Origin of the sequence: Methanobrevibacter sp., from assembly GCF_045646205.1 — an archaeon.
In the GTDB taxonomy this organism is placed as follows: domain Archaea; phylum Methanobacteriota; class Methanobacteria; order Methanobacteriales; family Methanobacteriaceae; genus Methanocatella.
In genome coordinates this window covers 1-57,671 of the sequence record NZ_JAZRKF010000062.1, presented here as the reverse complement: position 1 = coordinate 57,671, position 57,671 = coordinate 1, and the positions used below count along the sequence as shown (strand labels likewise).

Below are 57,671 nucleotides of genomic sequence, written 5' to 3'. Positions count from 1 at the left end.
ACAGTAAACATTTCCGGAACAGCAATAACGAATGATAATGAAGTATCTTTTACAAGCGTAATGACCTCATTAGTCACTGATGGAAGAATAATTCTAAATACTTGAGGCAATATGATTGTGAAAAATGTCTGAATTTTACCATAACCCAATACCTGGGCAGCCTCATACTGGCCTTTAGGAATAGCTTCGATTCCTCCACGATAGATTTCAGCAAAATAAGCTGCATAATTCATAGTAAATGCAATGATGACAGCAATGAATCTATAATCCGGTGAAAGAGTCATTCCAAAAATATAGTAAGGACCAAAGAACACGACAATTAACTGTAACATTAACGGCGTACCCCTCATAATGGAAATGTAAATTTTCATTAGCCATCTAAGAGGAGCAAAACTGCTCATTCTTCCAAATGAAATTAGTAATCCTAACGGAAGTGAAAATAATAAAGTAAGTAAGAATATTTCGATGGAGGTAATCATACCCTCCATCAAAAGACTTACCATAGATTCTAACATCATATGATATTCTACCTCAATTCAAATCTATTTTTGAATAAGAGAACCTGGAACACCATAAGTTGTATAGTTTTCTGCTATTTTAGCAACAGTACCATCTTTAAACATTTCATCTAAAGTTTTTTGTACTTGGTCTTTTAAGTCAGTGTTACCTTTTTTAAATCCAATACCATATTGTTCAGATGAAATAGAATCATTTAAGATTTTTAAAGAACCGGTATCGTTACCACTGTTGACTTGGTATTGTGCTACACCGATATCCAATGCTACAGCATCACAAGCACCGGATTTTAAATCCATGATTCCAGTATTATAATCTGCGACTTCCACTAATTTAGCAAAAGTATCTGCAAGAGTTTTGTTGTCTCCTTTAAGAGCAGCTAAAGCAGATGAATCTTTTTGTGTTTCTACAGTTTTACCTTTTAAATCAGCAAGTGAATTAATGCCTGAATCCGCTTTTACAACAACAACCTGTTTGTTATCAATGTAAGGTTCAGACCAGGTGTAATCGTTTTCTCTACCATTTATAGTAAATCCGTTCCAAATACAGTCAATAGTTCCGGAATTTAATTCAGCGTCTTTTGCATCCCAGTCAATTGGTTGTTTTACTAAAGTCCAATTGTTTCTGTTACAAACTTCTTGAGCTAAATCTAAATCAAAACCTTGATATCCCCCTTTTCCATCTGAGAACCCGTAAGGTGGGAACTCAGCATCAAAACCAACAATTAAATTAGAATCATTATTGGTTACTTTTGCGGTACTATTTCCACCGCCTAAGAAGTCAAAAAGACCTGCACTAGCAGTACCCATGACTAAAAAGGCGATTAAAACCAAAGCCAAAATAAAACCTATTTTTTTATTCATTTTAAAAACACCAATATAATATTATATCTAGAATAGAATATTTCTAATCTATACAATAATTTTTATATTTTTATATATTTAATTGTATTAGATTTGAATTTGGTAATATGGGAGTTAATAATTTTAGGTGAAAATTTATTAAAAAAAGAAGATTAATATTTGATGTTGTCGCCTAAACGGGAAATATCAAATACAGCAGTATCAGCAATGGACATTACTGCTAAAACTCCGGCCTGAACCGGATCAGTTACAATCAAATCAGCATATTTTGTTACACTTCCAGGCATGTTTAAAGAAATTACAATTAAATTATTCTCTTTTTGAACCTTTTTAACAGATTTTGTAATTTCTCCGCCCATTAAAGATCCTGCAAGAACCAAAGCGCTTACACGAGGTAATCTTGAAATGGCTTCAACAGCCTCAGCAATATTACGTTCTCCCACTAAAGGAATAGTATCTATACTTATACGCTCACCACGTATGTTATGCCTGTCAGCTTCAGTTATAGCACCCATTGCAACCTGAGATACCTGAGCACCGCCACCGACAATAATAATACGTTTTCCATAAATGTCCAATTGGGAACCGTGAAGTTCAACTGACTTGACTTCAGGAATCTTATTCAAATCCTCAATCAATGCATCAATGTCATCCACATGTTCAAGTTCCAGATTGATGGAACCCATATTATTTTTTTCAACATAAAGATGAGTATAGCTAATATTAGCACCATAATTACTAATCACGGCAGTAATATCATCTAAAACTCCCTTTTCTTCATAAGATACAATTGTAATACTATAATCATTCATTTTGTGGCCTTATTTTATCTAATTCTGCATGGGCTTTTTTCCACATGCGCAAATAATTATCCTCACGAGCAACCGGAATAACATCAAGACCCAAATCACGATGTTCACTAATCCATTCCTCATGAAAGACCGGTATTTCAACCTTTATTGGTTCAGAGGTTTTATTTACTACTATGAGATTCCTATACGGAAAATCCCATTCTACAATATAGCCTCCAAGACTTACCATGTGATATGGTCTCATAACAAATTTCAAAATAATCACCTCTTATAATAATCCAAGCACTATAGCCAATATTCCAAGCAATGTAGCTCCGAGAATAGACGGTAAAAGCTGCCTATTTGTAAATACCGGAGTGAATGCTGAAAAGATTCCCATCATCAATACAAATACCAAAACAACAACTACATTTAGCAATATTGATGGAGACAATATTGTTGCCGGAACTCCAATAAAGAGTACTGAGAACAATACTCCAAGAGTGAACATTAAAAATCCTCTTGTAATAAATACTATTGACCTGTATTTGGATGCATACTCCATGTATGGTCCTTCAATAACGTCACATTTAGCCTTAATTATTGAAAACGGATATTCATTTAAAACAATCATATAACCGATGAAAAATACAACAGCTGCGATTCCACCGGATACTGTAAATAAGAATGGTCCGTTCGCCTGCTGATATAAAACAATATCTTGAAGAAAAATACTTCTTGCTGCAGTTACAGGTGCAAACAATGCCAAATACAATGGGAATGAACCGTAAGTAATCATTCTTAAAGATCTTTTTGCACTGATATCCTCAATAAATGAAAGTGTAGTTTTCGGGTGTGCCGCACCTTTTACTCTGTCCGGGAAAGGCATTCTAACAGACATGATTGATTTGGACAGGGACCCCATTAATACATAACAGATTTCTTCAACTTTCAAAAGACCGACAATTGCAACCAAACTTGCAAGAGCAGGAATAGCAAATGCGTAAGGAGTAAGGGCAATTAACATTGACAATACTACCAAAAAGCATATTACAGGCAATGCTTTGTACAATCCTGGCACCGGAGAAGAAGGTTTGATATTCTCTTTAAATAAAAACTTGATTGGTGCCATTATTCCAGGACTTGTTACCGGAGGCCCAATTCTTTGCTGAATTCTAGCATGAACATATTTTCGCTCAATTCCAGGCAATAACGTAGATATTATAAAACAAACAACTACAGTTATTATAACCGCTAAAATTGAATTAATTGCAGTAGTTTCAAACATGATTCTATCTCCTAATTATTTCTATTGCCCTGTCAGTACATGTAAAACAAGGGTCACACTGTACAATACACAATTGCGCATCTGTAACATGATCTCCGATACAGGCATATTGCATTGCACCAATATTTGCCATTGACGGAGTCCTTATAATACAATGTCTGATTCTTCCGGTTTCCAGTGCGTATGAATGATAAAGAGTTCCTCTTGGAACTTCAATATAACTTTCAATAAGTCCAGTGTCAAACATTTCCCAATCCCTGTTAACTATTTTACCTTCAGGAATATTTGCAACAGCTTGACGGATAATTTTTATTGCTTCAAATGATTCGAAAACTCTCATTAATAAGTTTGACTTAACGTCTCCGTCAGGCTGGGTAACAACATTGAAATCAAAATCATCATATTCAAACATGGTTGTTCTTAAATCTCTTGCAACGCCTGTTGCTCTTAGGGAAGGTCCTGTAACGGCTAGTTTGATAGCCTGTTTTGCAGGTAAAACCCCAACGCCAGTGACTCTTGAAACCAAAATTGAATCTGCCAGGAATCTTTCTGCAAATCCAGTCAGACCTTCTTCAATCTTATCCATATCGTTTTTTAATCTCAATAATTTGGCTTCGTCCAAATCACATCTTGGCCTTACTCCACCGATGATAGGACAACCGTACTGAACCCTATTTCCCCCAATCATTGCGAGAAGTTCCATTACTATTTCTCTTAAGTAAAATACCCTCATTGAAAAGGTTTCGTGAGCTACAGTTTCACAGCCGTGAGCTAAATAAAGGAAATGTGAGTGTAATCTTTCAAGTTCACCCATTATAACCCTAATATAACGGGCTCTTTCAGGTATTTCAATGTCAAGGCCGATTTCTGCAGTTCTGCATGAATTCCAAACATGTGAATTGGAACAAATACCGCAAATCTTTTCTGTTAATGCATTTGCTTTTTCAACCGGCAGACCTTCCATAATTCTTTCAATACCCCTATGATTAACACCAATTGTTATTTCAGCTTCCTGAACAACTTCATCTTCAACAAAAAGCCTTACTCTATAAGGTTCCAATGCAGCAGGGTGAACTGTACCCATTGGAATTTCTGTTTCGATAATATTACTTCTTGGTACTTTTTCCTCCATTCAATCACCTAATCCGCATCTAATAATGTTGGTAATAAGGTTACCACTCCAGCTAAAACATCTTGAGGTCTTACTGCACAGCCAGGAACTTTAGCTGCAACAGGTATGATGTTTTCAACCGGCCCTTCAATTTCTTCAGATGGAATATCTCCATGAATATTCTTGTATACTCCACCCATCAATGCACAGCTTCCAGCAGCAACAACCAGTTTAGGTTCAGGGATAGCTTCATAAATAGCTTCCAAAGGTTTTCTATTTAAATGTGTGACCGGTCCTGTTACCACCAATACATCGGCTTCACGAGGATTCCAGGTTAAGAAAACTTTATATTGCTCAGCATCAAATCTTGGGGACAATATTGAATTTACAATCTCAATATCGCAACCATTACATCCGCCGGTATAAACCAGCATGACATGAATTGCTCTTGCTCTTGAAAAAGATTTAATACTCATTTATTCACCATCCTCACTATGTTTTAATACAGTTTTATCTGAAAGATATGCAGAAATTACTTTAAGTTTATCTTCAGATATTTTAAACGGTTGTTCTATTAATTCATTAACATTAACTTCTTGATCTCCAACTGAATTTGGATGAACTGCTCCTTTTTGTCCGTAAAGTGAATATATCGGACAAAAATCATGACAGTGATAGCAAACAACACATTTTTCAAGATTAATTTCAGGTACTTGATTTTTAACCCAATTTTCAGTAATTTTAACTGGAGATGCCAGATTTTTCATTTCTATAGCATTTGTTGGACAAACATTAGCGCAACCTGCACAGCCTATGCATGCAGATTCGTCAACTCTATCCTCCACTTCAACAGATAATGTGGAAATTTGTCTTCTCATTTCCATATCAGTTACTCTATCTGCTGCGAAAAAGATTCTTTTAAAGTTAGTAAACGCTCCTTCCAAAGCTACTCTTAGCATACTTTTCATTTAAATACCCTCTATTGAATCTTTAAAATTTCTCTCGAAGATAAATGCGTTTGCAGGACAGCTGTTTTTACATGCGCCGCAATATGTACATTTCTCTTCATTAACTATAAATTCACCATTAATTTCATCAATTGCTTCATATGGACAGACCTTATGACATAAACCACAATGCATACACAGTTTTTGGTCAATTAAGTTGAAACCACCAGAGATTTCAGCCTTATACATTGTAGATTTAGGAATCGCATTGACAGGACAGTGAACTGCACAGTTTTCACACAATATACATTTTTCCAAGTCCACTGAAATTGTACCTCTATTCAAGGTAATTGCATCTTCCTGACATTCTTCACAGCATATTCCACATGATATACAGTCATCTGAAACACTTCCGTCCCAGCTGGCCACTTTATATTGTCTTGCATGAGTTACATCACAGACTTGAACACACTTTCCACAGCTTACGCAGAATCCTGAAAGTGCAGGAAGCTCTACCTCATCAAACTCATCATAAATAAACATTTCATCGTCTTCATGCAATATTTTAATAGGACAATGACTTATAGCCACATCATGAGTTGAATCAACGTCTTTGGTTGGGTCATATCTCAATCTGTTGTCATCCTTGATGAGTGATCCGTTTTCACATAAATCAGCACATAATCCGCAGTTAAGACAGGATATGATATGGCCTGTAGGCTCCTGATTAATCTTATTCACGACAAGTTTAAAGTCATCCATTGATATTGCATTGTGAGGACAAGCCTTCATACAGTTCAGACAAAGTGTACAGCTTGTCTTATCAATCATCTGGAGTTTATTCATTGAGCCGTTCGGACAAACGTCATAACAGATTTTACATCCTCTACAGATTCCGTCATCCCTGTCCTGAACAACTTCAATAGCTCCCGCAGGACAGTACTCGGAACATCTTCCGCAGAAGACACATTTATCAATATCTGTTCCGAAGTATCCTCTAGTTACTTCCTTAACTTTTTCCTCCCTCAAAGGAAGATTGTCATAATTCGGAATCAATATGTTCATTGATTCAATGAATGTGATTTGCTTATCACGGGTAAAATCTGCACCGTCGACTCTGGACGGACATGCATCACTGCAGACACCACATCTGGAACATAATCCGTAAACAATTCCATCTTCAATATGAATATTGTTTGTAGGACAGTTATACATACAGACTCCACAGCCGTTACATTTTGCTCTGTCTATAACGTATCCTCCATAATTATTAATGAAAATTGCATCATTTGGACAATTCTGATAACAGATTCCGCAAGTAAGGCAGCTGAAAGCTTTTCCATTAATCAAACGGATTGCTTTTGTAGGACATTGTTTAATACATTCTCCTTTTCCATCACATGTATTAGTAGATAAAAACATTTTAACACCCCTTAGCTACTCCTTGCTACTATAAATTTTGACAACAAAATACCGATTAAAGCGGAGGCAAATCCTGTGGATAATGGGAAATAATCATAAAATGGGAATTCCCCCAATTGCCATGCCATTATTAATCCTGCTATTATAATAATCACATAAGAGGAAGCTTTAAATGATGTATCACTGATATTGCCTGTCTTAATCTGAGATCCTATAATCAAACCTAGGATAAATCCGAATAAAATTGGTCCTATAGATATCATTTTAATCAACATCCTCCTCAATAAACTTTTTAAATCCGGCAAATGCAATTACAATAGCACTTAATCCTACGAATACTTTTAAACCAACGAATATGTTTAAGTAAGGAATAATACCAGCATTAGTAACATCAGGATAATGGAATATGGTCTGAATTGATGCCGGAACAAGATTAAATATGTCAGCTCCAACGTTATAGAGGAAGAATCCTCCTGCAAAAAGACCGACTAAACCTAAAACGATGTAACCTAATGCACCGATTGATTCGAATACTTCAATATAAGCATGTGAAAATTCTATTGGAGAATTACCCAATCCGTAAACAAGAATTGATAATATAACACCGGAAGCAATCATGGCTCCGCCCTGGAAACCTCCTCCCGGAGTAATGTGTCCTCCAAGAATTGTCATTATACCTAAACAGATTAAAACAATTGAAATTGGTAAAGCTATTAATTTAAGAATTTGGCTCATAGTTTACCCTCCAATCTTCCTTTACCGAATACAAGTAAAACTACAAGTCCTGCAGTTAACAGTATAATTGATTCACCTAAAGTATCATAACCTCTGAAATCGAAAATAACAACGGTTACCATGTTTGGTGCAATTTGAGTTCCCAGCGCATTATAGATATTGCTTACACCAGGAGTAATTATTTTACTTAAATGGAAAACTGCATCAAATAAAGTAACAGATAATATTGCAGTTATAACAGCGGCAAATATGCTTCTGACATTAGACAAGAGTACCACCCCAATATAAGAATATTACAATTAATCCTAACACGACAACTGCATAGAATAACATTTTTTCTAAAGAATCCTCCTGTTCTATTTTGAATTTAGGAATGAGAGGAATATTATTTATCAATACAATAGCTAGAATTAATGTTACCAATCCGGCAAGTAAAAGACTAACATGCCTGAGCAATAAGGAAGCGACCACTATTGAAACTATTATAAATATTTCAGCCGTGATACTGCCTGAAACGTCAGCATTAGTTACAGGACCTGGTGAAAATAATTCTTTAAATTTCTTAACTATATTAAAGATTTGATCGTAAAGCCTCATAGTAACAAGCCTCCTACGTAATTGGAAATTCCACCGGTTACCATATCTGGGAATAAACCTAATGCAATAATTACAATTAATAAAACTGCCATTGCAAATACCATTGCTCTTGGAACCTCTTTATCAACAACTTCTAAATCGTGTGGTTTTGGACTTAAAAACATAGAGTAGAATGTTTTTACAAATACTACAAAGGTTGCTATACTAACCATTATAGTTAAAATGGACAATTCGGGATAACCACAACTTAAAGAAGCCTGAACGAGCATTAATTTGGATTGGAAACCGCTTAATGGAGGTACACCTGCCATAGCCAAACCGCCGATTAAAAGCATGATTCCGACTTTCGGATGATATGCTAAAAGACCTCCCAATTTACGGGTGTCTACCTCATTGGTTGCATGTACAATAGCTCCAAATCCTATGAATAACAATGCAGTAATGACAATTTCATTTAAAGCCTGGAAAAGACCTGCAGTGATTGCGTATTGGGTTCCAAGACCTATACCCAATCCGATGAAACCAAGTTCCCCAACAGCTAAAAATCCGATCATACGTCTGAAATCTGTCTGGGTTAAAGCCATTGATACACCTAAAATCATGGCAACAACTGAAAAGAGCACTATAAGGACTTCAAATATAGGTAATGTTGAATATATTCTAAACATTATCAATACGATTGAAATCATTGAAATAACTGTAAATGACTGGAGAAGTGCTGCTCCATGAGGTTCTGCCTTACTGTAGATTCCTGATTTGATAGTGTGGAACGGAGGTAAACCTGATGCGTATAACCATCCGAAGAATATTAAACCAAGTGACAACATGAACACTGGAGAAGTCACATCCAGAAGTCCGCCACGAATGATTGACACTAAATCAGTAACGTTTACTGTACCTGTCATAGCCAATAGGAATCCAATTCCTAAAAGCATTATCGGACTTCCGATTGATCCTAAAATCATATATTTTAAAGCCATTTCATAACTGTAATCTATTGAGGAAGCCGCTACAATACCGACTTGGGCAAGTGCCAATATTTCAAAGAACACAAACATATGGAAAATATCGTCAGTCAATATCAATGCTGTAACAGCAGCAGTACCCATGAATAACAGGAACAGATATGATCCGGAAGCCTTTTTATACTTGGTTAAGTAAATAAAGACAACTAGGAAAGTCAAAAGACCAATCATTGCTATAAATATCTGCTGCATGAAATCAAATGAATATGTGATTGCCGGATGATAAAGGATATTTGTAACGTTATCCATCATCGGCTGATAACCGCCGAAGTAATGCAATCCGTAATTTGAAAGCAGAGGAATTATCGGCAGACAAATACCAACAACCAATGCTAAACATTTAATAACTTTATTAAACTTTGAAAAAGCACTTAAAAGCAAAGCTGCCATCATAGGAACAATAACCATTAATGGGATTAATTCATTCATCGTATTCCTCCTGTTTTGATGTGTCAGCCAACATTACACGAGTACTTAATGTACCGTACTTTCTATAAAGGACCATTACCAAAGCAAGCATAACGGCCAAGGTAGATGCTCCGATAACTATACTGGTAAGTACCAAACCATAAGGAAGCGGATATGACGCATTTGATGCAAACCAAGTCGTATTCATATTTGGCATTAAAATCGGAACGATACCACCAGCTTTATAACCAATTCCTACAATGAACAAATTGGCACCCTCTTCAATAAAGCTGATACCTATGATTTTTTTAATAATGTTATCTACAAAGATTGCGGCATAAAGACCTATTACAACTAAAGCAATAGACGTAAACAGTATAGCAAGTTGAGTTTCAGCCATCATGCATCACCCCTTTGTGTTTTTTTAACTGCCAAAGCAATAAATACCGGTACAATAGCTGCACCAACAATAGCCTGAGTCAATGCAACATCCGGAGCAAGCAATACCTGGAACAGCACTGCAAGAGCTCCTCCGGAAAATCCGGTTAAAATTGCCGCTTTCAATAAATCTTTTTGAATAAGAGCAAGAATAGCACTTACAATAGTTATTATCATTAATATAAATTCTATCATCTTACTCCTCCTCAATAATATCTAAAGTTGAAATTGTAAAGCGATCATCAGTCTTGAGCTTTTCGGAATCTTCATTTTCAAGTTCCTGAACTTTAGACCTATGAACTATAAACGGATTTGGATTATCCACATCCTCTTCAACTACATTTAATTCAACGTTATTTACAACATCTTCACTTTTAAAGAATGCATTAGCAATAGCATGAGCTGTAAATGGTGCTAGAATAAAGTAAATTGCTGCAAGTAAATATTGGCCCAAACCAATCATTGCAATAACGCAAGCAATATCAAAAATACCTACAATATGAATTCTAGCATAAACAACATTTTTCATATCCTTAGAAAGACTTATAAAACCAACTGCAGATACGATTACTAAAAATGCTGCGATTAATAGGAGAGCAGATTGTATGTATTCTACAATCATCACTTATCGCCTCCCGCAACAATAGAAAAAGCAACAGTACCTACAAATCCAAAGAATATTAAAGCTAATGATATATCCCTATAAAAAGTGAGATTATACAATTCTCCAAAAACAAGTAAAGCTCCTGCAAAAGCTACAACAACAACGGAACTTCCAAGCAATCCCATTGAAGAGCCTTTGTAAGCACTTGCTCTTAAAGCTGCAATCATCATTATGACAAATGCAATCATTAAAATATATTTTGATATAATCAATATGTCCATTACTATCCCACTCGATTAATTAAATATAAAGAAGACTTTTTTTAAACTACTCTAACATCTTCTTGATATATGGTTCAAAAGGAATGATATCCTCTTTACTTCTTGGAGAAATAGCAGCTACTTTAATAATTTGATTTTCAGAATCTAACTCTACAGATAAAGTTCCCGGAGTTAATGAAATACTATTAGCCAAAATTGTCTGAGAAACAGGTCTTTTCAAAACTGTCTCAACATCAATAACTACGGGATTAATATCTCTTCTCATAATCTTATTAAAAACAACGTCAACCGTTGATTTAATAATCTCGTAAATAAGGTCTAAGAAATAAATAATTCCATAAACAATTCTAGTCAAAAACATTAAACAAGCTCCATTTCTTTTAAATTTTAAGTCAAAATCTTGACTACCTAAATATACATTATTATTTATCATGATTATTTATTATAAATGTATGCTTTTATGTGAAAAATCATAAAGAAAAAATTTAATTTAAATTTAGTAAAATTAATTTAAAAATATTAAACTTACTGAAAAAAACTATAGACTTTTAAAAAAAGATTAAAATAAATTTAAAAGATAAAAAATATTTGAATTAAAAAAATAATAGTGAAAAATTATCATGAAATTTAATCATGACAATTTCTTCAAAAAATCAGTATTACCCGTTGGATGTGGAATCAATATCAGCCCAATATTTTTCTTTAAAGCGTTTGATAGTGACTCTTGCGTAAATATAATTTAAAACAGATGCGATTATTCTACCAACGGCAAGACCAATCCAAATACCGGTTAAGCCATATCCCAGCACAATTCCAAAAATATATGTGCAGCTGACCGTGAAAACTACTTCCCTAATAATTGTCCATGCCAGACTGGTTGTTCCCCTTCCAAGTCCCTGATATAAAAAGCTTGAAGGCATACCAATACCAACTAAAAGTAAACCAAATGAAGCTATACGCAGGAAATTTGTGATTTCAGGAATTAATCCCATAGTTTCTGGAGTGTATGCAAAAATCAAAGCCAATTGAGGAGCAAATAGAACAAGAATAAGCATCATTGCAACACCAAGCAGCATTGCAAATTTTGTACCGTACTTATGGGTCCTGTCCAGATAATCGGCATTTTTAGCTCCAAATGCACTTCCTGAAACTGCTGCAACAGCACTACCGATGGCTGTAAGAGGCATTATGGCAAATAAATATAATCTTTGACCGGATGTGAAGGCAGCAATACCGTATTCACCAGCGATTGATGAAATAAATATTAAATATAAACTCATAGCAAGAGACATCATAAGCATGTCCAAAGAAGATGGAATTCCCACTTTCAAAACGTCCACAACAATCTTTGAATCAAAATGGAAGTCCTTAAAAGTAACATTAACATAAGTGTCTTTTTTAATTAAAATCCAATACATTATAACAAATGCAGAAGCAAATGAACTGACAATTGTAGCAAGAGAAGCACCGGCAGAGCCCAGGTTTAAAACATAAATGAATAAGGGATCCAAAATGAAATTAAGAGCTACTGATACAATAATAGCATACATAGCTCTTTTCATGTCTCCTTCACCACGAAGGATTCCGCTTCCACCATTAGCAAACATGAATGAGAATAAACCTAAAAATAAAGGAGTTCCATACTTAATTCCTTCAGCCAATGATTGGCCGCTAGCACCATATGTTTTAAGCAGCGGTTCCTGAATCAAAATGAAGATTACTGTTAAAATAATAGATGCCGCCAAAAATATCAGAAGTGAATGTGTTGCTGAATTATTTGCTCTTTCATGATCTCTAGCACCGACAGCACGACTGATACTGCTGGTAGCCCCATTTCCAAGTCCTATACTAAAACCGTTTAAAATCATAAATATCGGCGTTACAAAACCAATACCTGCAATAGCCGCCTGACCTAAACCCGCTACCCAAATTCCATCAACAATATTATAAGATGCTGTTAAAAGCATTGAAATCATAATCGGAATAGCAAGCTTTCTAACCGCTATTTCAGGTTCTCCCCTCATTAATTCCACATTATCATTAGCCATTTAAATTACTCCCCAAAATCTTTTAAAATCTCTTCGCTTTTTCTTGCGATTTTTCTAAACTTTTCCATAGAATCATCATCCAAATCCAAAACGCCAACTTTTCTGTTCCATTCTTCAAGCTCGTTTATTTTCAAAAGAGCCAGTTCATCACCTTTTTCTGTGGTTTTAAGAATATATTTTCTACGATTACTTTCATCAACACGCCTTACAATATATCCTTCATCCTCAAGTGTTCTGAGATGCTTTGCAATAGTTCCCTTACTTTGACCGAAAATATTTGCCAAATCATCCTGAGACAGATTCTTTTCATTGTATATATGTATCAGATATTTACTTTCATGAATCAAAGGAATATTATTGGGATTTTTCATCGTATAATCCAATTTATTCTTGTAGATATGATGAGCCAATGCGAAAAAAGGCATCATGTCAAAAATATCTTTTTCATTTTTCAAATTCATCATATACATATTTCATTTAATAACATATAAATGTTTTTTAAGAAACTGTTCATCGATGAACAATTAGATTATTAAAATACCATGATTTGCTTTTACCGAGCAAAAGCAATATTACAAAAAGAAGGGAATATTGTATGAAATAATAATTGACCAAACTTCTTTTTTTAAAATTTAAAAACTTTTAATCGATTTTTAAAAAACTTTTTAAATATTCCCATTAACTCAAAAAACACTTTTTATCAAATAAAACTCCGAAAAAATAAACTCTCATGTGAAAGCAATATTGCTTTTAAGAGGTTAAATTGCTTTAAAAAACTACTGACTAGTTTATATAGCAGTAAATTAAAGAAAAAGATTGGTGATAAAATGATAAATGACACAGCGATAGAAATAACAAAAATAATGAAAGAAGCCATACCTGAAAAAACCATTGCACAATATTTTTTAAGTCTAGGTAAAGAAGAAAGAACCCTGACAAAAATTGGGCAGGTAAAAGATATCGACAGCGACCATAAAAATGAGCTTTTTGATGGAATATTTAAGGATCAAAACGAAATAATCGTTGATATCAGATTATTGGAAGAAAAACCATCAGAAAAGGAATTAGAAAAAATGAGTGAGTACTGGTGGGCATTGCAATTGCATTTCAGAAAAAGAGTTGAACCGGTATTCATCATAACAGGATAGAAATTCTATCCAAAATAATATATATGTCAACTAACAAATTTAGTCATACCTAAATAATGGTGTTGTGATGGATTTAATCGAGAAGCTAGAACCGGTAATTTTAATAGCAGCAATAATAATTGGATTGATTTTTACAAATATTGAAATTTTATCAAAAAATACTGGAAATCTGATTAATATTTTCCTATGCTTAATGTTATATGGTCTATTTCTGGAGGTTCCTCTCAAAGAATTGAAAAAAAGCTTTAAAAACATTAAATTCACTTCCACATGCATGATAATTAATTTCATTTGGACACCATTATTTGGGTATTTTTTAGGAAATCTCTTTTTGAATGGAAATATTGACATTTTTATCGGGTTTTTCATGCTGATATTGACTCCATGTACTGACTGGTATCTGGTATTTACCAAAATGGCTAAAGGAAACCTTAATTTAAGTCTATCAATACTTCCAATTAATCTAATTCTGCAAATCGTATTGCTGCCTGTTTATTTAATAATATTTTTCTCAAGCAAGAATACAATGAACTATGCGGATTTAGGCTATTCACTGTTAATAGTTATTGTAATACCATTTGTTTTGGCACAGATAACAAAACTACTTTTAAATCAGGATTTAAACGAAAAAGTATCCGGATTTTTTTCAAAATATCAAATAATATTTCTGGCGCTTGCAGTCTTTGCAATATTCAACAGCCAGGGAAAACTTCTTTTTGAGAATTTGAATTCCGTTTTAACAATATTCATACCGTTAATGGCATTTTTTGCAACAAATACAATAATAGACTTATTGTTATCCGAACAAATCCGTTTTACATATGAAGAATATGCCAGTTTAACGATGACAACGCTTGCCCGCAATTCTCCATTAGCCCTTGCTATTGCAATTAATTCATTTCCTGGACGTGAACTTATAGCCATTGCACTTGTAATCGGTCCGTTAATAGAGCTTCCTGTTCTATACATCGTTTCAAGATTTGTTTTATTGGTGAAAGATTCAGGACTCTTCTTTAGCTGCAGACTCTAATAATTAAGAAAACTTTCAAATAATGAAAATAAAAATGGTGCTCGGTACAATAGGGCAAGTACGATTAGAATAAATATTGACGCTATTGCAAAATTTTTATAATACTCCCTGGAGGATATTGGAGCAAATAATTTCACTCCTGCAGGAGTAGTCGCATCAAGAACTATGTGTGAGAATAAACCTAAAAACAATGCCAATACTATTTGAATATAAGTTATTTCAAAAGATTGCAGTAAAACAACTGAAATAAAAAACAATGGAATAAATATAGGCAGTAACCTTTTATTCAGGAACAGAAAACTTAAAAGGGCAATCAGGATAGAAATCAAGTAGTTGTTTGGAAGGACTGTTACATTGATAATTAACTGCCATGCCCATATTAAGATTAATGCTGTTGCAGAAGCCAGTATTATAATTCCAGGGATAGAATGGGTAAAACTTCTGTGTTCGGAAAAATAAAAGGTCACACCCAAAAATACAATAATTAAACCAATATAATAAGGTAGATTTAGGATATATAATGAAATGAACACCAACAATCCTAAAATTATCAACTTATAGACATGCTCCTTTCGAACTTTATGATCAAAGTCGGGAATGTTTGCACCAATTATGGATAAGGCAATTATTAGAGGATTAAACGAAAATAATAATGCCAAAATTAATGCAAATAGAGTATGGCCTTTATAAGAAGACAATATTATCACCTTACTCTTAATATATTAATATATAAAATAAGTAATTAGTGGTAGCATTTGAAGAGTATTCAAAATCCAAAATAGGTTAAAAAGCTTTTCATTTGCTCCAATGACTTTTCAAAACTGCCTTTTCCAATGGATGCGAATGGAGATAAAACTTCACAGGTAATGGCAGGAGTTCCTCTTAGATTGCACACATCTTCAACCGCACCTTTATACTGTGAGCCTGCAATATCAAATGTGATAATTTCACTTCCAACATCATCAGAAATGAATTTCGCTATTAAAAAGCTTTCAGGAGTAGGGTTTTTAGAAGAAAATACGGCCTCAAAACCGGGATTGCTGTTATATGCCGTTGAGTGAAAGTCCCCTACAAAATCAATTTTTAGCTCTTCAATAGTCTGAATAATCATGTTGCTTAAGGAATTTGTGATATGTGCTGATCTGTTTAAATCCATGTCGTTAAATGAACGCTCGTTGTTCATGGTTGACTTTGGAGAGGCGAAAGGTATGAAATAAACTGTATTGTTTAACTCTTCACCAAGCAATTCATTCATCAGCTCCAAATTGGCCAATTGAGGAGGAAGTTCATTTCCATGAATTCCGGATAAAATCAATAATCGCTTTCCGGAATTTCCCATTTTAAAAATTGGAGTTCCATAAACGCAGGATTCCAAAACAAGTTTAGTAAATGACGTTAATTTGATGCTGTCAAAAATATGCTTGTTTTTAGAAACATAACCTCTTGAAAGAAAGGAAACGTAAGTCATTTCTACATTTTCAAAATCATCTAGCCTATCGAAATCCATATTTATTAATTAAATCAAACTTTTATTTAATATTTTTACTTACAGTGATAAAATTGAAAAAGTATATCAAAAAACTCATTAAATTAATCAATTATGAACGGGAAGCCGAAATAGAATTGATGGTATCGGAAATTGAAAGTATGTCCGGTCAAAAAAGGGAAGAACTTGGAAGAGCCATCAATAAAGTCAAAGGAAAGTACTTGGGAAAGGAATTGGGCTTAAATATTGTGCAGTTTGGAAGATCAGAAATCATCGACACAGAAATCAGCGTTGGAGACATGATTTTAGTAAGTACAGGCAACCCCTTAAGAAGTGATTTGACTGGAACGGTAACAGAAAAAGGTGCAAGATTTATAAAAGTTGCATTTGACAACAGGGTTCCCAAATGGGCACTTAAGAAAAAAGTAAGACTTGATTTATATGCAAATGACATTACCTTTAGAAGAATGGAGGATAACTTAAATCATTTAAGCCTTAAAGGTAAAAACGCATTGGAATACTCCCTTAAAAAAAGAGACCCTCAGCCAAACAGAGATAACATTTACATTGACTATATTGACCAGTCATTGAATAACTCCCAAAAGAAGGCTGTTAAAAACAGTTTAACCACACAGAATTTCTTTTTGATTCATGGCCCGTTCGGAACAGGAAAAACAAGAACTCTGGTTGAGCTGATATCACAGGAAGTAAGGCAAAACAGGAAAGTCCTGGCAACTGCTGAAAGCAATGCTGCAGTAGACAATATTGTTGAAAGACTGGTTTTAAATAAAAAATTAAAGATTACCCGTTTAGGCCATCCGCAAAGAGTATCAAAGGACAATATCACATACACACTGGCCTATAAAGTGGAAAAGCATTCCCTTAACGATAAAATAAAAAGAATTCATAAAAAAATTGATAAGCTGATTGAGAAAAGAAGCAGCTTTACAAAACCTACTCCACAGTACAGGCGTGGCTTTTCAGACCATGACATATTGTATCATGCCTCCAAAGGAAAAGGAGGGCGTGGAATAAGTGCTGAGAAAATGAAATCCATGGCAAACTGGCTGGATTACAATTTGGAAATCGATGAAATGCATGATGAAATTAAAAGAATAGAAAACAAGATGATTAAAGACATCATCGAGACAAGTGATGTAATCTTATCAACAAACTCATCTGCAGCACTGGACAGCATTTCAGACACCAAATTTGATGTTGTCATTGTTGATGAAGCTTCACAGGCAACAATTCCAAGCGTTTTAATTCCAATAGCTAAAGCCAGAAGGTTTATTTTGGCAGGAGACCACAAGCAGCTTCCTCCAACAATCATAAGCGACAGAGCCTATGATCTGCAGGACACATTATTCGAATCGTTAATAGAAAAGTATCCCCACAAATCCCAACTGTTAAATGTTCAGTACCGCATGAATAAAATGCTTATGGAGTTTCCGAATTCAGAATTTTATAATAATAATTTAAAAAGCGATTCAAGCGTGAATAACATCACATTAAAAGACATTTCAGATGTCGAGGATGATGACGCCATATTATTTATTGACACCTGTGATTTGGAAAAGAACCATGAAAAACATTTGAAGGATTCCAAATCCATTGTCAATCACATTGAAGCAAGAATTGCGCTTAAAGTTGCAAATGACTATATGAAAGCTGGCGTTGATGAAAAGGACATTGGAATTATCAGTCCATATGCAGACCAGGTGAAACTGATATCTGAAAAAACAGATATTGAGGTTAAAACCGTTGACGGTTTCCAGGGCCGTGAAAAAGAAATCATAATAATTTCAACTGTAAGAAGTAATGAATTTGGTCAAATTGGATTTTTAAAAGATTTAAGAAGGCTGAATGTTGCAATTACACGTGCCAAAAGGAAACTTATAATTATCGGAAACAGTGAAACTTTAAAATCGAATGCAACCTATGAACGCCTGATTGACTTTGTTGATGAAAAGGATTTGAGAGTAATAATTTAGGCATACCTAAACTTTATATAGGATAAAGTTTAATATATGTTACAGAGAATGAAAAGTGGACTTTCCAAACACTTTCTAACTCTGCTCTTAATTGGGTGTTTAATTTTTCAAAAGCCCATATAACTTTTCAACCTCAATTATAACCCCGATTAAGAGTACTCTTCTGTCAAAACTTTTTTTGAAAAATACTATAATAATATATATTATTAAAAATATAATTAACAACTGATATTCATTTTTATAAAAATTTTTAATATGGTGATTAAATGGACAAAGTAGTCTTAGCATTCAGCGGTGGATTAGATACCTCTGTATGTGTTAAATTATTAGAAGAAAAATATGATGTAGAAGTAATTACTGCATGTGTAGATGTAGGACAAGGCGAAGAAGAAATGAAAAAAGCAGAAGACATGGCTGCTAAAATTGGACCTGGAAAACACTACACAATAGATGCCAAAGAAGAATTTGCAAACGAATATATTACAAGAGGAATTAAAGCAAATGCTGAATATGAAGGATATCCATTAAGTACTGCACTTGCAAGACCTTTAATTGCTCAAAAAATCATTGAAGTTGCAGAAAAAGAAGGAGCAACTGCAATTGCACACGGTTGTACTGGAAAAGGAAACGACCAATTCAGATTTGAAGCTGTAATTCTTGCAATGTCTGATTTAGATATTATTGCACCTATCAGAGAGTTAAACTTAACCAGAACTGAAGAACAAGCATACGCAGAAGAAAAAGGCATCAAATTAAATTACGATAAAATTTACAGTATTGATGAAAACATTTGGGGAAGATCAATTGAAGGAGGAAACTTAGAAGACCCTGCAAACGAACCTCCTGAAGACATTTACGAATGGACAAAGTCATGGGAAGAAGCAAATGATGAACCTCAAAAAGTTACAATTGAATTTGAAGAAGGTATTCCTGTAGCTATTGACGGCGAAATGATGCCATTAATCGAATTAATCGAAAAAGCTAATAAAATTGCTGGAGACAATGGTATTGGAAGAGTAGACACAATTGAAAACAGAATGATTGGTCTTAAAAGTAGGGAAAACTACGAAGTTCCTGGAGCTAAACTGTTAATTGCAGCTCACCAAGCACTGGAAGAACTTGTATTAACTACTGACGAATTAAGATTTGCAGAATACATGTCTACCCTTTATGCTGACTTAGTATACAGAGCATTATGGCAAGAACCTTTAAGAGAAGACTTAGACCAAGCTATTGACAACATGCAACAAAGAGTTAGTGGTGAAGTTACAATGAAACTCTTTAAAGGCTCAATTCAGCCATTAATCAGAAAATCACCTTTCAGCTTACACAGTATCGAACAAATTACCTTTGAAGATAAAGATACTGATCAAAGGGAAGTTGAAGGTATGATTAAATACCACGGTTTGCAAGCTGCAAACTTCCAAAAATTAAACAGATAGCTTTAATGCTATCTAATATCTTTTTTTAATGCTTCAGTGAAATAATCATTGAAGAAATTCCTATTATACTCAAACAAATTCTTAAAATTAGAGTCTATTATATACATATCACAGTAATCATCCTTATCACGAATACCACGACCATAGGCCTGCATTATAGCCATTACCGCCTGATAGAAATACCATGACGGGTCAAGAGATTTACGATATTTTACCTGTTCATTCAGCTGAGGATAAGGAACCTTGAATATAATCTGAAAACGGCATAAATCTCCCTTTAAGTCAACACCGTCCTTTATCGATGCTCCGATGATAATTGCTGCATCCTTACTTTCATTAAACTCCTTTAAAACCTGATTTCTGGATTCGCCACCAACAAACAATAGATTATATTCCTTTAAATTGTCCATTATCCAGAAGGCCTGTTCATTGCTTGAGGTGTGAATGACCCCCTTTTGATTAGGATATCTCTCAATCAGTTCCCTGATTTTTAAAATGGCTTTCTTATTTTTCCAATGGGGAACTCCCTTGCTATGACCGCTCATGTTTGAAACGAAATCCATGTAAATTGGCCTGTTTGAAACGTCAAAAGGACTTTTTTCATAGATATAATAAGTGTTTTCCGGATTTATATTGTTCCACTGGCAGAATTTCTCCATGCTCCCCAGAGTGCCTGTGAGAAATATTCTGGTATTTCCAAACTCAAGTAAGTTCTGTGTGGCATCGGATACGGAATATGGCTTGAATTCAGCAGATATATCCATTTTATTATCCTTTATTAATTTAAAATCCGGCACGTCAATAATCAGGTCTCCACTTTCCAGACCTAATCGGATTGCATTAAATCCTTTCAAATCACTTTCAAGAATCTGCTTTTCAACATAATCGACATTTGAATATTTGGAAGGATTGTTTTCAAATTCATCTAAAGTAACCTGAACATCATTGCCTGTGCCTTCTATCTTTTCAATATGTTCCCTGCAGACCTTCATTAAATTTTCACAAACGTCAATCCAGTACTGAGATTCTTTTCTTATGTGGGAGTATGAGACTTCCTTTTTCATTACGGCTTCAAAAATGTCAATACCGAATTTCGTTGAAATGTATTCACGTTCGAGCGCATGAGAAGAAAGCATGAGCATTTTCCTCTCAAGATTATGTGCCTCGTCAAGAATCAGAAGCTGCCTTGGATCAAGCATCTGATTGTCAACACCAACCCTGTACATGAAATCATAATTTGTAATAACGTTTTCGGACTTTTTGGCCTCTCTAAATGCAATAAGATAATTGCAGTCACTGCATCTGGCCAAATTGTATTCTGCCTTAATACAGAAGTCGCAGTTTCCCTTATAATTGCACTCATAATTGCCCTTGCCTTTAATTTCAACCAGCATGTCCCCAAAGTCATCCAGATACTGTTCCTGAAGTTGCTTTGTCATGGTTAAAATGTAGGAGTCCTCATACATGTTTGCAAGGGTTGTGGCTATTGCTGATTTACCAATTCCTGTCCCCGCTTCGAGAATAATGTTTTTATAGCCGTTTTTAATAGCGAAATTAATCTTATTAATCAGTTGTATTTGGGTGTTTCTAGGATGGTGTTCGGTTAATGACCAATGAATCATCCAATCAAGATTAGAATAATTATCTTCAGAATCATTTTTCATGTTATCACATCTTTGTAACAATATGAATAATTATATAACGTAATGTTATATAATCTTGTTGAAAAATGAAATTATCTGTTTCTGATTCTGTTTTCAACCTTACAGATGGCCTGAGTCATTGTTCCCATAGGACAGTAGACGCACCAGGACCTTGGTTTAAACAAAATCATGGTCAACAATCCCAAAATTGTTGACGTAAGCATTACGCTGTAAAAACCGAATGCATACTGTGAAACCCACGGAGCGATAACGTCTCCATGATATGCCCATGTCCAAGGAACGTTGAATGTCCATAAAAGCGTTACAGCCTGAGTAAGGCCTTTTGTTCCTGAAAAAACCAGATAAGTGTTCCATAGCATTACAAAAAACATTGTGAAGAAAAATATCAAAAATCCATAACGGAAAGCTTTTGAATACAGCCATTTAGGAACATCCCTTTTTCTTGAAAGACCTAAACGTCCACCAAGCAATCCTAAAAGCTGTCCTCTATCACAGTAGCGATTGCAAAATGCTTTGTTTCCGCAGAATATGGCAAACAATAACGGCACTATAAAGCAAATCATGCCAAGCCATGCAAAAATGATATTGAAAAATCCCAATGAGAAATAAACGATTGAAAAAATCCATAGATAATCATACCATCTCTTAAAGCGAACCTTATTGTCCTTTTTAGAGCATTCTCCTTCAATGATAGAGGATGGACATTCTACCACACACTTCCCGCATCCGATACATAAATCAGAATCTATTACTGCATACATTCCATTTTTAACTTCAATAGCTTCTTTAGGACACACCTTAATGCAGCATCCGCAAGAAACGCACGAATCTTCATCAACCTCAGACTTTCTTTTTGCCATTTACTCACCCAAAATTTGTATATTTATTACATATATATTTGATTTTTAAGAATTAAATTTTACCATTATTAAAAGATTTATATTAAGCTTTTAGAAAAAATATAATAATGACAAAAATTAACAGACTACAGGAAATAATTGATTCCTCCGACAACATTGTATTTTTTGGAGGTGCCGGAGTATCAACGGAAAGTGGAATCCCTGATTTTAGAAGTGCTGACGGGATTTATTCAAAAACTCCAGAAGAATTGGTATCACACACATATTATTTTGAACACACTGAAGAATTCTTTGAGTTTTACAAGGAAAATCTCATTTTTAAGGATGCTGAGCCTAACCCTGCACATTATAAGCTGGCTGAACTTGAAAAAGAAGGCAAACTAAAGGCCGTCATAACACAAAACATTGACGGGCTTCATCAAAAGGCAGGATCTAAAAACGTTTTAGAGCTTCATGGAAGCGTTCACAGGAATTATTGCCAAATATGTAACAAAAGCTACGATGTAGACTACATTTTAGATTCAGACGGAATTCCAAGATGTGAATGCGGAGGCATAATAAAGCCTGATGTAGTATTATACGAAGAGCCGTTGAATAATGCCATATTGAATTTTTCCGTGAATTACATTTCCAATGCGGAAACATTAATTATTGGCGGGACATCACTTGTTGTTTATCCTGCAGCGGGACTGATTAATTATTTCAACGGTAAAAATCTGGTTTTAATAAATAAAAGTGAAACTCCATACGACAATCTGGCGACATTAGTAATTAATGATGCAATTGGTGAAACCTTATCAAAGCTCCGATAAGTCAAAATCAATAGACTGAGGGATTAAATCAATTCCATCAAGACGATTGTCACATTTATAGACCAGTATTTCAACACCGGATTCATAAGCTTCATTAAGGGTTTTTGAAAATACCGGATCATTTTCCCAATTCGGTCTGAAGGAATCACCCAAGGGATGCTGAATCAGGAAAAATACTACCGTTCTAAAACCATCTTTTTTTAGTTTTATAAGTTCCTTTAGGTGTTTTGTTCCTCTTTCTGTTGGTGCATCGGGAAATCTTGCTTCCGTGCCGACAACCAAGGTTACCCCTTTAACTTCCACAAAGCATGGCTCTTCAAGAAATGACATACCGCAACAGTCGTCAACTTCATTGGCCAAGTATATATCTATTCTGGAATTGTCTATTGTTTTTTCTCTCTGATGATAATCATAACCTGCAAGTTCCTTTATCTGGCCATTGATGATTGCATCATATACAATACTGTTAGCTTCCTGAGAGTAAATTGATACCAGATGTCCACGGTTCTCAACAAAGTGAAGTGAAAACTTAGTCTTTCTTTTAGGATTGTCTGAGGGTTCAAGCCAAACGACAGCATCATCCACCAAGAGCTCCTTGCAGCGTCCGGTGTTCGGAACGTGAGCTATTTCAATGTTTCCATTAACTTCAACTTCAGCTATGAAGCGATTTGGTCTTTTTTTAAAAATTCCCTTAACATAATCCATTTTTAATCACAACTGGAATATATGAAACTAAATCCGTAGCCGAAAATCCGTTTCCTTTCACTTCAAATGCCTCGTCACCTGCAATACCATTGATAAAGACACCTAAACAAGCGGAATCAAATGCATTGAGTTTAATGGAAAGGAGTGCAGTTACAATTCCCGCAAGGGCATCCCCCGTTCCTCCAACAGTCATTCCTGCATTTCCCGAACGGTTAATCCTGAATTTGGAACCGGACAATATTAAATCATACTGGCCTTTAACAATGACTGTACCTTTAATTGCTTTTGCAACTCTTTGAAATTCAGTAACGTTATCATTGACCTTTTTAAAGTCATATGAATCCAAATCTAGCTTTAAATTAGTGTTGAAAAATCTGTTGAATTCCGCCAGATGAGGAGTCAGCACAATATTATCCTTATTTTTTATTAATGATATATCAACCTGTTTTAAAGCATCAGCATCCAAAACTATTGGTTTTTTGATTTTTGTAACCAGCACATTGAATAATTTTGATGTTTCATCGTTAATGCTTGATCCTGGACCTATCAACACTGCATCAACCTTTTCTGCCAATTCAAGAATTTCATCCAAATGACCCAAATTCAAGTAATCCCCTTCAAGTGATTTTACAATCAAATCTGCTGATGCGGATTTTACAGGAATTGCAGCATTTTCGGGAGTGGCCACATAAACCAAATCAACACCTGCACCAAAGGCTGCCATGCCTGAAATTACCGGTGCTCCATGATAGTCCTTGCTTCCGCCGATTATTAATATGGAACCGTTGTTTCCCTTATGTGATGTGGATGATCTGTTTTTTAACCTTAAAAAGTCACCATAGTTTACAAAGTATTCTGCCTCCAAAGGTATTCCAATATCGGCCGTAACCAGTCCGCCAACAAGTTCTTCATCAGCGTCCCTTACGCCAGTTTTGATTTTATGAAAGCTGATAGTATAGTCGGGAACAACCGCAACATCATCAATATTTCCCGTTAACGGATCCATTCCGGACGGCACGTCAATACTTATCTTAAGTCCTTTAGATTCATTGATTACTTCGATAGCTTTTCTTATTTTTTCCTGAAGCTTTCCTTTTATACCCGTTCCCAAAAGACCGTCAACGATTATGGATTCCTCATCTCCAAAATTGCAGTTACTGACATCGTCCAAAGTCTTTAAATTATGAATAGTCAACCTGGAAAGTCTAGGTTTCATATTTTCCAATATTTCCAGATTGATTCTGGCCTCATTTGAGTGAATATTGTCCTTCAACATGAAAATATCCACATCATAACCCCTGTTTAATAAATAACGGGCTGCGACAAAAGCATCCCCACCATTTCCACCGGAACCTGTAAACATCAATACCTTAACAGGCTTTGAGAAAGTAAAAACAGCGATTTTAGCAACTTCTTCACCTAATGATTTGCCGGCAGCTTCCATCAGGCACAATCTTGACAATCCCAAATATTCACAATTTGCATCAGTAACCATCATATCTATCGGATCCACATTATCACCATAAGTTTAATTTAATACCTTAAGGTATAAATATACATATCTTAATTAAAGGAATAGATTTATGAGAAAAATTACATTCAAATTAATAACACGTTTATCAACAAAATACATTGAAAATGGAATAATTTTAATACTAATATTATTCTCATATGGAATAATCGGATCATATTTCATAATGGGATTGAATTTAGTCGATTCCATTTATTATGCAATCATTACCATGGCCACTGTAGGATATGGAGACTATACGCCGACTACAGGAATTCAAAAGCTATTTGCCACAACATTGGCATTGGGCGGTGTTGCATTACTTGCCTATGTATTTAATGTTATTTTAACAAATTTTCAGGAAAGAATGGGTTTATTTTCAAGAGGGGCTAAAAAAATGAAAGCAATACAAAATATGGATTCATATTATATTCTTTGTGGTTATGGAAGAGTTGGAAAAGTTGTTTATAAAGAACTGAATCGACGCCAGCAAAACATTGTAATTTTCGAAAAGAATGAAGAGCTTTGTGAAGATTTTGAAGAGAGCACATCATCAATTATTCTTAACAAAGATGCGACAGAAGATGATTTAATAGCTAAATTAGCAGGTAAAAAATGTAAAAGTGTTATTATAAGTACCGGAGACGATGTTACAAACTTATTTATTGTATTGACAATTAGAGAAACCAATCCTGATGCATGGATTGTCTCAAGAGTCAGCAAATTAGAGAATTTTTCAAGATTGCGAAAAGCAGGCGCAGACAAACTTGTTTCTCCAGAAATAATCGGTGGAAAAGATTTATATTTGGAATCTGCAAAGCCTCATCTTTTAAGACTTACCGTCCAGCATACTCCTGAGGAAATTCTTGACGAATTTAAAGTAATCAGCAAATACGATTGCACTCTTGAAAATATTGATTACCACATTCCGGGAATCGAAACGCCTCTAAGCCGTGACATAAAAACGATGCATATGGAAGACGGCAAACGTTATCAAAATTATTTAAAAGAAAATGAAGAAGCTATGGCCGCTTTGAAAAATTTATATAGAAGCGTCAATAACATCCATTCTCATTGGATTTCAGGCCCGAACAGAAATACATTAAATGAATTGGTTAAAGAGTTAGAAAAACAGGAAACAATAATAGGAAAAAATTTAACCGATAAGGAAATAGCAGAAATAACAAAAAAAGAAATTGAAAGAGAGTAAAACTCTCTAGAATAAGTCTTGTAAATGGATTTGGTAAGGACCTAAGCTTCCGCCGTAGTTACCAGCACCAATTTCAATAACACCAGGAACTTGACAAGCAGCTTCAATACCTGCTTTCATAGCAGCCCTAACGGATTCTTCGTCAACACCATCGATAACGATTTCCATGTTTCCGAATACGTTTTCTGGTAATTCAGTTTCTACTTGGTCTTTTAAAGTTACACATTCTTTTTCGTTGGTAGATGCACTCATGAAAGAGTATTTGGAACCAGTTTTAGAACCGGAAGCAACCATACCACCAGAGAATGGAGTGATTACACCAGCAACAGCGTGAATAGCATCTACAGCAGCTTCAGCAGCAACAATGGAAGCCATTTGACTGTCAGCCATAATGAAGAAGTTACCACCAGCAACTCCGTCTTTCCATCCCATTTCATCTTCTACTAAGAATTCACCAGACATGATTGGAATTACATGCATTTTTTTACCGTTTACGTCTTTTTCAGTTTCGAATCCGTCACCGAAGAATTTTAGTTGTTTTCCGGTTGGGAAAGCTTCTTCACTTTCAAGAGCATTAAATGCTGCTGCAGTAGGAGCAGTTAAAACACATTGACCGATTCTGTCCATAATTTGTCCGCCTAAAGCTTTTTTGGACATGTGACAAATCATAATTGCGTAACCTGGTCTTCCATCTGGAGATTCAGTTGGAGGAATGTATTGGTCAATACCTGCTTCTGCAGGACATCCGATAACTGAAGTAGCAAATCCGGTAGCTTCAGTAGCTGCAATTTTAGCTAAATGTTTAGTAGCTGCAGTAATAATTAATCTAGATACTTTTATTCCGAAACCTTCAGCAAAGGTATCTTGTATATTTACACCGTTAATTTCCATAATTTCACCAAATTATATAGTACAAAAAATAAATTTTTTGCTATACTAAAATATTTAAAATAAAATAAAATAAAGTTTTCTATTTACCGGTAAATCATTCAAAATTGCAAAACTGTGAGACAATAAATATTCGGAAACTGACCATATTGCATAGCTTATGCAGGAATATGAAATTATAATGTTGGTGAACAGCCAATTATCTATTAAAAGCACATTAATGATGATAAAAGAGATTGGAGAATCAGTAAAGCCGAATTCCATATTATCGAAATACATGCAAATATTAAGATTAATTGACAACATTCATTTAATATACAACCGTTAAATACAAAACCGAATATTTTTCTTTATTTATCTTTTTATTCAATTTTTCTTTATTATTCTAACCAAAATATGATTAAATTTATTTATCATAAATTGAAAAAATAATATTACATTTGAATAAAATGTAAATTACATGAGGAATTATAGGGTGATAGAAATTAATAATAATATTATTGAAATTATACGAAAAGATTTTAAATCCGCATTTTCAAACCCAATTGTTACAATTGTTATTATCGGATTAATCATTATCCCTTCCCTTTATGCACTATTAAATATTCAGGCATGCTGGGATCCTTATGGAAATACCGGCAATGTCGCATTTGCAATCGCAAATTCTGATAAAGGAGCATCTTTTGATGGCGTGAACATCAATGTTGGTGACGAACTGGTAAAAGACTTGAGAAATAATGATAAGTTTAACTGGACATTTGTCACTGAAGATGAACTCCGGGATGGTGTTTATAAGGGAGAATATTATGCGGGAATAGTATTGCCCGAAAATCTGAGTAAAAATGTTGTTTCAATCACAAGTGATGACCCTCAACAGGCAAAATTAGAATATATTGTTAATATGAAAGAAAATCCTGTCGCTGCTAAATTAACAGACAGTGGTTCCACTGCTGTTTATAATGCATTAAATGCAAAGATTATTGAAATAATAAATCTTGCGGCTTATGGAAAACTTGGAGAACTGCAATCCGGTTTGGCTTCAGGAGCTGGCCAATTAGCTAGCGGTGGAAGTCAGCTTGCATCAGGAGCAGGCCAAGTATCTTCCGGAGCAAGTCAATTATCAAGCGGTGCAGGACAATTATCTGACGGTGCAGGTCAGCTGGCCGATGGTGCCCAGCAATTATCTGACGGTGCAGGTCAAGTTGCTGCAGGTACACAGCAGGCATCTGACAAAGTAAATATGTACAATACAGAAATTCATCAAGCTACAGGATATATCAGAGAACACACCAGTAGCTCCGCAATACATGAAATTACTGATGAAATTGATTCTAGAAGTGATAATGTCGCAGGCAAAGTTGGACAATTGAACAATGGTGCAGGCCAAGTAGCAAACGGTTCTTCATCTTTAGCAGCAAATTCACAGCTGCTCAAGGGAGGTATTGATGAATTAGCAGAAGGTTCTCTTTCCCTTGCAGCAGGTTCCGTATTGCTTTCAAATGCTGCAACACAGGCACTGTTTACAGCAGCTGCATCTCTTGCTTCATCTGCAGATTCCCTTGCAAGCATTACAGGTATTAATGAAACAATACTTGGAGACTATTTCTATGCTCCTGTAAAATTGGACAGACATGAATTGTTCCCAGTACCTGATTATGGATCACAAGTATCTCCATTTTATCTTGTTTTATCCATGTGGGTTGGTGCTTTAATTACATGTGCAATGTTAAAACCTGGAACCAGTGAAGGAACGAAATATTCTCCTCTTGAAATGTATGCGGGAAAAGCAGTGATATTTTTAATATTGAGTCTGCTGCAATGTAGCGTTACGATAATTGGAGCGCATCTTTTAGGCATTTACATTTCAAACGAAATAATGTTTATACTGTCGTGTCTTACTGTATCGGGAGTATTTATGATTTTTGTCTATTCTCTGGTATCTGCACTGGGAGATGTTGGAAAAGCAGTAGCTATTGTTCTTTTAGTACTTCAGATATCCGGAACAGGAGGAATATATCCTGTTGAAATCATGGCTCCGCTTTTCAATATAATGAATCCAATCTTGCCTATGACTTATGCAATAACATTGGTGCGTGAAGCACAGTTAGGTTTGATTTGGTCAAATTACATTCCTGCATTAGCCGTTCTCCTGGCTATTGGATTTATAACAGTTATTGTAATGTTGGTCATTAAATCAAAAGCAGATAAAATAACTCATTACTTTGAAAAATGTTTAGAAGAAAGTGGACTATTTTAGAAGTTGATATTAATCAACTTCAATATTTATTTTTTTAACTTATATATTGCAAATATCTTAAATTTCTCTTTTTAACAAGCGATTCAAAATATCATAATGACACTTAAGAAAAAAGAATAGAAAAGGAAAGTTTTGATTATATTGATGCAATATTTAAGAATACGGACTATTTTTCGTCTTCACTTTCATCAGATATTTCTTTTGAATCTGAATTGAATGAGATTTTATCTAGAACAGATGAACCATAATAAGGTAAAATTACCATACCAAGAATTGTAGGCATCCAGAATGAGATTAATCTTTCAATTACAGTTGCTGCTGCTGAAACAGAAGCGGAAATACCTGCAGCAGAATAGAATATAATCATTATACCGTCGACTGCACCAAGACCTCCTGGAAGAAGCGGAATCATACCTGCAAGTGATGCTAAAATAAAGACCTCACCAATGACAACGGGACTTACATTAGCTCCAAATGCTAAAAATACCGTATATACCCTTAAGATTTCAAATACCCAAATCAAAAATGACAGAGGAAGCGCATAGTACAATACCTTTTTATTATGGATAAGCATGTTCATTGTATCCTGAAAACCTTTTATAATTCCATGGATTTTTTCTTCCAATTCAGCTGAATTCTTTTTGTAGAATCGTCTGACAAGGCCAATGATCCATCCGTCAACCCTCATACCAAAACTAGGGCTGATACACATATAAATCAATAGGATTAAAATTGCTACAATACCTATTACCGCAACAACCATTACTGCAAGCAATCCAGGAGAAAGATCAAATGATAATGTCATTCCAATGATTGTTAAGACCGCCAGAACTACGAATGGAAAAGTGTCCAGAGCTCTATCTGCAACAACGGCAGCGAAAGTTTCTTCCATAGGATATCCCTCCTCACGGGAAAAGATATATGCTCTTACAGGCTCTCCACCACCACGACCGGACGGAGTGATGTTATTAACTGCAAGACCAACCAATACCATAGGAAGGAGTTTTGAAATACTGCTGTCCATATTGGCAATCCCATTTAATATTTTCCACCTTAAAGTATACAAAAAGAAGGTTCCGAATTGAAATGCAATAGCTAAAGCAATTAATGTCATATTAGCGTATTTTAAAGAATTTATAACCTCTTCAATGCCCACAAAATACAGCATTACGAGCAATATAAGTATACTAACACCAAAGAATATGATAGTTTTCTTATCCATAATATCAACATTTCATTAATTAATATTAAATTTTTACTTAAAAATTTATATATTTATTTGTTCAAATTTTAATCTGTATTAATTAATGAGAAGGTAGTGCATGAGGTATATTAACAAAACGGACATATTGGTAATAGCTAGAAATTCCGGTATGCTTATGATAGGGATTGGAATAATGTGTTTGATTCCAATTATTGTTGATTTAATATATCTCGAATTCAATGCAGTTTGTTTTCTCATACCAGGATTAATATCTATTTTTATTGGTATCATATGTGTTAAAGCACTTAACAAATATTCCAAACATAAAATGCGTCTAAAGCACGGTATGATTATCTCATCACTATCCTGGCTGTGGGCATGCATTATCTGTGGACTTGTACTCTATTTCGCTACCCAAATAAACATTGTAGACGGTATGTTTGAAAGTATGTCTGCACTTACCGGCAGTGGAATTACCATTTACGGAGATGTGGAAGTCCTTCCAAAAAGCGTGCTCTTTTTTAGGTCTCTCCAGCAATGGGTTGGAGGACTCGGGGTTGTTGTGTTAATTATAGCAATATTGACAAAACCAGGAACAATATCTGCAAAACTATACCAGTCCGAAGCCCGTGAAGAGCGTATTAAACCATCCACCAAAGCTACACTTAAAAAAACCATCAAGATTTATCTGATTTATACTGCTGCAGGAATAATACTATATCGGCTTGCAGGAATGCCCGTTTATGACTCGATTTGTAATACATTCAGTATTATATCAACGGGCGGCATGAGTATTAAAAATGCAAATATCGGATTTTATCAAAATGACATAATTTACTTTATTACTATTGTATTGATGATTTTAGGAGCAACTAGCTTTTTAGTTCACTATAAAGTTATTAAAACCCGTGGAAAATCATTGATTCATGATTTGCAGTTTAAGATAATGATTACATTAATTGCAGGATCAACAGTCATTTTATATTTGGCATCACAGATAGTGCCTATTGAGTTACTCTTCACCGTTGTATCAGCCGTGACGACAACGGGAGCCAGCGTACAGAGTTCTGCAGTAATGGGAACCTGGCCAACATTTGTAATAATCGTTCTGATGACACTGATGACCATCGGTGGTTCCAGCGGATCTACCGTAGGTGCGCTTAAGTTAATGCGTGTAATAACATTCTTTAAAGGAACATACAAACACCTGCGTGAAATACTGTCTCCTGAAGGAAGGGTTGTCCCTCTTCAAATTTCCGGCCAAAAGCTATCCGACAAGGCAGTTGCACAAAGTGGAAACTACATAACCCTTTATATATTATGTATCCTGATTACATGGGCATTATTATGTCTATACGGATATGAACCATTTTCATGTCTCTTTTATACAATGTCAATTCAGGGAAATGTCGGTTTAGAGATTGCTACAATTGCGCCAACATTAGAACTTCCATTAAAGCTTTTAAGCATATTCAACATGTGGACCGGAAGGCTGGAAATCTATCCTGTATTGATTACATTAAGAGCCATATTTGAAATCTTTAAAAGATAGATTTATAAATATCAAAAATACAATATTCATTATTTAAACATAAAATGGTGATTATTGTGTATGTTATTATAATGGGACTTGGACGTGTAGGAATTTCTCTTGCAAACTTGTTGATTGATGACGGTTACGATTTGACATTAATCGATGACAATGAATCATTATGTACCGAAGCGGCAGCAGAACTCGACGCTTTAGTTATCTGCGGAAACGGTACCAATTCAAAATTGCTTGAAGAAACAAATATTGAAGACGCTGACTTTTTTATTGCAACAACAGGAAACGACGAAGCAAATCTCCTGTCATGCATTCTGGTTAAAAAATACAATGTACCAAACATCATTGCCCGTGTAAGTAATCCGGACCACGAAGAAGCATTTAAAGCTGTTGGAATCGATAATGTAATCAGTCCAGAAATTACAGCAGCAGAATTCTTAGAAAAATTAGTTACAAGACCAAACGTTGCAGATTTAATATCTATAGGTGAAGGTGACGCAGAAATCTTTGATATGACCATAACCAACGATAAAGTGGTCGGAAAACGTATCGATCAGATATCCCCAACCAAGGATTTCATCATAATAGCTATGTATCAGGGCGGAAAATTAGTAATTCCACAGGAAGACAGCATTATTGCCCGTGGAGAAAAAGTATCTGTCCTTGTTAAAAGAGGATCATTTTCAAAAGTGTCTAAAAAATTGGAAAAATAATTAAAATTGACTGTAAGACAATTTAATATGTTCTTTCCCATTTCCTTCCACAATAGGACCGTGTCCAGGAAGCAAATTAATAACATCCAATTCAGTTAATTTGAAAACGGATTGTTTTAAATCATCAAAATTACCTCCGATGTCGAATCTTCCAACACCACCATGGGAAAATACGGTATCACCGGAAATTAGATTAACACCATCCCATAAACATATTCCACCGCTGGTATGGCCCGGAGTGTGAATTACTTTAAAGCCCCCTATTTCATCCCCGTCCTTTAATTCAATATCAACTCTGGAATTGGCCGCATTTTCAAAGGCATTCATGGAAGTTCCAAGGTCATCCTTATTTTTCATTGAAATTGCATCCAGTTCATGAACAGCGATTTTTGCATTTTCAAAAAGGTAATTGCCGCCAATATGGTCAAAATGACAATGGGTATTGACCACTAAAGAGATATCCTCTCTTTTAATACCATGTCTTTCAATCTGTGAAATTAAATACTCTTCATTTAATCCTGTTCCGGTATCAACAAGCATATCTCCAATCAGATAGGAATTGGAGTCCATATTATAACCCGGAATAAATAAAATATTATTGGAATTCATAAAAATAGTTATTATTAAAAGTAGTAAAAAAAGTTTAGTATAAAAATGGGGTCACAGGGATTTGAACCCCGATCCTGGGATTTCTCTTGCCTCAGTACTCCAATTGATCATCACAACAAGTACTGTTCAGTTACGCGTATATTTCTTCAAAGACAACTGGAGTCCCAGATGATGCCTGGTTACACTATAACCCCACATAACATACAATATTTAATATATTTTAATTAGTATATAAAGGTTATCATTAGAATTTCATCTGCTTATCAATACCTGCAATTTCATCTATTTCCAAGCCCTTTTCTAATGCAAAGTCTTTTTCAACCTTATAATTTCCAGTCCTTGTTCTTTCAGCATTTTCAGGTTCTAAAAATAGCCATTTTGTATATTTGAATTTGACACCAATATATGATTTAGCACCGAATATTTTGGAAAATTCCAAAAGAGCATCAATCTGTTCTGCATCAATATATATTTTATCTTTAGTGGTTGTTTTTACTTCAATAGCCAAGTATATTTTACCATTTCCAGCAACAACATCAGGTAACGGTCTTTTAGTTGCCCCACCGGAAGCTGGAGCTCTCATAGCTGCAAAATTTCTATCCCACAGTTTATGCACTAAATCTCTTTCTTCAGCAGAACCTTTCTTAGCCAAAATAACACCAGAAAAATAAGTTTATAAATGGGGCCGGGGCCGAGATTTGAACCCGAGTCCCGGGATCCACAGTCCCGGAGGATGACCACCTACCCTACCCCGGCGTAAGATAAATTAAAAATAAAAAAATTGTAAGATGCGGGAGCAGGGATTTGAACCCTGGTAGACCTGCGTCAACAGGTCCTAAGCCTGTCCCCTTTGGCCTCTCGGGCACCCCCGCTTGAAAACGAAAGTGAAACAGAAACCATTAAAAATCTTAACAAGTTTTTTAAGTGCTCCGGCCGGGATTTGAACCCGAGTCTTCGGCTCGAAAGGCCGAAATGATTGGCCGGACTACACCACCGGAGCAAACAAATACAAAAGTTTTAGTAACATGGGCCCAATGGGGTTTGAACCCATGGCCTTCCGGTTATGAGCCGGACGCTCTACCTGGCTAAGCTATGGGCCCTTTAAAAGCGCCATCGACAGGGCTCGAACCTGTGACCAATCGGTTAACAGCCGAACGCTCTACCTACTGAGCTACGATGGCATGAATTAACCCACCATCTTAACCAAATAAAACCCATGTTTAAAAATCAAAAGACTTTAAACAGTACTTTTTTGTATGTTTTTACTAGTATATAAACATTATGTTTTTTTCACATATTTTTTGAAAAAAACAAAAAGTCATAAGAAAAACACTATTAATTAGTTAGAACAAACTAATATATAAATTTAATTACAGCAGTTGAAAAGTATGGATTCTAATATATTTGATTTGATTAAAGATGCTAATGAGCTAACACTAAAAAATCACGGCGATTTGATTACATTGGAAAGAGCTGTTTTCTTATCTTGGTGGTGCGATAAAGGAGACTGCGCTTTTTGCTATATGTCAACACAGAAAGATAAAATAAAAGATCCACGAAAAGCAAGGCGTAATGTAAGCAACATTTATGCCGAAGCCGAAATGTGCAAACGCCTTGACTGGAACATAGAATTTTTATCCGGAGGATACAAATCATTCACCACACAGGAAATAAAGGAAATTGCAACAACAATCAAAGAGATTACCGGCGATGGAGTCTGGCTGAATACTGGAATCACCGATGAGTTAGGTGAATACGGCAGTGAAATTAAAGGAATAACCGGAGCCGTTGAAGTTGCAAACCCTCAAATCCACAACAATGTATGTCCAAGCAAAAGCCTGGATGACATAAGCAACATGCTCGATACCGCCAGAGACCTAGGATTTAAAAAAGCAATTACCATCATATTGGGACTTGGGGAAAGTTTGGATGATGTTGACTATGTGATTGACTATATTAGAGACCATAAAATTGATAGAGTAATATTTTACTCACTAAATCCACACAAGGAAACTGTTTATGCCGACAAATCACAGCCGGCTTCACTTTATTATGCCCAAGTCGTTTCCAGAGTTCGTTTGGAATTTCCAGAAATTGAAATCATCTGCGGCACATGGATCGATAACCTTGCAAATATAGGTATTTTAATTTTAAGCGGAGCAAACGGAATTACAAAATTCCCTCTCTTTAAAATGTTTGGAACCAAATACGGAAAAAGAGTTGAAGAGGAAGTTAAATGGGCTGGGCGCAGGTTAAAAGGAACATTTACTGATAAAACCCAATTAGGTGAACCGAAAAGTGACATTTCACCGGATTTGGATAAATTTATTAAAAGATATATTAAAGAATCACTTAAAAATAAATACTGAAAAATCGAATTTTTAAAAATCTTTATTAACTCCATATAATATATATTATAATAATATAAATTTTTACAAAAAATTTTCCAAATGGAGGAATTATTATTAGCGACGATTTTAGTATGATGTGTGGACTTGAAATCCACGTACAATTAGAAACTGAATCAAAATTATTCTGTGATTGCCCAACAAACTTTAATGAGGCACCAATTAACCAAAATATTTGTCCGATATGTTTAAATCAACCGGGTGCTAAACCACACCCAACTAACCAGCATGCAATTGAAAATGCATTAATGATTTCTTTGATGTTGAACTGTAAAATAGATCAAGGTTTTACTTATTTTATGAGAAAACATTATGATTATCCGGATTTATCTTCAGGATACCAAAGAACATCAGTTCCTATCGGATATGAAGGAGAATTGAACGGTATTAGAATTAGAGAAATTCACATAGAAGAAGATCCTGGTCAATACAAACCTGACAGAGGTATTGTTAACTTCAACCGTTCCGGTATTCCTTTAGTGGAAATTGTTACCGAACCAGACATAAGATCTCCTGAAGAAGCAAGGAACTTCTTAAAAGAAATTATCCGTGTTTTACAGTATAGTGGTGCTGCACGTGGAGAAAACTCAATGAAAGCAGACGTAAACGTTTCACTCAATGGTGGAAATAGGGTGGAAATGAAAAACGTTAACTCCATTAAAGGTGCATACAGAGCATTGAAATTCGAAATAGTAAGACAGAAAAATCTCATTAAAAGAGGAGTTGAAATTCCACAGGAAACTCGTGCTTACATCGAAAGCCAAATGATTACTACAAGAATGAGATTGAAAGAAGATGCTGATGATTACAGATTCATTCCGGATCCAGATTTACCTCCAATGGAAATTCCGGATGAATTAATTCAAAAAGTTGCTGATATCATGCCTGAAGCTCCTCACCACAAGGTGGAAAGATTTGTTAAAGATTACGGCATTGATGAGGAATCCGCAAAGGTATTGACTTCAGAACTTGACTTGGCAATAGCTTATGAAGAAGTTGTAAAAGAAATTGACCCTATATTTGCTGCCAAATGGATGAGAGATGAACTTAAAAGAGTTTTATCCTATAACAAACTTGATTATGCAGAAAGTAAAATAAGTGTTGAAAGTTTGGTTGAATTATTCAACATGCTTTTAAACAAAGAGATTACAACAAAAGCAGGTCAAAGAATTATTGAACAAATGCCAAACAATGAAAAATCCCCTAAAGAAATTGCAGAGGAATTAGGTTTGCTTGGTGTTGTTAAAGATGATGAAGTATTGGCTGCTGTAAAACAGGCTATTGATGAAAATCCGAAAGCTGTCCAGGATTATCATGACGGACAGAAAGCTTCACTTAATTTCCTTGTGGGACAGGTTATGAGATTAACCCGTGGAAAAGCAGACCCTGGTGAAACAGTTAAATTATTAAAAGAAAATATCTAATAGGAGTATTTAAATGACTGAAAAAAAATCATTTGTAAAGGATTATATGACTAAAAATGTTATTAGCGTTTCTCCTGATACTCCAACAGAAAAAATTATTACTTTAATGAAAGAAAGCCACCACAACAGTTATCCCGTTGTTGAAAATAATAAACTTGTGGGAATGGTAACCGCATTCGATATCGTTGCTAAAGATTGGCAGGATTACGTTCGTGGAATGATGAGTACTAAATTGGTTGTCGCTAACGAAAATTTATCCATTAACGATGCATCCCGTGTAATGTTTAGACGTGGAATATCCAGAATGCCTGTTGTTGATGAAAATGGTGCATTGGTTGGAATTATTACAAACACGGACATGGTCCGTTCACACATTGAAAGATCAACTCCAAATAAAGTGGAATACTTTAAAAATACCATGGAACAGTTATACGGTATTAAAACCACTTTAAAAAGGATGAAAGTTCCAACCGAGAAATTAAGACCTACTCAGGACAGAGTTTATGCAGATGAACTTGAAGGAAGAACTTATGAATTGAAAAAAGGTTTAGCAGAACCTGCAATTGTCGTTAAAACTGGAGAAAGATGGATTCTTGTTGACGGACATCACAGAGCAGTAGCTTCTAAAAAGATGGGCTGTAAAACTGTAGATTCATATGTTGTGGATTTAGGCCAGGACATCAAGTTAGGTATGGAAAAGACTGCAGATAAAGCGGGCATCAGGAAATTTGAAGACATCATGATTATCGACGATGACAAGCATCCGTTAATAGCTATTACAGAAAGTATTCAGGATAGTGAAGCTCATGGCCAATGAACAGATAATAAGGGAAGTCTGGGAAGTTCTTGAAAGTAGAAGAGACAATCCCATTGATTCCTACACTTCAAATATAATGCAGGACAGCGATAAAAGAGCTGAAGACAAAATTCTTGAAAAAATAGCCGAAGAAGCAGGAGAAGTATTAATTGCAAGTAAAAATGATGAAAATCTTGTTTATGAATCTGTAGATTTGATTTTTCACACTTTATTATTGCTTGTTTATAAAGGCGTGGAAATTGATGAAATATTTGAAGAATTTGAAAGAAGAAGAAAATAATTATGATTTTTTAAAGGTTGGCTGTTAAATGAGTGAATTCAAATTTTCTGTAGTTATTGCAGCATATAATTCAGATTTATGGATTACAAAAACAATTAATAGCCTAATAAACCAAACTATTGATTTTGAAAAAGATATACAAGTAATAATCGTTAATGATGCAAGTACGGATAATACCGGGCAAATCTGTCGGGGATTTAAAGCAAGATATCCTAGAAACATCAAATACATCGTTAACGAAGAGAATTTAGGTCCGTCAGCTTCAAGAAACATTGGCCTTAAACAGGCCACAGGAAAATATGTTAATTTTCTTGACAGTGATGACTATGTATCACACACTACTTTTAGAAGTATTTTAAGCTTTTTTAATAGATTCGGCGATGGAATAGATTTAGTTTCAATTCCAATATATTTTTTTGGTGAAAAGAAAGGAGAGCATACGCTCAATTTCAAATATGACCAGGATAAGGTTGTTAACTTACTTGATAATCCTGATCATATCCAACTGTCATCTTCATCATGCTTTTTTAAAAGATTATCCATCGAGGACTTGAAATTCAATCCCAAGATTTCAGTGTCAGAGGATGTTGTTTTTATTAACCAGTTACTTTTAAAAAATCCGAATATTGGCTTTTGTGTAGGCGGAAAATACTTTTACAGGAAAAGAGAGGAAAAATCATCACTTATCGATAATTCCTCAATCAAAAAAGAATACTTTAACGACCGTGTTGAGCATTATTTTAAATTTTTAATCGATGAAAGCATTAAAGAATATGGGGAAGTTCCATTATTTATCCAGTACACAATAATGTATGATTTGCAATGGATATTTGATATATCCTCAGTCAATAATATTTTAAGCTATATGGAGCTTGTGCAGTTAAGAAAACAGCTTAGTGAAATTATCCAGTATATTGATGATGACGTTATCTTAAAACAAAAAGACATACCAAATCTTTTAAAGGCGAATATCCTATTTTTCAAATATAAGGACTGTACCAACAAATCAAAACTCAAAGAAATGGAAAGAAAGATAATTCATAAACTTAAATTAAATACAGTTTATATTGACATTTATGAAATAATGGAAAATAAATTAAATGTTTTAGCAAACCTGCCAACAATATTGGGAAATCAGGTTGAAGTTTTCTTAAATGATGAAAAAATAGAAATAGAAGAAGTGAAATTTCCACAAAGAGCCAAATACAGTTTAAGTTACAACTATGCAACAAATTATTCCTTTAAATTTGAAATTCCTCTGGATATTGAAAAAGAGTATGAAATCAAGTTTAAAACAAGAACCCAGCAGAACCTCTTCATTGACTTTTCAAGACCATGCAATTTTTCAAGACTTGTGGGCTATGCAAGGAGTAAAAATTATTTATCATACTTAGAAGACAACAATAAAATCATAATTAAACAAAAGACTAAAAGAGAATGGGTTAAAAGAGAAATCAAAACTTTATATTCAATGGCCAGAAAACGTGAACAAGGATACAGAACAGGTATTCCATTAAGATTATTATATCTGATAAGTTATCCGTTCATGAGAAACAAGAGAATTTGGCTATTTATGGACCTGCCTACCATGGCAGACGATAATGGAAAGCAGCTATTCATTTATGCAAAGGATAAAGACCCGCATATTAAAAAATACTTTATTCTAAGAAAAGACAGCAAAGATATGGATGAAATGTCCGAAATCGGTGATGTTTTACATTTTAAGTCAATCAAACATCGTTTTATCGCATTGTTTGCTGAAAAAATCATTACCACACATCCGGACAACAACATCATTTATCCATTTTGGGGTAATTTCCCATTCTTTGCAGGGCTTTTAAAATCCTCAACAATCTTTTTACAGCACGGTATTACAAAGGACAATGTTTCATCATGGCTTAATGAATATGACAAGCACCTGGCAATGTTTTTAACGGCATCAAAACTTGAACATAAATCCATTTTTAAATACCCGTATAACTATAAAAAAGAAGTTGTCAAATTACTCGGTTTTCCAAGATTTGATAAACTGGAGAGAAAAGAAGATGAAAAACAGATTTTAATTATGCCTTCATGGAGAAGATACCTTAAATTTAAATCCAATGAGGTTATTTTAAATTCGGAATTCTTTAAAAAGTTCAATTCATTGATTAACAATGATGAATTAATTGAAGCGGCCAAAAAATATGGCTATGAAATAATTTTCAAGCCCCATCCGAACGTATATGATTTCATTGACCTGTTTGATAGAAACAAGGATGTTAAAATTGATTATGAACATGAAAAGTATCAGGAATTCTTCAATCATGGTTCACTTTTAGTTACAGATTATTCATCAGTTGCTTTTGATTTTGCTTATCTCAACAAACCTGTTGTTTATTACCATTACGGTAGAGATTATCACTTCAATTTAAACGAAAGTTACTTTAACTACAACACCATGGGTTTTGGTGAAGTCTGTCAAAGCGAATATGAATTGGTCAATCAAATCATTGAATATATGGAAAATAACTGTAAGTTAAAAGAAGAATACGAAAAGCGCATCAAGGCATATTTCCTTTTCAATGACAAAAATAATTCAATGAGAGTTTATGATGCAATCAGAAGACTTCCTAGGAAACGTTAAATTCCATATTGTACATTCCTCTTTTTAGAAAGGATTTTTTATTATAGACTTTAAATCCTAATCTTTCATACAATGCCTTTGCTTTGGGATTTCTAAAATCGGCATCTAAAATTACCCGTTTATACTTATTTTTCTCGGCATAATCTATAATTTCTCTGATTATTTTAGAACCGTATCCTTTTGAGCGATGTTTTTTATCAACAGCGATTTCAGCAATGTAAAAGTCCTGTTTTCCAATGTCACATATGACAAAATAATCCAAAATATCAACAATGAATAGTCTGAGGGATTTAAAATAGCTTTTAGGCTTTTTGTCATGTGTGTAAAACATCAGCATCCCAATAATTTCACCATCGTCAAGAATAACTTTAATGCATTCATCCTTTCTTAAACATCTTTCAATGCTTGAGACGGCCTTATCTTTTGATGAAAAAAGCTTATCAAAAGTCCTGAAATCAACTTCATACCTGTATTCGGCGATTAAATGAGAATCATGAATTTCAGGATCGAATGTTTGATATTCCATATTATCTGCTTTTTACAATAGTCAGAGCAAATACCGCTGCGCCAAACCCATTATCAATGTTTACAACAGCTATTCCCGGAGCACATGACTGAAGCATTGAATCAAGAGCAACACGTCCCCCTTCGCCTACACCATAGCCGACTGATGTTGGAACGGCTATTACCGGAATATCAACAAGACCTGCAACAACAGAAGGAAGCGCACCTTCCATTCCCGCACATACAATCAGTACCTTAACGCCTTCCTTAATCATATATGCAATCTGCGGGAAGAGCCTGTGGATTCCGGCCACACCAATGTCATATGAGGTAATGGCTTCACATCCCCCCTCTTCAACAATGACCTTTGCTTCTTCTGCGATGTTAATGTCGGAGGTTCCTGCCGTAATAATACCTACCTTTGCTATCGCTTCGGTTTTATCTTCATTGGCTCTGATTACTAAAATTTGTCCTTTCCTATTATAATCAAAAATTAGATTGTCAAAATCCAAATCATCCAGAAGCATTTCATATCGGTCTGGAGTTAATTTGGTAATAATCAGGTTTTGAGGGCTTTCACTTTCAAAGTATCTTTTTATTATCAGCAGCAAGTCTTCATAGTCCTTACTTGGTGCAAAGACCGCTTCTGGAAAACCTGTTCTGTCCTGACGTTTAGAATCAAACTTGGCTATTTCATCAACTTCCAGAATGTTTTGTGATTTTATTAGGTTTTCTGCCGTTTTTATATCAATCTCTTCATTAATCAGTTTTTCAAGTATTTCCCTCATAATAGTAATTTAAGATTAAAGATATTAAAAAAACTTATGAATAATTAAGCCCAAATACTATAATATTTATGACATCGAAAAAGATTTTAACTCAAGGAATTGTTCAGGGCGTGGGTTTTAGACCTTATGTATATAGATTGGCTACAAGCCTTAATTTAAAAGGTTATGTGAGGAATTTAGGTAATGTAGTTGAAATTATCCTTGAAGGAGACAGTATTGAGTTATTTATTGAACGATTACAAAATGAATTGCCGCCAATAGCTAGAATTGATTCTATTAAGGTTTTGGATATTGATGAAAAGGGTTATGATGAATTCAGCATCATTGAAAGTTCAGACTCATACTCAGGCGTTAGTGTTATCCCGCCGGATATTGCAATCTGCGACAGCTGTCTGGCTGAAATCAGAAATCCTAAAGACAGACGTTACAAATATCCTTTTAACGCATGTACCGATTGCGGCCCAAGATTTACTGTTATTGACTCTGTTCCATATGACAGGGATAAAACCTCAATGGATGAATTCCCCTTATGCGATGACTGTCTGGTCGAGTATAGAAATCCCCTTGACAGACGTTATCACGGAGAGGCAATATGCTGCAGTGACTGCGGACCCCAAATGGCAATTTATGAAAAAAATGAGATGATTGAGTGCGATAATCCTATCAGATTAGGGGCAGACAAGTTAAAGGAAGGTAAGATTCTTGCCATTAAAGGGATTGGCGGAACCCATCTTGTTGTTGATGCATATAATGATGATGCAATTTCTGAATTAAGATCTCGATTAAACAGGCCAAACCAGGCCTTTGCTGTCATGAGCAGTAATTTGGACGCCGTTAAAAGATATGCCCAATTAAGTAATCGTGAAATAGAAACTATCACATCAAACAAAAGGCCTATCGTTATCTTAAAGAAAAACGAGAATTATGACTTTCCAGAAAGCCTATCACCCGGCCTTCACAACATTGGCGTGATGCTTCCATACTCACCCATGCATTATCTGCTCTTCGATGAGGGAGAAATTGATACATATGTCATGACATCAGCCAATATCCCTGGAGAGCCAATGATGATTGATAATGCCGAGATTATTAATGGAATCAGTGATTATTCTTTAGTTCATAACCGTAAAATATTAAATAGATGTGATGATTCTGTAATCAGGTTTAGAAACAATGAACTGTCATTTATTCGCCGTTCAAGAGGCTATACTCCAGAACCTTACACAATCAACTATGATGTTAATGATTTGAATGTCCTCTCTTTGGGTCCCGAACTTGATGTTACATTCTGTCTTGCAACTGATGCAATTGCATACCCATCACAGCATATCGGGAACACGAATAAATTGAAGACCCTCAATTTCCTTAAAAATTCAATCAAGCATATGAAAAGAATTACTAAGATATGCAATATAGATGCAGTTGCATGCGATTTACACCCACAATTTTTTACAACGAAATTGGCTTATGAATTTGGAGTGGATGTAGTGCAGGTTCAGCACCATCATGCACATGCAGTGGCACTTGCAAATGACCATGAAATTGATGAAATGATTGTAATAGCTGCTGACGGAACAGGATATGGTGATGACCACACAAGCTGGGGCGGAGAAATCCTTTATACCGACATTAAAAGCTATGAAAGAATGGGACATCTGGAAAGACAAAAAATGCCCGGCGGAGACCTTGCAACAAGATATCCTATCCGCATGCTTTTAAGCATTCTGAAAGATGAGGAACTGATTAAAAATTATATAAAATACTTCAAATATGGTGAAACCGAAATTAAAAATATTTTCAAGCAGATTGACAAGGGCATTAATGTAGGCGTAACCACAAGTACCGGAAGAGTCCTGGATTCTGTTTCAACAGCCCTTGAAATATGTAATGAAAGAACATATGAAGGGGAAGCATCAATGAAACTGGAATCCGCAGCATATTATTCAACCAGTGAGTTGGAACTGCCATTAATTATTGAAGATAATGTTTTAAATACCACAGAACTTGTAAAAGAAGTTGTTAAACTCTATTCAAAAGGTTATAAAAAATCAGACATTGCAAATGCCGCTCAAAAAACAATAGCTAATGGATTGAGTGAAATAGCAATTAACTGTGCTGATAAAAAAGGATTGGTTGATATTGGAGCAACAGGAGGAGTATTTTATAATGAAGCCATCACAGACGCATGTAAAAATTATATAGAATCAAATGAATATAATTTCATTCAGCATAAAAATACCTGTTGTGGAGACGGTTCAGTCAGTTTAGGTCAGGCCATAGTTGCAAAAACGAGAATGTCTAATTAGTTTACAGGCCAAAAGCCCATAAACTGTCACATAATTAGACTGAATATTCTTATCAATATGTTTCAGAGGATCAAAATAGAACATGAAAACATATTCCATATAACAATATAATATTAAAAATATTTAAAATTAATGGTAAAAAGAAATTATACAAAATTTCAGGTGATGTAGAACAGTCACAGCAATAAAAAGAAAAAAAGGTTATAACTAATACAAATTTTAAAAAATCATTTATCTTAAAGTTCTTTCCAAGATATATTCTGCTCTTGCCTTTAGATTATCATATAATCTAATTTGATTTTTTAATTCTTCCAATGCTTCCATCTGACCGTTGTCAAGTCTTTTTTCAATATCCAATAATTTAGACCATTCGTCCCCTGACGGCAACTGCAAGGTATCGCGTGTATCCTGGAAGTTTACATCAAATGAGTTTTTATTGATTGTAATTTGTATTGTAACTTCATTATCCAAGTCATAGTATTTACGCGGTCTTCCCCTCAATATCTTTTTATATGAGGAGTTTAATATTCCCACTTCTTCCATTGCCCTCAAGTGCGCAATAACAGCTTTTTGACCGACATTCAGTTCATTTGATATTTCACTTACAAACATCGGCTCCTGTCTTAAGAGGTCTATTATATCCCTTCTTGTTTTACAGCCCATTACATCTAAAATATCTTCTTTATCTATTGAGCTAAGATCACTTCCGTAATTTCCACTGATTTTAATACTGTCAGAGGAGGAATTACCCTTGTTTTGAAACTTAGCATTTTTCTTAATTTCATTTGTATCAGTCATATTAATACATTATATCAAAACCTTTATATAACCTTTTGTTACTATAATATTTTCTTTGAAAAAAATTTTCAAAATGTTAAAATAACATTTTCACAGAAAAAATCGAAACCTTTATATAACCTTTTGTTACTATAATAATGTAGGAGAAAAGATAACTTTTTGTTACTTTAATATTTGGTTTCAAAAACTCGGAGTAATAACTCTTAAAAGATGAACCATTTTCCTATATGTCCATAAATTCCTAAAAACCAAATAGACAAAGTACAAAAATAGTAATTCTCTGCCGTGAGTTATTACAAAGAGTTTTTAATAACTAATTGGGTGAGTTAATGGCAAAAAAGAAAAAAGAAAACGAAGCTGAAGAAAAAATAGATATTCAAGAGGAATATGATAAACTTCTTGAGGAGTCAGCCAAAAAAGATGAAGAGATAGCTTCACTCAAAGAAGATCTCGAAAAACAGGAAGGCGAAACTCAGGAATACGTATCACTATCTCAAAGACTTCAGGCAGATTTTGAAAATTTCAAAAAAATAACCGACAAAAGAAATGTTGAAATCGTGAAATTTGCAAATGAAAATCTCATAAAGGAATTTCTTGACTGCTATGAAGACCTTGAAAGATCCCTTACAATTGAAAACGATGAAGATTTCAGAGATGGTGTGGAGCTCATATATAATAAATTCAAAGACGTCTTGACCAAAGAGGGTGTTGAAGAAATCCCTGCAAAAGGTGAAAAATTCGACCTCAACAAACATGAAGCATTGATGGTTCAGGAAAGTGAAGATGTCGAAAACGGATATATTATAGAAGAGCTAATGAAAGGATACACATACAAAGATAAAGTTTTAAAATACTCAAAAGTAATTGTTTGTAAAAAATAATCATGCTTATTAAATAATTAATTAATTAAAAAATTGGTGATAATTATGTCAGATAATAAAAAAGAAAAAATTATTGGAATCGACTTAGGTACAAGTAACTCAGCAGCATCCGTACTTGTAGGAGGAAAACCAACTACAATCCCTTCAGCAGAAGGAGCAAGTCAATATGGTAAATCATTCCCAAGTTATGTTGCATTTACTGAAGACGGACAAATGTTAGTTGGTGAACCAGCAAGAAGACAGGCAGTAACCAACCCTGAAAACACTATAAGTGCAATCAAAAGATTAATGGGTACAGACAAAAAAGTTACTGCAAACGGAAAACAATACTCACCACAGGAAATCTCAGCATTCATCTTGCAAAAAATTAAAAAAGATGCTGAAACCTTTTTAGGCGAACCAATCGAAAAAGCAGTTATTACAGTTCCTGCTTACTTTGACGACAACCAAAGGACCGCAACCAAAGATGCAGGTACCATTGCAGGATTGGATGTAGTAAGACTTGTCAACGAACCTACCGCAGCAAGTTTAGCATACGGTCTTGACAAACAGGATGACGATGACATTAACATTATGGTATACGATTTAGGTGGAGGTACCTTAGACGTAACCATCATGGAATTCGGTGGAGGAGTCTTTGAAGTAAGATCTACCAGTGGGGACACCCAACTCGGTGGTACCGATATGGATAACGTACTGCTCAACTACTTAGCTGATGAATTCAAAGCAAAAGAAGGAATCGATTTAAGAGATAACGACCAAGCAGTACAAAGATTAAGAGAAGCTGCTGAAAAAGCAAAAATCGAATTGTCCACTACATTAACTACTGAAGTTAACTTACCTTTCATTGCAATGGGATCTGACGGAACCCCTAAAAACTTAATCGAAAGTTTAACCAGAGCAAAATTAGAAGAATTAGTTGATTCAATTGTTCAAAAATCCGGTAAACCAATGCAACAGGCATTAGATGACGCTAAAATGAGTAAAAGTGAAATTGATAAAATCATCTTAGTCGGTGGTCCTACCAGAATGCCATGTGTACAATCATTTGTTGAAAAATTCATAGGCAAACCAGTTGAAAGAGGAATTGACCCAATGGAATGTGTATCAATGGGTGCAGCTATCCAAGGAGGAGTATTAGCTGGAGAAATTAAAGACTTAGTTCTTTTAGACGTAACCCCATTATCATTAGGTATTGAAACTCTCGGTGGAGTATCAACTACCTTAATTGAAAGAAACACAACTATTCCTACCAAGAAAAGCCAAATCTTTTCAACTGCAGCAGACAACCAGCCATCTGTAGACATCAACGTATTGCAAGGTGAAAGAAGAATGGCTGCAGACAACACTTCACTCGGCCGTTTCCAATTAGTCGGAATTCCACCTGCACCAAGAGGTGTTCCACAAATTGAAGTAACCTTCGATATAGATGCAAACGGTATTATCAACGTTACTGCAAAAGACAAAGGAACCGGTAAAGAACAAGCTATTACAATTACTTCTTCAACCAAATTATCTGATGAAGAAATCGAACAAAAAATCAAAGAAGCAGAAATGAATGCTGAAGCAGATAAGAAAAAACAAGAAGAAATTGAAGTAAGAAACAACGCAGACTCATTAATTTACACATCTGAAAAAACATTAGAAGAACTTGGAGACAAAGTATCCGAAGATGAAAAATCAAATGTTGAAAAATTAGTTGGTGAGTTAAGAGAACTCATAGCTGGCGACGATATCCAAGCTATTAAATCAAAAACCGAAGAATTAGAAAAAGTAGTCCAAGAAATCGGTGCAAAAATCTATCAGCAAGCACAGGCTGAAGCACAAGCTCAACAAGCTGCAGGACAAGATCCAAATGCTGGAGCTCAAGATTCACCTGCAGACGATGATGACACAATCGATGCGGACTACAAAGTAAAAGATGATTAGATTTATTAAAATGAATGTTTTATCTCCGGTGTAGGTAATCAGAATCAGAATCAATAAAAGTTAAACTAACGACGAGATGAAACATTTTTATTTTTTTATCTAATTTTTTTTAAATTATTTTTAAGGTGAGTAAATGGCAGACAAGCGAGATTACTATGAAGTCCTTGGAGTCGATAAAACAGCTGATGAAAAGGAAATCAAAAAGGCTTATCGTAAATTGGCTATGAAATACCATCCTGACGTAAGTGAGGAAGAAGGCTCTGAAGAAAAATTCAAGGAAATAAGTGAAGCTTACGCAGTATTGTCTGATGATGAAAAACGTCAAAGATACGATCAATTCGGTCATGCTGGAATGGAAGGATTTACCGCTGAAGACTTCTATCAGAATGTTAACTTTGATGACATATTCCAGGGATTCGATATTGGTAATATTTTCGATTTATTCGGTTTTGGTGGAGGTTCACGCTCAAGAGGAAGATCCGGTCCACAAAGAGGATCAGATATATACACCGATGTTCAAATTACTCTTGAAGAAGCTTTTAACGGCTGTGAAAAAGAAATTAAAGTCACAAGAAGCGAACTTTGTCCAACATGTAACGGTTCAAAATCAAAACCAGGTCACGATCCGCAAACCTGTCCAAAATGTAACGGTACCGGTCAGATAAAAGAAGTCAGCAACACATTCTTAGGCCAGATGGTAAACGTTAGACCATGCCGCCAATGTGGAGGAACAGGTAAGATTATTACAGATCCATGTGATAAATGTCATGGAAAAGGAAGCGTTAGAAAAACTAAAACTATTAAACTCGAAATACCTGAAGGGGTTAACGAAGGAAATCACTTAAGAGTTTCTGGTGAAGGAAACTGCGGTGAAACCTCAGGTCTTGAAGGAGACCTTATTGTATCCGTTCACATCAAAAGAAACAGCAAGTTCGAACGTGAAGGAGACCACTTATACTACGAACAGCAAATCAGTTTCCCTCAGGCAGCATTAGGGGACATTATAAGTATCCCAACCATTGAAGGTAAGGAAGTAGAGTTTAAAGTCAGTCCTGGAACCCAAAGTGGAACAGTATTTAAACTAAAAGGTCAGGGAATGAACTCAGTAAGACATTCCGCAAGAGGAAACCTTTATGTTACCGTAACAGTTGTCGTTCCTAAAAAATTAAATTCAAAACAGAAAGAATTATTAAATGAATTTGCCGAAGTCAGCGGAGAAGAAATCAAACACGTTGAAAAAGGCTTAAAAGATAAATTCAAAGAAGTATTCAATTAGCTATTTTAAATAGCTAATTATCCCCTTTTATTAACCATTACATAATACCTCAGCCAACCCATATTTATGTAGTACACTAGAATACATGAATATTGAAAATAGTAAATTATGATAATCCATAAAAAAAGATTAGTTAGAAGATTTAGCCATAGTCAAAGCATAACTAACTGCCAAAACACCAATTATAATTATCAAATCAACAATTAATTCAAATGAATCTGCTTTACCGAATAACTGGAAAATACCTATTGCCCAAATTATAATTAAAAATATTGGCAATACATATTTAATAATTGCTTTCCAGAGTTTTCCTACTTTCAAAATCCCATTTTCATTTAATATAGGAACAAAATGATCAAGACCATAGAACCATGCGAAAATAATGCACTGAACTCCTATCAAAAGCAATATTCCAAACTCATTAACAAATGAATCAATAATAGCAACCAAATAGCTGCTGATTCCCGTTGTTAACATTAATGAAAATACACATCCAACAATAGACAGTATTGTTGCTGCTTTTTTACGGGACATGTTTAACTTTGCTGAAAATGAATTTAACATTGGTTCGAAAAATCCTAACGCTGAAGTGATTCCGGCAAATAAAATAGCCAGGAATAACAATGGAGCAATTATTCGTCCAACAGGACCCATAACGTTAAATACCATAGGGAAAACAACGAAAATCAAACCGGTTCCTTCAGTGATTAACTGAATCATTGGTGTTCCCACAGTATGAGACATATAACCTAAAATTGAAAATACACCAAATGCAGTAAATATTTCAAATAAAGAGTTTGATGCTACAACCATCAATACATTATCAGTTAACCGTGAGTTTTCAGGCAGATAACTTGCATAAGTAACCGCAATTGCCTGACCCATACTTAATGAAAAGATAATTTGTGCAAATGCTGCAAGCCAGATATTTACATCAAGCAATTTAGACCAGTCAGGAGTTAACAGTGTATTAATCCCAATATCTGCACCAGGTAACGTTAAAGCGTAAATTACAATAAATCCCATTATAACAAATAATGCAGGAATCAAAAACTTTGAAAATTTACCTATTCCTTCATCCACATCCTTATGGGAAATAAACCACAATACAACCCATAATAAAACTACACAAATGGTTGTTGGAATAAGTAAAAAGCCAGCATTGTCCAAATTAGAAGTTCCACCAACAGTTCTAGTGAAATAAAATACTGTATCTGATCCCCATTCAAAAGTAAAACTGGACAGCAGATATACAAAGTCCCAACTCAGTATAACCATATAATAGATTACAACAACAAAAACAAAAGATACCAAAATCCATGCAATAAATTCAAATTTTGGATTGATTCTCTTTAAAATATTAGAAAACGAGTCTTTAAAACTAAATCCAACACCATATTCCAATATTAAAAATGGAATACCCATTATGGCTATTGCAATGAGATATGGGATGAAAAAGGACCCTCCACCATTAGAATAAAGCACATAACTGAAACGCCAAATGTTACCTAACCCAACGGCCGCCCCAATCATTGCAAGAATAAATGATAAAGATGAATCCCACTGTAATCTTTCACTCATAGATTAATATTTAAATGTTCACCATTAAATAATTAAACCAAATGTTGAAATGTCATGTAAATTATATCATTATCATGACAGAGCAATTGTATTTTATAACCCATGATCCCATACCCTTTTGAATAATTACTCAAAATTTCTGCGGATGGTATTGAAAAAATCTTTTGCTTCACCAGACAAATTAATTTCACTAATACTTTTTCTACATTTTATTTTTTTAGAAAAATAAGCCTGAGCAAAAGATCTGCTAATGAATGTTACATCTGTAAAATCTATAATGATATCCTCCGCAGGACACTGATTAATTACATCAAATAGCTCATAAGCTGCGAAATTGGATTCTAATGAATGGTTAATTAAATCTTTAATGATAATTGTTTTCATAACAAATCATCTCCAATATTTATATGGATTCTTCCCAAATTGAAAGATAGAATCATGAAAATTTTGAATTTCACATTTATTCAATCTTAATGAGATTAATGTTCCATTAAATATATTACTATTATCTAAAATTGAATATTTATATTTTTCCTTATTAATAATATCTAAACACCCATTATTTGAAATAATCAAAGCTTTACCACCATTTTTTTCAACAACTAATTTTAACGTTGACCATAAGCCATTACCTCTCTCATAACCATCATCAGATATTGTGGAATTATTACTGATTGCCATCTCAATAGCATGACAGTCATCTTCAAAAAATTTTCCAGATTTGCGAAATCTACCTGGAATGGACAATCCATCATCCATAATACAAATATCCAAAACATTATTAGAATATTCCTTAGCATAAGCATATCCTTGCGTAGCAAATTTTTTATCAAAGGGAGTGTGTGAATAAATGTTATAGATTAATTCTGAAAAAATATACCTCAATGTATAACCCCCACCATATAACGGGTTAATTTTTTGAGAAATTTTATCACTCAATTGTCTTTTTTGACTTTCTTTAGATGAAAATGGCAATTTTAGAAAAGGAACATTATTAGAGAGTACTTCATCCTGAAGAATATTTCTTACAGTATTATTAATATTTTTATTTAACAAAATAGGTAAATTCCTTTTATTGCTTTCACATAATAATGGAAGAACAGTAGTTGGATTTAATTCAGACTCACCAGATACATCAATATACATTAATGATTCATCATTATTTTTTATTATTCTTTCAAATTTTTTATAATCATTGAATAATGAATTCATAGCATCACCTATTAAATTCAAACCACAATTACGAAAAATTAAAAATGAAAAATCACCACAATAAAGTGTATGAATAAAAAACTATTTAAATTTATTTATTTCAAGATTAAAGAATATTACTCACCCATATTAAAAAAATAAACACATATGAATATTATACTGATTAGGTAAAAATCAATACTTTTATAAAATCCGGAATATAACTTAATAGTAATGAAAGTTTTTGACAAATTCATACTCGGAGATACCGAAAGCATAGACTGGTGTTTTGAAAACACTCATTTCAACCAAAGACTGTCCGATAACGGCATTAAAAGGGAATTTATTGTTGATACAGTAATGTATGAAGAGCCATTGAGATATGAAAAAAGTGGAAATGATGAATATGAAGTAATCTATGAAGCACCTGCAAATAAAGACTATAAAGAAATCAAATTAATCTTTGCATGTCATGGAAACACTATTGACCTTGTTACAATAATGCCTAACTTTCAAACAGCCACAAATCGTCAAAAGAAAAAATACCAGTCAGATAAACGAAAAAGTTTAGATAAAAAATACAACAAAGCAATGGCAAAAAGAAAGTGGTAACATGGATTTAGCAAGCCAGATATATGTGAGAAAATCCTGTAGGAACTATTTGGATGATGAAATGGATATGACACCAATTAAAGAATTCATATCAAAAGCCAAAGTATTAAACTCAGATATTGATTATTCCTACAGAATATTAACAAAAGATGAGCTTTCCATTAAAACCAGATGGAAAGCACCATATTATTTAGCATTATACTCAGAGAAAAAAGGAAACTATGGTGCTAATTTGGGGTTTATCTTTCAGCAGCTTAGCCTATACATGCAAAGCATTGATATTGGAAGTTGCTGGGTTGGAATGGCTACAGTCAAACAAAAAGATCCTAATTTTGTAATAGCAATATCTTTTGGAAAATCCAATGATTTAACAAGAGACATTTCAAAATTTAAAAGAAAGGAATTATCCAAAATAGCTGACTGGGAAGATGAAAAAATAATTCCCGCACAACTTGCACCATCAGCCGTTAACTCACAGCCGTGGTATTTCAAACATACAGATGAAGGATTTGATGTCTACAAAACAAAGCATAATATCGTCAAACAGAAAATAATTGGCAAATGGAATGATATTGATATGGGAATTGCCCTTTCACATTTATACGTTTCAAATCCAGATACTTTTAAGTTTGAATTTAAAAACAAAGAAGATATAAAAGGATATAGTTATTTTGGAAGTTTAAAAATTTAATTATTAACTTTTAATTCTAATAATTCATATTCACAGTTAGAATGATAATGTGAAAATTTTTCCATTTTTTTAATTCTAATCAAAACATTATTATTTAAATTAGATATTACCTCTTTTTCAAAATTTTTATTGAAATTACATTCAATTATCATTTTATTATCACTGCAATAAGATTCTAATTTGAAAATACGTTCATACAAATCTACAGATTTTATAACACCTTTAATTTCAACTGATTTTTCATTTAAATTTTCACCATAATAATTAAATGAATTATATTTAGAAGGTGATTGATTTAAATCTAAAGGTCATGACGCTAAAGAAGTAATGAGATTTTGACTGTTTTAATATTTCACCAAATTGCTTCATGGGAATGAAACCAGAATCTATGAATTTTCCTTTAAGACTAATGACATATGTTTCCATACTTAATATTAACACATTCTTTTTCTAAAGCTTCAAACATTTCTGATTCCAAAGATTTAAGAGAATATAATCCTAACTCCAATTCTTCTTTTTTATCAGGGTATTTTGATTGTAAATAATTATTTTCTAAAATTAAACTTTGAACTTTATCTAATTCATTTTTAATAGTATTGAAATTATTGTTCACGATTATCCCCCAAAATATTTTTAGAAATTAAAATTTTAGATAAAATTGTAATTAAACATTTTAATTCAAAAATGATATAAAACTATCCAAAGTGCGACTAGTCGCTTTTGTGATTTTTTAAAAGCTTTATATATCATTTTTTAAAATCTAATTTAAACAAAGAAAAATTAATTTATTGACTGGATGATTAATAATTCTATGATTAGTGATGTTTAATTTCGCACATTTTAATTTGGTATATTATTATATGAGTTTATATTTTCCTCAATATTTATATGTTACTTCCCAAAAATTCATAGTGATATTTTTAAAAATACCCCATACAACCTGAAAAACAAATATTTTTCAATATACTATTATTAACTTAAAAAATAATTAGTTTGTAGATGAATATAACTTTTATTTATGAAAAAAAGAACAAAAAACAAAGGATTAATTGTCCTTTGTTAAATTAAATACTAATTTTCCAGTTCCGTTTTCGGTAATGTTTAACTGGTCACATTGCGGATTTAACTCATTTAAAAGAGCTTTTCCCTCTTCAGGAGACATGAAATATGGCAAATATCCTATCATGTTAACTGGATAGATTGTTAACTCACAGGTATCGTTTACAAGATCCATTTCCACAAAATAATCTCTCCATGTGTCAGAGCGAGCCAAATCAAATATGAAGTTACCCATACTGTAGCATATCGGTTTTCCCTTATACATTTCAACTCCCTGAGTTACGTGAGGGTGTGCTCCAATAACAACATCCGCACCATAATCAATTAATTCATGGGCTATTTTTTCCTGGTCTTCGTTTGGTGACCTTGAATATTCATTTCCAAAGTGCATATATACAATAACAAAGTCTGAACCGTTTCCTCGAGCTTCAGAAATTTGTTTTTGGGCATCTGCTGAGTCATATGCAGAATAACCCGGTGAAGAACCGTTTGCATAAGGCATTACTTCATAACTATATTCAGCAAAGTTGTTTGAATCCATATAGTTCAATACAGTTATATTTCTTCCATTAATCTCCTTTGAAACAGATTGATGTGCATCGCTTTCATTTTCACCTGCACCCATTGGAGTCATGCCCGCTTCACCGACATATTTGATGGTATCCCTCATTCCATCTATGCCATAATCACAGACATGATTATTTGCAAGGGCTGCGATAGTGTTATTGTTTGCTTTAGCCAGCGGGACATACTCAGGACTGCATTTCAGTGGAACATCACCTTTGACTGCAGACGCAGAGTTTGTGGCGGCATTTTCAAAGTTGATAATTAACAAATCAGCAGTTGAAGTTACATTGGAAACTCCTGCAAAGGGGGAAGAATCAGAACTCAAATAACTTGGCATGGTACGTGCAAACATTACATCACCAACCATGGCTATTGAGACGTTTTCTTTTGGTTGTTGGGATATCACACCATTATTTGAGAATGTTCCAATTCCTGCTATTACGAGCAAAACTGCTAAAATTACAAGCAGTACACTCAATAATTTTTTTAAACGCATATCTTATTCCTCGACAGCGACTTCATCTTCACTGAACAGCTGATTCAACATCCATTCGGCATCATATTCCATAATATCATCATAACCTTGGCCTACACCTAAAAACATTATTGGTTTTTTGATTACATAACCTATAGAAAGGGATGCTCCACCTTTACTGTCAGCATCTGCTTTAGTCAAGATTACACCGTCAATATCAATAGCTTCGTTGAATTTTACAGCCTGTTGGGTTGCATCATTACCAGTTAATGCATCCCCGACGAATATTACTAAATCAGGATTGGAAACCCTTTTGATTTTTTTCATTTCGTCCATAAGGTTTGTATTGGTCTGCATTCTTCCAGCAGTATCAATCAATACCAGTTCTTTTCCTTGAGCTTTTGCATGTTCAACAGCATCGTATGCAACAGCAGCAGGATCTGAACCTTTTTGGTGCTTTATGATTTTTACTCCAACATTGTCTGCATGATGAGTTACCTGTTCAATAGCACCTGCACGGAATGTATCAGAAGCAGCTATTACAGGAGTATAACCTTTTTTCAAGTAATAATTAGCCAATTTACCTATGGTAGTTGTTTTTCCAGTTCCATTGATACCAACAAACATTACTACTAAAGGTTCACCCATTGCTTTTTTCTCTTCAATCATTTCTGTCATTGATTTACCAGGAATATCTATTATTTCACCTACAGCATTTCTCAATGCATTATATGTGTATTCAGTTATATCACCGCTCCTTTTAATTTTTCGTCCTACTAAATCATTTTTGACTGAGTCAACTACTGATGATGCTACTTCCATTGCAACATCTCCTTCTAGAAGACCCATTTCAAGTTCCCATAGTGTATCTTCAACATGTTTTTCAGATATTGTTTTTTCACGTACAAAAGAGAATAATCCTCCAGATCCTTCATCAGAATCATCCGAATCGTCTTTGGATTTGTTTCTGGACCAGAAATGAGACTTACCTTCATCCTCATCGGAATCATCGTCAGAATCATCCGATTCATCCTTGGACTTGCTCCTGGACCAGAAATGAGACTTACCCTCATCCTCATCAGAGTCTTCATCAGCAGAATCATCAACATCATCATCAGACTTACTCCTAGACCAGAACCCAAACTTGGACTCTTCTTTTTCCTCAGCATCATCTACTTCCTCATCATCAGCAGAATCATCAACATCATCATCAGACTTACTCCTAGACCAGAATCTGGACTTAGATTCTTCTTTTTCCTCAGCGTCATCTGTTTTTTCATCATCTTTTTTATCAGAACTACCCCTG

The 57,671-nt window shown here is 34.3% G+C and carries 60 protein-coding genes and 6 tRNA genes (1 of these 66 running past the window's edge); 20 read left to right on the top strand and 46 right to left on the bottom strand.

All coding sequences use genetic code 11. The annotated features are described in order from the left end of the window. The 21 genes from ACKI44_RS10745 to ACKI44_RS10645 form a co-directional block, all read right to left on the bottom strand. On the bottom strand, nt 1-518 hold the 5' portion of the coding sequence (locus ACKI44_RS10745; protein WP_407424232.1) for an amino acid ABC transporter permease. The gene continues 133 nt to the left of window position 1, outside the view; 518 of the gene's 651 nt are visible here — the first part of the coding sequence; it begins with the start codon at nt 516-518; its stop codon lies beyond the left edge, outside the window. A gap of 24 nt (nt 519-542) precedes the next feature. After that, nucleotides 543-1,379: an amino acid ABC transporter substrate-binding protein gene (locus ACKI44_RS10740; RefSeq protein WP_407424230.1), complete on the bottom strand. Its 837-nt coding sequence runs from the start codon at nt 1,377-1,379 to the stop codon at nt 543-545. Nucleotides 1,380-1,531: 152 nt separating this feature from the next. Then, nucleotides 1,532-2,191: a DUF5612 domain-containing protein gene (locus ACKI44_RS10735; protein ID WP_407424228.1), complete on the bottom strand. Its 660-nt coding sequence runs from the start codon at nt 2,189-2,191 to the stop codon at nt 1,532-1,534. Next, complete coding sequence (locus tag ACKI44_RS10730) at nt 2,184-2,447, bottom strand: energy-converting hydrogenase B subunit P (RefSeq protein ID WP_407424226.1); 264 nt, start codon at nt 2,445-2,447, stop codon at nt 2,184-2,186. Before ACKI44_RS10730 ends, ACKI44_RS10735 begins: the two co-directional genes overlap by 8 nt. Before the next feature lie 12 nt (nt 2,448-2,459). After that, nucleotides 2,460-3,458: a respiratory chain complex I subunit 1 family protein gene (locus tag ACKI44_RS10725; protein WP_407424224.1), complete on the bottom strand. Its 999-nt coding sequence runs from the start codon at nt 3,456-3,458 to the stop codon at nt 2,460-2,462. Nucleotides 3,459-3,462: 4 nt separating this feature from the next. Next, nucleotides 3,463-4,590: a nickel-dependent hydrogenase large subunit gene (locus ACKI44_RS10720; RefSeq protein ID WP_407424222.1), complete on the bottom strand. Its 1,128-nt coding sequence runs from the start codon at nt 4,588-4,590 to the stop codon at nt 3,463-3,465. 8 nt (nt 4,591-4,598) lie between these two features. Next, nucleotides 4,599-5,045: an NADH-quinone oxidoreductase subunit B family protein gene (locus tag ACKI44_RS10715; RefSeq protein WP_407424220.1), complete on the bottom strand. Its 447-nt coding sequence runs from the start codon at nt 5,043-5,045 to the stop codon at nt 4,599-4,601. Then, nucleotides 5,046-5,537, bottom strand: a complete 492-nt coding sequence (locus ACKI44_RS10710) for a 4Fe-4S binding protein (protein WP_407424218.1) — start codon at nt 5,535-5,537, stop codon at nt 5,046-5,048. Continuing rightward, complete coding sequence (locus tag ACKI44_RS10705) at nt 5,538-6,938, bottom strand: 4Fe-4S binding protein (RefSeq protein ID WP_407424216.1); 1,401 nt, start codon at nt 6,936-6,938, stop codon at nt 5,538-5,540. An 11-nt stretch (nt 6,939-6,949) separates the two neighbouring features. Then, a complete protein-coding gene (locus tag ACKI44_RS10700; protein ID WP_407424214.1) occupies nt 6,950-7,201 on the bottom strand; it encodes an energy-converting hydrogenase B subunit J in 252 nt (83 codons plus the stop codon). 1 nt (nt 7,202) lies between these two features. After that, entirely contained in the window at nt 7,203-7,673 is a 471-nt protein-coding gene (locus ACKI44_RS10695) for an MnhB domain-containing protein (RefSeq protein ID WP_407424212.1), read from the bottom strand. Further along, entirely contained in the window at nt 7,670-7,942 is a 273-nt protein-coding gene (mbhE, locus tag ACKI44_RS10690; RefSeq protein WP_407424210.1) for a hydrogen gas-evolving membrane-bound hydrogenase subunit E, read from the bottom strand. Before mbhE ends, ACKI44_RS10695 begins: the two co-directional genes overlap by 4 nt. Next, nucleotides 7,935-8,270, bottom strand: a complete 336-nt coding sequence (locus tag ACKI44_RS10685) for a hydrogenase (protein WP_407424208.1) — start codon at nt 8,268-8,270, stop codon at nt 7,935-7,937. Before ACKI44_RS10685 ends, mbhE begins: the two co-directional genes overlap by 8 nt. Next, nucleotides 8,267-9,724, bottom strand: a complete 1,458-nt coding sequence (gene ehbF / locus ACKI44_RS10680; RefSeq protein ID WP_407424206.1) for an energy conserving hydrogenase EhbF — start codon at nt 9,722-9,724, stop codon at nt 8,267-8,269. Before ehbF ends, ACKI44_RS10685 begins: the two co-directional genes overlap by 4 nt. After that, a complete protein-coding gene (locus ACKI44_RS10675) occupies nt 9,717-10,103 on the bottom strand; it encodes a cation:proton antiporter subunit C (protein ID WP_407424204.1) in 387 nt (128 codons plus the stop codon). Before ACKI44_RS10675 ends, ehbF begins: the two co-directional genes overlap by 8 nt. Next, nucleotides 10,103-10,336 carry a DUF4040 domain-containing protein gene (locus ACKI44_RS10670; RefSeq protein WP_303737159.1) on the bottom strand — a complete coding sequence of 78 codons (234 nt, stop codon included), beginning with the start codon at nt 10,334-10,336 and terminating at the stop codon, nt 10,103-10,105. Before ACKI44_RS10670 ends, ACKI44_RS10675 begins: the two co-directional genes overlap by 1 nt. Before the next feature lies 1 nt (nt 10,337). Continuing rightward, nucleotides 10,338-10,763, bottom strand: coding sequence for a cation:proton antiporter (locus ACKI44_RS10665; RefSeq protein ID WP_407424201.1), 426 nt, complete (start codon nt 10,761-10,763; stop codon nt 10,338-10,340). Beyond that, nucleotides 10,763-11,026 (bottom strand): monovalent cation/H+ antiporter complex subunit F, encoded by a 264-nt coding sequence (locus ACKI44_RS10660; RefSeq protein WP_407424199.1) that lies wholly within the window; start codon nt 11,024-11,026, stop codon nt 10,763-10,765. Before ACKI44_RS10660 ends, ACKI44_RS10665 begins: the two co-directional genes overlap by 1 nt. A 46-nt stretch (nt 11,027-11,072) precedes the next feature. After that, nucleotides 11,073-11,387, bottom strand: coding sequence for a Na+/H+ antiporter subunit E (locus ACKI44_RS10655; RefSeq protein ID WP_303737162.1), 315 nt, complete (start codon nt 11,385-11,387; stop codon nt 11,073-11,075). Between the two features lie 298 nt (nt 11,388-11,685). Further along, nucleotides 11,686-13,074 carry an MATE family efflux transporter gene (locus ACKI44_RS10650; RefSeq protein ID WP_407424197.1) on the bottom strand — a complete coding sequence of 463 codons (1,389 nt, stop codon included), beginning with the start codon at nt 13,072-13,074 and terminating at the stop codon, nt 11,686-11,688. Between the two features lie 5 nt (nt 13,075-13,079). Next, the gene (locus ACKI44_RS10645) at nt 13,080-13,535 is read right to left on the bottom strand and encodes a MarR family winged helix-turn-helix transcriptional regulator (protein ID WP_407424195.1); all 456 of its coding nucleotides are present in this window, start codon (nt 13,533-13,535) and stop codon (nt 13,080-13,082) included. A gap of 366 nt (nt 13,536-13,901) precedes the next feature. On the opposite strand from ACKI44_RS10645, the gene ACKI44_RS10640 reads away from it, so the two are divergent. Both ACKI44_RS10640 and ACKI44_RS10635 read left to right on the top strand, forming a co-directional pair. Further along, a complete protein-coding gene (locus ACKI44_RS10640) occupies nt 13,902-14,222 on the top strand; it encodes a hypothetical protein (protein WP_407424193.1) in 321 nt (106 codons plus the stop codon). 67 nt (nt 14,223-14,289) lie between these two features. Next, a complete protein-coding gene (locus tag ACKI44_RS10635) occupies nt 14,290-15,252 on the top strand; it encodes an arsenic resistance protein (protein WP_407424191.1) in 963 nt (320 codons plus the stop codon). On the opposite strand, the gene ACKI44_RS10630 is transcribed toward ACKI44_RS10635, so the two are convergent. Together ACKI44_RS10630 and ACKI44_RS10625 are read right to left on the bottom strand one after the other, a co-directional pair. Further along, nucleotides 15,249-15,950, bottom strand: coding sequence for a metal-dependent hydrolase (locus tag ACKI44_RS10630; protein ID WP_407424189.1), 702 nt, complete (start codon nt 15,948-15,950; stop codon nt 15,249-15,251). The two genes, ACKI44_RS10635 and ACKI44_RS10630, sit on opposite strands and share 4 nt — an antisense overlap. A 68-nt stretch (nt 15,951-16,018) precedes the next feature. After that, a complete protein-coding gene (locus ACKI44_RS10625) occupies nt 16,019-16,759 on the bottom strand; it encodes a succinylglutamate desuccinylase/aspartoacylase family protein (RefSeq protein ID WP_407424187.1) in 741 nt (246 codons plus the stop codon). Nucleotides 16,760-16,803: 44 nt separating this feature from the next. Between ACKI44_RS10625 and ACKI44_RS10620 the strand changes: the two genes are divergently transcribed. After that, nucleotides 16,804-18,732, top strand: coding sequence for an IGHMBP2 family helicase (locus ACKI44_RS10620; protein ID WP_407424185.1), 1,929 nt, complete (start codon nt 16,804-16,806; stop codon nt 18,730-18,732). 266 nt (nt 18,733-18,998) lie between these two features. After that, nucleotides 18,999-20,174: an argininosuccinate synthase gene (locus ACKI44_RS10615; RefSeq protein WP_407424183.1), complete on the top strand. Its 1,176-nt coding sequence runs from the start codon at nt 18,999-19,001 to the stop codon at nt 20,172-20,174. A gap of 8 nt (nt 20,175-20,182) precedes the next feature. Here ACKI44_RS10615 and ACKI44_RS10610 read toward each other — a convergent pair whose 3' ends face one another. Next, nucleotides 20,183-21,838: a helicase C-terminal domain-containing protein gene (locus tag ACKI44_RS10610; RefSeq protein ID WP_407424181.1), complete on the bottom strand. Its 1,656-nt coding sequence runs from the start codon at nt 21,836-21,838 to the stop codon at nt 20,183-20,185. Nucleotides 21,839-21,909: 71 nt separating this feature from the next. Continuing rightward, a complete protein-coding gene (locus ACKI44_RS10605; RefSeq protein ID WP_407424179.1) occupies nt 21,910-22,698 on the bottom strand; it encodes a 4Fe-4S binding protein in 789 nt (262 codons plus the stop codon). A gap of 107 nt (nt 22,699-22,805) precedes the next feature. Between ACKI44_RS10605 and ACKI44_RS10600 the strand changes: the two genes are divergently transcribed. Continuing rightward, nucleotides 22,806-23,510: an NAD-dependent protein deacylase gene (locus ACKI44_RS10600; RefSeq protein WP_407424177.1), complete on the top strand. Its 705-nt coding sequence runs from the start codon at nt 22,806-22,808 to the stop codon at nt 23,508-23,510. On the opposite strand, the gene sfsA is transcribed toward ACKI44_RS10600, so the two are convergent. Continuing rightward, a complete protein-coding gene (sfsA, locus tag ACKI44_RS10595) occupies nt 23,496-24,215 on the bottom strand; it encodes a DNA/RNA nuclease SfsA (RefSeq protein WP_407424175.1) in 720 nt (239 codons plus the stop codon). The genes ACKI44_RS10600 and sfsA overlap by 15 nt on opposite strands. Next, nucleotides 24,202-25,728 (bottom strand): NAD(P)H-hydrate dehydratase, encoded by a 1,527-nt coding sequence (locus tag ACKI44_RS10590; protein ID WP_407424173.1) that lies wholly within the window; start codon nt 25,726-25,728, stop codon nt 24,202-24,204. The genes sfsA and ACKI44_RS10590 overlap by 14 nt, the downstream gene beginning before the upstream one ends. 70 nt (nt 25,729-25,798) lie before the next feature. On the opposite strand from ACKI44_RS10590, the gene ACKI44_RS10585 reads away from it, so the two are divergent. Beyond that, nucleotides 25,799-26,935: an NAD-binding protein gene (locus tag ACKI44_RS10585; protein WP_407424171.1), complete on the top strand. Its 1,137-nt coding sequence runs from the start codon at nt 25,799-25,801 to the stop codon at nt 26,933-26,935. A gap of 6 nt (nt 26,936-26,941) precedes the next feature. Here ACKI44_RS10585 and fhcD read toward each other — a convergent pair whose 3' ends face one another. Beyond that, a complete protein-coding gene (gene fhcD, locus ACKI44_RS10580; protein WP_407424169.1) occupies nt 26,942-27,826 on the bottom strand; it encodes a formylmethanofuran--tetrahydromethanopterin N-formyltransferase in 885 nt (294 codons plus the stop codon). Nucleotides 27,827-28,298: 472 nt separating this feature from the next. Here fhcD and ACKI44_RS10575 point away from each other — a divergent pair, with 472 nt between their 5' ends. Further along, complete coding sequence (locus ACKI44_RS10575; protein ID WP_407424167.1) at nt 28,299-30,080, top strand: YhgE/Pip family protein; 1,782 nt, start codon at nt 28,299-28,301, stop codon at nt 30,078-30,080. 166 nt (nt 30,081-30,246) lie between these two features. Here ACKI44_RS10575 and ACKI44_RS10570 read toward each other — a convergent pair whose 3' ends face one another. Beyond that, entirely contained in the window at nt 30,247-31,302 is a 1,056-nt protein-coding gene (locus ACKI44_RS10570) for a UPF0104 family protein (RefSeq protein WP_407424165.1), read from the bottom strand. 100 nt (nt 31,303-31,402) lie between these two features. Here ACKI44_RS10570 and ACKI44_RS10565 point away from each other — a divergent pair, with 100 nt between their 5' ends. Then, the gene (locus ACKI44_RS10565; protein ID WP_407424163.1) at nt 31,403-32,836 is read left to right on the top strand and encodes a TrkH family potassium uptake protein; all 1,434 of its coding nucleotides are present in this window, start codon (nt 31,403-31,405) and stop codon (nt 32,834-32,836) included. A 56-nt stretch (nt 32,837-32,892) separates the two neighbouring features. Next, a complete protein-coding gene (locus ACKI44_RS10560) occupies nt 32,893-33,543 on the top strand; it encodes a potassium channel family protein (RefSeq protein ID WP_407424161.1) in 651 nt (216 codons plus the stop codon). Here the strand turns inward: ACKI44_RS10560 and ACKI44_RS10555 are convergent, their stop codons facing one another. From ACKI44_RS10555 to ACKI44_RS10520, 8 genes are all read right to left on the bottom strand, one after another. Beyond that, nucleotides 33,544-34,152, bottom strand: coding sequence for an MBL fold metallo-hydrolase (locus ACKI44_RS10555; RefSeq protein ID WP_407424159.1), 609 nt, complete (start codon nt 34,150-34,152; stop codon nt 33,544-33,546). A gap of 46 nt (nt 34,153-34,198) precedes the next feature. Beyond that, nucleotides 34,199-34,346: transfer RNA gene (locus ACKI44_RS10550), tRNA-Trp, on the bottom strand. 50 nt (nt 34,347-34,396) lie between these two features. Beyond that, nucleotides 34,397-34,804, bottom strand: coding sequence for a Holliday junction resolvase Hjc (hjc, locus tag ACKI44_RS10545; RefSeq protein ID WP_407424157.1), 408 nt, complete (start codon nt 34,802-34,804; stop codon nt 34,397-34,399). A gap of 28 nt (nt 34,805-34,832) precedes the next feature. Then, a tRNA-His gene (locus ACKI44_RS10540) sits at nt 34,833-34,908 on the bottom strand. Nucleotides 34,909-34,941: 33 nt separating this feature from the next. Next, a tRNA-Leu gene (locus ACKI44_RS10535) sits at nt 34,942-35,024 on the bottom strand. Nucleotides 35,025-35,077: 53 nt separating this feature from the next. Continuing rightward, nucleotides 35,078-35,152, bottom strand: a tRNA-Glu gene (locus tag ACKI44_RS10530). A gap of 26 nt (nt 35,153-35,178) precedes the next feature. Then, nucleotides 35,179-35,252 (bottom strand) — tRNA-Ile (locus tag ACKI44_RS10525). A gap of 8 nt (nt 35,253-35,260) precedes the next feature. Then, nucleotides 35,261-35,333 (bottom strand) — tRNA-Asn (locus ACKI44_RS10520). Nucleotides 35,334-35,531: 198 nt separating this feature from the next. Here ACKI44_RS10520 and ACKI44_RS10515 point away from each other — a divergent pair. From ACKI44_RS10515 to ACKI44_RS10495, 5 genes are all read left to right on the top strand, one after another. Then, on the top strand, nt 35,532-36,521 hold the full coding sequence (locus tag ACKI44_RS10515; RefSeq protein ID WP_407424155.1) for a radical SAM protein: 990 nt from the start codon (nt 35,532-35,534) through the stop codon (nt 36,519-36,521). Between the two features lie 113 nt (nt 36,522-36,634). After that, nucleotides 36,635-37,984: an Asp-tRNA(Asn)/Glu-tRNA(Gln) amidotransferase subunit GatB gene (gene gatB, locus ACKI44_RS10510; protein WP_407424153.1), complete on the top strand. Its 1,350-nt coding sequence runs from the start codon at nt 36,635-36,637 to the stop codon at nt 37,982-37,984. Between the two features lie 13 nt (nt 37,985-37,997). Next, the gene (locus ACKI44_RS10505) at nt 37,998-38,801 is read left to right on the top strand and encodes a CBS domain-containing ParB/RepB/Spo0J family partition protein (RefSeq protein WP_407424151.1); all 804 of its coding nucleotides are present in this window, start codon (nt 37,998-38,000) and stop codon (nt 38,799-38,801) included. Next, a complete protein-coding gene (gene hisE, locus ACKI44_RS10500) occupies nt 38,791-39,081 on the top strand; it encodes a phosphoribosyl-ATP diphosphatase (RefSeq protein WP_407424149.1) in 291 nt (96 codons plus the stop codon). Before ACKI44_RS10505 ends, hisE begins: the two co-directional genes overlap by 11 nt. Before the next feature lie 28 nt (nt 39,082-39,109). After that, nucleotides 39,110-41,707, top strand: a complete 2,598-nt coding sequence (locus tag ACKI44_RS10495) for a CDP-glycerol glycerophosphotransferase family protein (RefSeq protein WP_407424147.1) — start codon at nt 39,110-39,112, stop codon at nt 41,705-41,707. Here the strand turns inward: ACKI44_RS10495 and ACKI44_RS10490 are convergent. Together ACKI44_RS10490 and larB are read right to left on the bottom strand one after the other, a co-directional pair. Next, a complete protein-coding gene (locus ACKI44_RS10490) occupies nt 41,694-42,233 on the bottom strand; it encodes a GNAT family N-acetyltransferase (RefSeq protein WP_407424145.1) in 540 nt (179 codons plus the stop codon). The genes ACKI44_RS10495 and ACKI44_RS10490 overlap by 14 nt on opposite strands. Before the next feature lies 1 nt (nt 42,234). Next, the gene (gene larB / locus ACKI44_RS10485) at nt 42,235-42,999 is read right to left on the bottom strand and encodes a nickel pincer cofactor biosynthesis protein LarB (protein ID WP_407424143.1); all 765 of its coding nucleotides are present in this window, start codon (nt 42,997-42,999) and stop codon (nt 42,235-42,237) included. Between the two features lie 68 nt (nt 43,000-43,067). Here larB and hypF point away from each other — a divergent pair, with 68 nt between their 5' ends. Next, nucleotides 43,068-45,305, top strand: a complete 2,238-nt coding sequence (gene hypF / locus ACKI44_RS10480) for a carbamoyltransferase HypF (protein ID WP_407424141.1) — start codon at nt 43,068-43,070, stop codon at nt 45,303-45,305. 231 nt (nt 45,306-45,536) lie between these two features. Here hypF and ACKI44_RS10475 read toward each other — a convergent pair whose 3' ends face one another. Next, complete coding sequence (locus ACKI44_RS10475) at nt 45,537-46,103, bottom strand: ArsR/SmtB family transcription factor (RefSeq protein WP_407424139.1); 567 nt, start codon at nt 46,101-46,103, stop codon at nt 45,537-45,539. 329 nt (nt 46,104-46,432) lie between these two features. Here ACKI44_RS10475 and ACKI44_RS10470 point away from each other — a divergent pair, with 329 nt between their 5' ends. The 3 genes from ACKI44_RS10470 to dnaJ all read left to right on the top strand — a co-directional run bounded on the left by ACKI44_RS10470 (nt 46,433) and on the right by dnaJ (nt 50,189). Continuing rightward, on the top strand, nt 46,433-46,984 hold the full coding sequence (locus ACKI44_RS10470; RefSeq protein ID WP_407424137.1) for a nucleotide exchange factor GrpE: 552 nt from the start codon (nt 46,433-46,435) through the stop codon (nt 46,982-46,984). A gap of 45 nt (nt 46,985-47,029) precedes the next feature. Next, complete coding sequence (gene dnaK / locus ACKI44_RS10465) at nt 47,030-48,913, top strand: molecular chaperone DnaK (protein ID WP_407424135.1); 1,884 nt, start codon at nt 47,030-47,032, stop codon at nt 48,911-48,913. Between the two features lie 133 nt (nt 48,914-49,046). Next, nucleotides 49,047-50,189 (top strand): molecular chaperone DnaJ, encoded by a 1,143-nt coding sequence (gene dnaJ / locus ACKI44_RS10460; RefSeq protein WP_407424133.1) that lies wholly within the window; start codon nt 49,047-49,049, stop codon nt 50,187-50,189. A 129-nt stretch (nt 50,190-50,318) separates the two neighbouring features. Here the strand turns inward: dnaJ and ACKI44_RS10455 are convergent, their stop codons facing one another. From ACKI44_RS10455 to ACKI44_RS10445, 3 genes are all read right to left on the bottom strand, one after another. After that, entirely contained in the window at nt 50,319-51,770 is a 1,452-nt protein-coding gene (locus ACKI44_RS10455; RefSeq protein ID WP_407424131.1) for a sodium-dependent transporter, read from the bottom strand. A gap of 126 nt (nt 51,771-51,896) precedes the next feature. Continuing rightward, nucleotides 51,897-52,154 (bottom strand): hypothetical protein, encoded by a 258-nt coding sequence (locus tag ACKI44_RS10450; protein ID WP_407424129.1) that lies wholly within the window; start codon nt 52,152-52,154, stop codon nt 51,897-51,899. A 6-nt stretch (nt 52,155-52,160) separates the two neighbouring features. After that, complete coding sequence (locus tag ACKI44_RS10445; RefSeq protein WP_407424127.1) at nt 52,161-52,982, bottom strand: hypothetical protein; 822 nt, start codon at nt 52,980-52,982, stop codon at nt 52,161-52,163. 213 nt (nt 52,983-53,195) lie between these two features. Between ACKI44_RS10445 and ACKI44_RS10440 the strand changes: the two genes are divergently transcribed. After that, a complete protein-coding gene (locus ACKI44_RS10440) occupies nt 53,196-53,573 on the top strand; it encodes a hypothetical protein (RefSeq protein ID WP_407424125.1) in 378 nt (125 codons plus the stop codon). 1 nt (nt 53,574) lies between these two features. Further along, complete coding sequence (locus ACKI44_RS10435; RefSeq protein ID WP_407424123.1) at nt 53,575-54,264, top strand: nitroreductase family protein; 690 nt, start codon at nt 53,575-53,577, stop codon at nt 54,262-54,264. Nucleotides 54,265-54,670: 406 nt separating this feature from the next. Here ACKI44_RS10435 and ACKI44_RS10430 read toward each other — a convergent pair whose 3' ends face one another. From ACKI44_RS10430 to ftsY, 3 genes are all read right to left on the bottom strand, one after another. Next, on the bottom strand, nt 54,671-54,877 hold the full coding sequence (locus ACKI44_RS10430) for a hypothetical protein (protein WP_407424121.1): 207 nt from the start codon (nt 54,875-54,877) through the stop codon (nt 54,671-54,673). Between the two features lie 432 nt (nt 54,878-55,309). Beyond that, on the bottom strand, nt 55,310-56,386 hold the full coding sequence (locus ACKI44_RS10425) for a CapA family protein (RefSeq protein WP_407424119.1): 1,077 nt from the start codon (nt 56,384-56,386) through the stop codon (nt 55,310-55,312). 3 nt (nt 56,387-56,389) lie between these two features. Beyond that, a partial coding sequence (ftsY, locus tag ACKI44_RS10420; protein WP_407424117.1) for a signal recognition particle-docking protein FtsY occupies nt 56,390-57,671 on the bottom strand: 1,282 nt, incomplete at its 5' end.

Excerpts from the sequence above, each read along its gene's own strand:
- ACKI44_RS10740 (WP_407424230.1), bottom strand. The coding sequence starts at position 1,379 with ATGAATAAAAAAATAGGTTTTATTTTGGCTTTGGTTTTAATCGCCTTT.
- ACKI44_RS10735 (WP_407424228.1), bottom strand. The coding sequence starts at position 2,191 with ATGAATGATTATAGTATTACAATTGTATCTTATGAAGAAAAGGGAGTT.
- ACKI44_RS10725 (WP_407424224.1), bottom strand. The coding sequence starts at position 3,458 with ATGTTTGAAACTACTGCAATTAATTCAATTTTAGCGGTTATAATAACT.
- ACKI44_RS10720 (WP_407424222.1), bottom strand. The coding sequence starts at position 4,590 with ATGGAGGAAAAAGTACCAAGAAGTAATATTATCGAAACAGAAATTCCA.
- ACKI44_RS10715 (WP_407424220.1), bottom strand. The coding sequence starts at position 5,045 with ATGAGTATTAAATCTTTTTCAAGAGCAAGAGCAATTCATGTCATGCTG.
- ACKI44_RS10710 (WP_407424218.1), bottom strand. The coding sequence starts at position 5,537 with ATGAAAAGTATGCTAAGAGTAGCTTTGGAAGGAGCGTTTACTAACTTT.
- ACKI44_RS10705 (WP_407424216.1), bottom strand. The coding sequence starts at position 6,938 with ATGTTTTTATCTACTAATACATGTGATGGAAAAGGAGAATGTATTAAA.
- ACKI44_RS10700 (WP_407424214.1), bottom strand. The coding sequence starts at position 7,201 with ATGATATCTATAGGACCAATTTTATTCGGATTTATCCTAGGTTTGATT.
- ACKI44_RS10695 (WP_407424212.1), bottom strand. The coding sequence starts at position 7,673 with ATGAGCCAAATTCTTAAATTAATAGCTTTACCAATTTCAATTGTTTTA.
- ACKI44_RS10685 (WP_407424208.1), bottom strand. The coding sequence starts at position 8,270 with ATGAGGCTTTACGATCAAATCTTTAATATAGTTAAGAAATTTAAAGAA.
- ehbF (WP_407424206.1), bottom strand. The coding sequence starts at position 9,724 with ATGAATGAATTAATCCCATTAATGGTTATTGTTCCTATGATGGCAGCT.
- ACKI44_RS10675 (WP_407424204.1), bottom strand. The coding sequence starts at position 10,103 with ATGGCTGAAACTCAACTTGCTATACTGTTTACGTCTATTGCTTTAGTT.
- ACKI44_RS10670 (WP_303737159.1), bottom strand. The coding sequence starts at position 10,336 with ATGATAGAATTTATATTAATGATAATAACTATTGTAAGTGCTATTCTT.
- ACKI44_RS10665 (WP_407424201.1), bottom strand. The coding sequence starts at position 10,763 with ATGATTGTAGAATACATACAATCTGCTCTCCTATTAATCGCAGCATTT.
- ACKI44_RS10660 (WP_407424199.1), bottom strand. The coding sequence starts at position 11,026 with ATGGACATATTGATTATATCAAAATATATTTTAATGATTGCATTTGTC.
- ACKI44_RS10655 (WP_303737162.1), bottom strand. The coding sequence starts at position 11,387 with ATGTTTTTGACTAGAATTGTTTATGGAATTATTTATTTCTTAGACCTT.
- ACKI44_RS10650 (WP_407424197.1), bottom strand. The coding sequence starts at position 13,074 with ATGGCTAATGATAATGTGGAATTAATGAGGGGAGAACCTGAAATAGCG.
- ACKI44_RS10645 (WP_407424195.1), bottom strand. The coding sequence starts at position 13,535 with ATGAATTTGAAAAATGAAAAAGATATTTTTGACATGATGCCTTTTTTC.
- ACKI44_RS10640 (WP_407424193.1), top strand. The coding sequence starts at position 13,902 with ATGATAAATGACACAGCGATAGAAATAACAAAAATAATGAAAGAAGCC.
- ACKI44_RS10635 (WP_407424191.1), top strand. The coding sequence starts at position 14,290 with ATGGATTTAATCGAGAAGCTAGAACCGGTAATTTTAATAGCAGCAATA.
- ACKI44_RS10625 (WP_407424187.1), bottom strand. The coding sequence starts at position 16,759 with ATGGATTTCGATAGGCTAGATGATTTTGAAAATGTAGAAATGACTTAC.
- ACKI44_RS10615 (WP_407424183.1), top strand. The coding sequence starts at position 18,999 with ATGGACAAAGTAGTCTTAGCATTCAGCGGTGGATTAGATACCTCTGTA.
- ACKI44_RS10610 (WP_407424181.1), bottom strand. The coding sequence starts at position 21,838 with ATGAAAAATGATTCTGAAGATAATTATTCTAATCTTGATTGGATGATT.
- ACKI44_RS10605 (WP_407424179.1), bottom strand. The coding sequence starts at position 22,698 with ATGGCAAAAAGAAAGTCTGAGGTTGATGAAGATTCGTGCGTTTCTTGC.
- ACKI44_RS10600 (WP_407424177.1), top strand. The coding sequence starts at position 22,806 with ATGACAAAAATTAACAGACTACAGGAAATAATTGATTCCTCCGACAAC.
- sfsA (WP_407424175.1), bottom strand. The coding sequence starts at position 24,215 with ATGGATTATGTTAAGGGAATTTTTAAAAAAAGACCAAATCGCTTCATA.
- ACKI44_RS10585 (WP_407424171.1), top strand. The coding sequence starts at position 25,799 with ATGAGAAAAATTACATTCAAATTAATAACACGTTTATCAACAAAATAC.
- fhcD (WP_407424169.1), bottom strand. The coding sequence starts at position 27,826 with ATGGAAATTAACGGTGTAAATATACAAGATACCTTTGCTGAAGGTTTC.
- ACKI44_RS10570 (WP_407424165.1), bottom strand. The coding sequence starts at position 31,302 with ATGGATAAGAAAACTATCATATTCTTTGGTGTTAGTATACTTATATTG.
- ACKI44_RS10565 (WP_407424163.1), top strand. The coding sequence starts at position 31,403 with ATGAGGTATATTAACAAAACGGACATATTGGTAATAGCTAGAAATTCC.
- ACKI44_RS10555 (WP_407424159.1), bottom strand. The coding sequence starts at position 34,152 with ATGAATTCCAATAATATTTTATTTATTCCGGGTTATAATATGGACTCC.
- gatB (WP_407424153.1), top strand. The coding sequence starts at position 36,635 with ATGATGTGTGGACTTGAAATCCACGTACAATTAGAAACTGAATCAAAA.
- ACKI44_RS10505 (WP_407424151.1), top strand. The coding sequence starts at position 37,998 with ATGACTGAAAAAAAATCATTTGTAAAGGATTATATGACTAAAAATGTT.
- hisE (WP_407424149.1), top strand. The coding sequence starts at position 38,791 with ATGGCCAATGAACAGATAATAAGGGAAGTCTGGGAAGTTCTTGAAAGT.
- ACKI44_RS10495 (WP_407424147.1), top strand. The coding sequence starts at position 39,110 with ATGAGTGAATTCAAATTTTCTGTAGTTATTGCAGCATATAATTCAGAT.
- ACKI44_RS10490 (WP_407424145.1), bottom strand. The coding sequence starts at position 42,233 with ATGGAATATCAAACATTCGATCCTGAAATTCATGATTCTCATTTAATC.
- larB (WP_407424143.1), bottom strand. The coding sequence starts at position 42,999 with ATGAGGGAAATACTTGAAAAACTGATTAATGAAGAGATTGATATAAAA.
- hypF (WP_407424141.1), top strand. The coding sequence starts at position 43,068 with ATGACATCGAAAAAGATTTTAACTCAAGGAATTGTTCAGGGCGTGGGT.
- ACKI44_RS10475 (WP_407424139.1), bottom strand. The coding sequence starts at position 46,103 with ATGACTGATACAAATGAAATTAAGAAAAATGCTAAGTTTCAAAACAAG.
- ACKI44_RS10470 (WP_407424137.1), top strand. The coding sequence starts at position 46,433 with ATGGCAAAAAAGAAAAAAGAAAACGAAGCTGAAGAAAAAATAGATATT.
- dnaK (WP_407424135.1), top strand. The coding sequence starts at position 47,030 with ATGTCAGATAATAAAAAAGAAAAAATTATTGGAATCGACTTAGGTACA.
- dnaJ (WP_407424133.1), top strand. The coding sequence starts at position 49,047 with ATGGCAGACAAGCGAGATTACTATGAAGTCCTTGGAGTCGATAAAACA.
- ACKI44_RS10455 (WP_407424131.1), bottom strand. The coding sequence starts at position 51,770 with ATGAGTGAAAGATTACAGTGGGATTCATCTTTATCATTTATTCTTGCA.
- ACKI44_RS10450 (WP_407424129.1), bottom strand. The coding sequence starts at position 52,154 with ATGAAAACAATTATCATTAAAGATTTAATTAACCATTCATTAGAATCC.
- ACKI44_RS10445 (WP_407424127.1), bottom strand. The coding sequence starts at position 52,982 with ATGAATTCATTATTCAATGATTATAAAAAATTTGAAAGAATAATAAAA.
- ACKI44_RS10440 (WP_407424125.1), top strand. The coding sequence starts at position 53,196 with ATGAAAGTTTTTGACAAATTCATACTCGGAGATACCGAAAGCATAGAC.
- ACKI44_RS10435 (WP_407424123.1), top strand. The coding sequence starts at position 53,575 with ATGGATTTAGCAAGCCAGATATATGTGAGAAAATCCTGTAGGAACTAT.
- ACKI44_RS10425 (WP_407424119.1), bottom strand. The coding sequence starts at position 56,386 with ATGCGTTTAAAAAAATTATTGAGTGTACTGCTTGTAATTTTAGCAGTT.